The 55,825-nt window shown below is 53.5% G+C and carries 62 protein-coding genes and 5 pseudogenes (2 of these 67 only partly in view); 36 read left to right on the top strand and 31 right to left on the bottom strand.

Going from position 1 to position 55,825, the window contains the following annotated elements:
- The 7 genes and pseudogenes from KRAC_RS40395 to KRAC_RS80060 form a co-directional block, all read left to right on the top strand.
- Positions 1-36, top strand: partial view of a helix-turn-helix domain-containing protein gene (locus KRAC_RS40395; RefSeq protein WP_157507624.1) — the final stretch only. 273 nt of this gene lie to the left of the window's left edge; 36 of the gene's 309 nt are visible here — the last part of the coding sequence; the start codon falls outside the window, past its left edge; it ends in the stop codon at positions 34-36.
- Between the two features lie 143 nt (positions 37-179).
- Positions 180-602: pseudogene (locus tag KRAC_RS80065) on the top strand (transposase); the annotation flags it as partial.
- 100 nt (positions 603-702) lie between these two features.
- Positions 703-825 (top strand): hypothetical protein, encoded by a 123-nt coding sequence (locus tag KRAC_RS78665; protein ID WP_274532154.1) that lies wholly within the window; start codon positions 703-705, stop codon positions 823-825.
- Positions 826-855: 30 nt separating this feature from the next.
- The gene (locus KRAC_RS72350) at positions 856-1,134 is read left to right on the top strand and encodes a hypothetical protein (RefSeq protein WP_040445800.1); all 279 of its coding nucleotides are present in this window, start codon (positions 856-858) and stop codon (positions 1,132-1,134) included.
- A 1,591-nt stretch (positions 1,135-2,725) separates the two neighbouring features.
- A complete protein-coding gene (locus KRAC_RS40370; protein ID WP_007917350.1) occupies positions 2,726-3,022 on the top strand; it encodes a transposase in 297 nt (98 codons plus the stop codon).
- Between the two features lie 88 nt (positions 3,023-3,110).
- Positions 3,111-3,647 (top strand): annotated as a pseudogene (locus KRAC_RS40365) (DDE-type integrase/transposase/recombinase); the annotation flags it as partial.
- Positions 3,584-3,880 (top strand): integrase core domain-containing protein, encoded by a 297-nt coding sequence (locus KRAC_RS80060; RefSeq protein ID WP_420795850.1) that lies wholly within the window; start codon positions 3,584-3,586, stop codon positions 3,878-3,880. The pseudogene KRAC_RS40365 and the gene KRAC_RS80060, both read left to right, overlap by 64 nt.
- 97 nt (positions 3,881-3,977) lie before the next feature.
- On the opposite strand, the gene KRAC_RS72345 is transcribed toward KRAC_RS80060, so the two are convergent.
- Positions 3,978-4,118, bottom strand: coding sequence for a hypothetical protein (locus KRAC_RS72345; RefSeq protein WP_157507622.1), 141 nt, complete (start codon positions 4,116-4,118; stop codon positions 3,978-3,980).
- 241 nt (positions 4,119-4,359) lie between these two features.
- Here KRAC_RS72345 and KRAC_RS40360 point away from each other — a divergent pair, with 241 nt between their 5' ends.
- From KRAC_RS40360 to KRAC_RS80055, 3 genes are all read left to right on the top strand, one after another.
- Positions 4,360-4,554 (top strand): hypothetical protein, encoded by a 195-nt coding sequence (locus KRAC_RS40360; RefSeq protein WP_169460999.1) that lies wholly within the window; start codon positions 4,360-4,362, stop codon positions 4,552-4,554.
- Between the two features lie 349 nt (positions 4,555-4,903).
- On the top strand, positions 4,904-5,800 hold the full coding sequence (locus tag KRAC_RS40355) for a class I SAM-dependent methyltransferase (protein ID WP_007917348.1): 897 nt from the start codon (positions 4,904-4,906) through the stop codon (positions 5,798-5,800).
- 195 nt (positions 5,801-5,995) lie between these two features.
- Positions 5,996-6,400, top strand: coding sequence for an ISAs1 family transposase (locus tag KRAC_RS80055; RefSeq protein WP_211221416.1), 405 nt, complete (start codon positions 5,996-5,998; stop codon positions 6,398-6,400).
- Between the two features lie 486 nt (positions 6,401-6,886).
- On the opposite strand, the pseudogene KRAC_RS80050 reads toward KRAC_RS80055, so the two are convergent.
- Positions 6,887-7,048, bottom strand: a pseudogene (locus tag KRAC_RS80050) (recombinase zinc ribbon domain-containing protein); the annotation flags it as partial.
- Between the two features lie 362 nt (positions 7,049-7,410).
- Between KRAC_RS80050 and KRAC_RS40345 the strand changes: the two are divergent.
- A complete protein-coding gene (locus tag KRAC_RS40345; RefSeq protein WP_007917346.1) occupies positions 7,411-8,538 on the top strand; it encodes a transposase in 1,128 nt (375 codons plus the stop codon).
- A gap of 10 nt (positions 8,539-8,548) precedes the next feature.
- Here the strand turns inward: KRAC_RS40345 and KRAC_RS40340 are convergent, their stop codons facing one another.
- The 4 genes from KRAC_RS40340 to KRAC_RS40325 form a co-directional block, all read right to left on the bottom strand.
- Entirely contained in the window at positions 8,549-8,962 is a 414-nt protein-coding gene (locus KRAC_RS40340) for an HIT family protein (protein ID WP_007916323.1), read from the bottom strand.
- A gap of 99 nt (positions 8,963-9,061) precedes the next feature.
- Complete coding sequence (locus KRAC_RS76955) at positions 9,062-9,478, bottom strand: recombinase family protein (protein ID WP_075164478.1); 417 nt, start codon at positions 9,476-9,478, stop codon at positions 9,062-9,064.
- Complete coding sequence (locus tag KRAC_RS76950) at positions 9,465-9,854, bottom strand: recombinase family protein (protein WP_244422452.1); 390 nt, start codon at positions 9,852-9,854, stop codon at positions 9,465-9,467. The genes KRAC_RS76955 and KRAC_RS76950 overlap by 14 nt, the downstream gene beginning before the upstream one ends.
- A gap of 567 nt (positions 9,855-10,421) precedes the next feature.
- The gene (locus KRAC_RS40325; RefSeq protein WP_040445789.1) at positions 10,422-10,715 is read right to left on the bottom strand and encodes a hypothetical protein; all 294 of its coding nucleotides are present in this window, start codon (positions 10,713-10,715) and stop codon (positions 10,422-10,424) included.
- 328 nt (positions 10,716-11,043) lie between these two features.
- On the opposite strand from KRAC_RS40325, the gene KRAC_RS40320 reads away from it, so the two are divergent.
- Together KRAC_RS40320 and KRAC_RS40315 are read left to right on the top strand one after the other, a co-directional pair.
- On the top strand, positions 11,044-11,562 hold the full coding sequence (locus KRAC_RS40320; protein ID WP_007917338.1) for an HIT family protein: 519 nt from the start codon (positions 11,044-11,046) through the stop codon (positions 11,560-11,562).
- A 132-nt stretch (positions 11,563-11,694) separates the two neighbouring features.
- The gene (locus tag KRAC_RS40315) at positions 11,695-13,302 is read left to right on the top strand and encodes an ISL3 family transposase (RefSeq protein ID WP_007917336.1); all 1,608 of its coding nucleotides are present in this window, start codon (positions 11,695-11,697) and stop codon (positions 13,300-13,302) included.
- Positions 13,303-13,306: 4 nt separating this feature from the next.
- On the opposite strand, the gene KRAC_RS40310 is transcribed toward KRAC_RS40315, so the two are convergent.
- Complete coding sequence (locus tag KRAC_RS40310) at positions 13,307-13,669, bottom strand: hypothetical protein (RefSeq protein ID WP_007917334.1); 363 nt, start codon at positions 13,667-13,669, stop codon at positions 13,307-13,309.
- A gap of 431 nt (positions 13,670-14,100) precedes the next feature.
- Here KRAC_RS40310 and KRAC_RS40300 point away from each other — a divergent pair, with 431 nt between their 5' ends.
- Positions 14,101-14,379: a LysE family translocator gene (locus KRAC_RS40300; RefSeq protein ID WP_052568972.1), complete on the top strand. Its 279-nt coding sequence runs from the start codon at positions 14,101-14,103 to the stop codon at positions 14,377-14,379.
- Positions 14,380-14,406: 27 nt separating this feature from the next.
- On the opposite strand, the gene KRAC_RS40295 is transcribed toward KRAC_RS40300, so the two are convergent.
- From KRAC_RS40295 to KRAC_RS40280, 4 genes are all read right to left on the bottom strand, one after another.
- Positions 14,407-14,832, bottom strand: a complete 426-nt coding sequence (locus KRAC_RS40295) for a nitroreductase family deazaflavin-dependent oxidoreductase (RefSeq protein WP_007917330.1) — start codon at positions 14,830-14,832, stop codon at positions 14,407-14,409.
- A gap of 73 nt (positions 14,833-14,905) precedes the next feature.
- Positions 14,906-15,328 carry a MarR family winged helix-turn-helix transcriptional regulator gene (locus KRAC_RS40290; protein ID WP_007917328.1) on the bottom strand — a complete coding sequence of 141 codons (423 nt, stop codon included), beginning with the start codon at positions 15,326-15,328 and terminating at the stop codon, positions 14,906-14,908.
- Between the two features lie 202 nt (positions 15,329-15,530).
- Positions 15,531-15,794, bottom strand: coding sequence for a hypothetical protein (locus KRAC_RS40285; protein WP_157507619.1), 264 nt, complete (start codon positions 15,792-15,794; stop codon positions 15,531-15,533).
- Between the two features lie 230 nt (positions 15,795-16,024).
- Positions 16,025-16,843, bottom strand: coding sequence for an IS6 family transposase (locus KRAC_RS40280; RefSeq protein ID WP_007917324.1), 819 nt, complete (start codon positions 16,841-16,843; stop codon positions 16,025-16,027).
- Between the two features lie 392 nt (positions 16,844-17,235).
- On the opposite strand from KRAC_RS40280, the gene KRAC_RS40275 reads away from it, so the two are divergent.
- On the top strand, positions 17,236-17,490 hold the full coding sequence (locus tag KRAC_RS40275) for a hypothetical protein (protein WP_157507618.1): 255 nt from the start codon (positions 17,236-17,238) through the stop codon (positions 17,488-17,490).
- A 124-nt stretch (positions 17,491-17,614) separates the two neighbouring features.
- Here KRAC_RS40275 and KRAC_RS40270 read toward each other — a convergent pair whose 3' ends face one another.
- Together KRAC_RS40270 and KRAC_RS40265 are read right to left on the bottom strand one after the other, a co-directional pair.
- The gene (locus tag KRAC_RS40270; RefSeq protein WP_007917322.1) at positions 17,615-18,556 is read right to left on the bottom strand and encodes a TIGR03621 family F420-dependent LLM class oxidoreductase; all 942 of its coding nucleotides are present in this window, start codon (positions 18,554-18,556) and stop codon (positions 17,615-17,617) included.
- 230 nt (positions 18,557-18,786) lie between these two features.
- Positions 18,787-18,966, bottom strand: coding sequence for a hypothetical protein (locus KRAC_RS40265; RefSeq protein WP_040445785.1), 180 nt, complete (start codon positions 18,964-18,966; stop codon positions 18,787-18,789).
- A gap of 306 nt (positions 18,967-19,272) precedes the next feature.
- On the opposite strand from KRAC_RS40265, the gene KRAC_RS40255 reads away from it, so the two are divergent.
- From KRAC_RS40255 to KRAC_RS63465, 3 genes are all read left to right on the top strand, one after another.
- Positions 19,273-19,701: a hypothetical protein gene (locus KRAC_RS40255; RefSeq protein WP_007917319.1), complete on the top strand. Its 429-nt coding sequence runs from the start codon at positions 19,273-19,275 to the stop codon at positions 19,699-19,701.
- Positions 19,702-19,785: 84 nt separating this feature from the next.
- Positions 19,786-21,393 (top strand): ISL3 family transposase, encoded by a 1,608-nt coding sequence (locus KRAC_RS40250; protein ID WP_007917318.1) that lies wholly within the window; start codon positions 19,786-19,788, stop codon positions 21,391-21,393.
- 379 nt (positions 21,394-21,772) lie between these two features.
- A complete protein-coding gene (locus tag KRAC_RS63465; RefSeq protein WP_007917316.1) occupies positions 21,773-22,285 on the top strand; it encodes a hypothetical protein in 513 nt (170 codons plus the stop codon).
- A gap of 19 nt (positions 22,286-22,304) precedes the next feature.
- Here KRAC_RS63465 and KRAC_RS79085 read toward each other — a convergent pair whose 3' ends face one another.
- The 3 genes from KRAC_RS79085 to KRAC_RS72330 form a co-directional block, all read right to left on the bottom strand.
- Positions 22,305-22,460 (bottom strand): hypothetical protein, encoded by a 156-nt coding sequence (locus tag KRAC_RS79085; RefSeq protein WP_157507616.1) that lies wholly within the window; start codon positions 22,458-22,460, stop codon positions 22,305-22,307.
- A 100-nt stretch (positions 22,461-22,560) separates the two neighbouring features.
- The gene (locus KRAC_RS40235; RefSeq protein WP_007917314.1) at positions 22,561-24,057 is read right to left on the bottom strand and encodes a WD40 repeat domain-containing protein; all 1,497 of its coding nucleotides are present in this window, start codon (positions 24,055-24,057) and stop codon (positions 22,561-22,563) included.
- 211 nt (positions 24,058-24,268) lie between these two features.
- The gene (locus tag KRAC_RS72330) at positions 24,269-24,475 is read right to left on the bottom strand and encodes a hypothetical protein (protein WP_157507613.1); all 207 of its coding nucleotides are present in this window, start codon (positions 24,473-24,475) and stop codon (positions 24,269-24,271) included.
- Between the two features lie 333 nt (positions 24,476-24,808).
- On the opposite strand from KRAC_RS72330, the gene KRAC_RS40230 reads away from it, so the two are divergent.
- The 6 genes from KRAC_RS40230 to KRAC_RS40205 all read left to right on the top strand — a co-directional run bounded on the left by KRAC_RS40230 (position 24,809) and on the right by KRAC_RS40205 (position 31,063).
- Positions 24,809-25,291 (top strand): GNAT family N-acetyltransferase, encoded by a 483-nt coding sequence (locus KRAC_RS40230; protein ID WP_007917312.1) that lies wholly within the window; start codon positions 24,809-24,811, stop codon positions 25,289-25,291.
- A 189-nt stretch (positions 25,292-25,480) separates the two neighbouring features.
- Entirely contained in the window at positions 25,481-28,102 is a 2,622-nt protein-coding gene (locus tag KRAC_RS40225) for a TnsA endonuclease N-terminal domain-containing protein (protein WP_007917310.1), read from the top strand.
- The gene (locus tag KRAC_RS40220; protein WP_040445780.1) at positions 28,102-28,494 is read left to right on the top strand and encodes a P-loop NTPase family protein; all 393 of its coding nucleotides are present in this window, start codon (positions 28,102-28,104) and stop codon (positions 28,492-28,494) included. The genes KRAC_RS40225 and KRAC_RS40220 overlap by 1 nt, the downstream gene beginning before the upstream one ends.
- Positions 28,463-28,768: a hypothetical protein gene (locus tag KRAC_RS40215; protein ID WP_157507612.1), complete on the top strand. Its 306-nt coding sequence runs from the start codon at positions 28,463-28,465 to the stop codon at positions 28,766-28,768. The genes KRAC_RS40220 and KRAC_RS40215 overlap by 32 nt, the downstream gene beginning before the upstream one ends.
- A 51-nt stretch (positions 28,769-28,819) precedes the next feature.
- Positions 28,820-29,386, top strand: coding sequence for a hypothetical protein (locus KRAC_RS40210; RefSeq protein ID WP_157507610.1), 567 nt, complete (start codon positions 28,820-28,822; stop codon positions 29,384-29,386).
- 60 nt (positions 29,387-29,446) lie between these two features.
- Positions 29,447-31,063: an ISL3 family transposase gene (locus tag KRAC_RS40205; RefSeq protein ID WP_007917309.1), complete on the top strand. Its 1,617-nt coding sequence runs from the start codon at positions 29,447-29,449 to the stop codon at positions 31,061-31,063.
- A 62-nt stretch (positions 31,064-31,125) separates the two neighbouring features.
- Here the strand turns inward: KRAC_RS40205 and KRAC_RS40200 are convergent, their stop codons facing one another.
- On the bottom strand, positions 31,126-31,566 hold the full coding sequence (locus KRAC_RS40200; RefSeq protein ID WP_007917308.1) for a DUF6210 family protein: 441 nt from the start codon (positions 31,564-31,566) through the stop codon (positions 31,126-31,128).
- Between the two features lie 503 nt (positions 31,567-32,069).
- On the opposite strand from KRAC_RS40200, the gene KRAC_RS79080 reads away from it, so the two are divergent.
- Complete coding sequence (locus KRAC_RS79080) at positions 32,070-32,306, top strand: transposase family protein (protein WP_338010145.1); 237 nt, start codon at positions 32,070-32,072, stop codon at positions 32,304-32,306.
- 205 nt (positions 32,307-32,511) lie between these two features.
- Here KRAC_RS79080 and KRAC_RS40195 read toward each other — a convergent pair whose 3' ends face one another.
- Together KRAC_RS40195 and KRAC_RS72325 are read right to left on the bottom strand one after the other, a co-directional pair.
- Entirely contained in the window at positions 32,512-34,413 is a 1,902-nt protein-coding gene (locus tag KRAC_RS40195; protein ID WP_007917307.1) for a hypothetical protein, read from the bottom strand.
- Positions 34,414-34,550: 137 nt separating this feature from the next.
- Entirely contained in the window at positions 34,551-34,925 is a 375-nt protein-coding gene (locus KRAC_RS72325; RefSeq protein WP_007917306.1) for a hypothetical protein, read from the bottom strand.
- A 92-nt stretch (positions 34,926-35,017) separates the two neighbouring features.
- On the opposite strand from KRAC_RS72325, the gene KRAC_RS40185 reads away from it, so the two are divergent.
- The 5 genes from KRAC_RS40185 to KRAC_RS40170 all read left to right on the top strand — a co-directional run bounded on the left by KRAC_RS40185 (position 35,018) and on the right by KRAC_RS40170 (position 39,565).
- Complete coding sequence (locus KRAC_RS40185; protein WP_007917305.1) at positions 35,018-35,503, top strand: MerR family DNA-binding transcriptional regulator; 486 nt, start codon at positions 35,018-35,020, stop codon at positions 35,501-35,503.
- Between the two features lie 172 nt (positions 35,504-35,675).
- On the top strand, positions 35,676-35,873 hold the full coding sequence (locus tag KRAC_RS80045) for a hypothetical protein (protein ID WP_420795849.1): 198 nt from the start codon (positions 35,676-35,678) through the stop codon (positions 35,871-35,873).
- Positions 35,795-36,052 carry a hypothetical protein gene (locus tag KRAC_RS76940; RefSeq protein WP_244422449.1) on the top strand — a complete coding sequence of 86 codons (258 nt, stop codon included), beginning with the start codon at positions 35,795-35,797 and terminating at the stop codon, positions 36,050-36,052. Before KRAC_RS80045 ends, KRAC_RS76940 begins: the two co-directional genes overlap by 79 nt.
- Before the next feature lie 1,536 nt (positions 36,053-37,588).
- Entirely contained in the window at positions 37,589-38,080 is a 492-nt protein-coding gene (locus tag KRAC_RS40175; protein WP_007917301.1) for a DinB family protein, read from the top strand.
- Positions 38,081-38,197: 117 nt separating this feature from the next.
- Positions 38,198-39,565, top strand: coding sequence for an ISL3 family transposase (locus KRAC_RS40170; protein WP_040445772.1), 1,368 nt, complete (start codon positions 38,198-38,200; stop codon positions 39,563-39,565).
- A 225-nt stretch (positions 39,566-39,790) separates the two neighbouring features.
- Here KRAC_RS40170 and KRAC_RS40165 read toward each other — a convergent pair whose 3' ends face one another.
- Positions 39,791-40,183, bottom strand: a complete 393-nt coding sequence (locus KRAC_RS40165; protein ID WP_007917297.1) for a hypothetical protein — start codon at positions 40,181-40,183, stop codon at positions 39,791-39,793.
- A gap of 9 nt (positions 40,184-40,192) precedes the next feature.
- Positions 40,193-40,450, bottom strand: coding sequence for a hypothetical protein (locus tag KRAC_RS72320; protein WP_157507609.1), 258 nt, complete (start codon positions 40,448-40,450; stop codon positions 40,193-40,195).
- Positions 40,451-40,613: 163 nt separating this feature from the next.
- On the opposite strand from KRAC_RS72320, the gene KRAC_RS72315 reads away from it, so the two are divergent.
- Positions 40,614-40,910, top strand: a complete 297-nt coding sequence (locus KRAC_RS72315; protein WP_007917295.1) for a hypothetical protein — start codon at positions 40,614-40,616, stop codon at positions 40,908-40,910.
- Positions 40,911-41,396: 486 nt separating this feature from the next.
- Here KRAC_RS72315 and KRAC_RS40155 read toward each other — a convergent pair whose 3' ends face one another.
- The 10 genes and pseudogenes from KRAC_RS40155 to KRAC_RS40115 all read right to left on the bottom strand — a co-directional run bounded on the left by KRAC_RS40155 (position 41,397) and on the right by KRAC_RS40115 (position 51,843).
- Positions 41,397-42,158, bottom strand: a complete 762-nt coding sequence (locus KRAC_RS40155) for a hypothetical protein (RefSeq protein ID WP_007917293.1) — start codon at positions 42,156-42,158, stop codon at positions 41,397-41,399.
- A gap of 24 nt (positions 42,159-42,182) precedes the next feature.
- Positions 42,183-43,616 (bottom strand): hypothetical protein, encoded by a 1,434-nt coding sequence (locus KRAC_RS76935; RefSeq protein ID WP_007917291.1) that lies wholly within the window; start codon positions 43,614-43,616, stop codon positions 42,183-42,185.
- A 64-nt stretch (positions 43,617-43,680) separates the two neighbouring features.
- A complete protein-coding gene (locus KRAC_RS40145; RefSeq protein ID WP_007917289.1) occupies positions 43,681-44,496 on the bottom strand; it encodes an alpha/beta fold hydrolase in 816 nt (271 codons plus the stop codon).
- 25 nt (positions 44,497-44,521) lie between these two features.
- Entirely contained in the window at positions 44,522-45,154 is a 633-nt protein-coding gene (locus KRAC_RS40140; protein ID WP_007917287.1) for a TetR/AcrR family transcriptional regulator, read from the bottom strand.
- 616 nt (positions 45,155-45,770) lie between these two features.
- Entirely contained in the window at positions 45,771-45,893 is a 123-nt protein-coding gene (locus tag KRAC_RS78660; RefSeq protein WP_007917285.1) for a hypothetical protein, read from the bottom strand.
- Positions 45,894-45,917: 24 nt separating this feature from the next.
- The gene (locus KRAC_RS40135; RefSeq protein WP_007917283.1) at positions 45,918-47,153 is read right to left on the bottom strand and encodes an RNA-guided endonuclease InsQ/TnpB family protein; all 1,236 of its coding nucleotides are present in this window, start codon (positions 47,151-47,153) and stop codon (positions 45,918-45,920) included.
- A 1-nt stretch (position 47,154) separates the two neighbouring features.
- A complete protein-coding gene (tnpA, locus tag KRAC_RS40130; protein WP_083815065.1) occupies positions 47,155-47,559 on the bottom strand; it encodes an IS200/IS605 family transposase in 405 nt (134 codons plus the stop codon).
- A gap of 539 nt (positions 47,560-48,098) precedes the next feature.
- Positions 48,099-48,857 (bottom strand): annotated as a pseudogene (locus KRAC_RS40125) (RNA-guided endonuclease InsQ/TnpB family protein); the annotation flags it as partial.
- Between the two features lie 1,352 nt (positions 48,858-50,209).
- Positions 50,210-50,452, bottom strand: a pseudogene (locus KRAC_RS76930) (RNA-guided endonuclease InsQ/TnpB family protein); the annotation flags it as partial.
- Between the two features lie 8 nt (positions 50,453-50,460).
- Positions 50,461-51,843: an amidohydrolase gene (locus KRAC_RS40115; RefSeq protein ID WP_007917278.1), complete on the bottom strand. Its 1,383-nt coding sequence runs from the start codon at positions 51,841-51,843 to the stop codon at positions 50,461-50,463.
- A gap of 592 nt (positions 51,844-52,435) precedes the next feature.
- Here KRAC_RS40115 and uraD point away from each other — a divergent pair.
- The 5 genes from uraD to KRAC_RS40090 form a co-directional block, all read left to right on the top strand.
- On the top strand, positions 52,436-52,987 hold the full coding sequence (gene uraD / locus KRAC_RS40110; protein ID WP_007917271.1) for a 2-oxo-4-hydroxy-4-carboxy-5-ureidoimidazoline decarboxylase: 552 nt from the start codon (positions 52,436-52,438) through the stop codon (positions 52,985-52,987).
- A 105-nt stretch (positions 52,988-53,092) separates the two neighbouring features.
- Complete coding sequence (gene pucL, locus KRAC_RS40105; protein WP_007917268.1) at positions 53,093-54,034, top strand: factor-independent urate hydroxylase; 942 nt, start codon at positions 53,093-53,095, stop codon at positions 54,032-54,034.
- A gap of 48 nt (positions 54,035-54,082) precedes the next feature.
- A complete protein-coding gene (uraH, locus tag KRAC_RS40100; protein ID WP_007917266.1) occupies positions 54,083-54,451 on the top strand; it encodes a hydroxyisourate hydrolase in 369 nt (122 codons plus the stop codon).
- A 3-nt stretch (positions 54,452-54,454) separates the two neighbouring features.
- The gene (locus KRAC_RS40095) at positions 54,455-55,723 is read left to right on the top strand and encodes an allantoate amidohydrolase (protein WP_007917264.1); all 1,269 of its coding nucleotides are present in this window, start codon (positions 54,455-54,457) and stop codon (positions 55,721-55,723) included.
- Positions 55,710-55,825, top strand: partial view of an allantoinase gene (locus KRAC_RS40090; RefSeq protein ID WP_007917262.1) — the start only. 1,240 nt of this gene lie beyond the right edge of the window; only the first 116 of its 1,356 coding nucleotides appear in the window; the start codon lies at positions 55,710-55,712; its stop codon lies beyond the right edge, outside the window. The genes KRAC_RS40095 and KRAC_RS40090 overlap by 14 nt, the downstream gene beginning before the upstream one ends.

The raw sequence follows: 55,825 nt of genomic DNA, 5'->3' as shown, positions 1-55,825 counted from the left end.
GCGTGTAGCAAGGCTCCCGATGGGCGGCAACGTTAGACACTGGAACTGCTCGCTGACCGGATGGTGCGCTTGGAGTATGTGGAGCATATCAGCCCTGAAACGGTAAGAAAGACGCTTAAAAAAACGAGCTAAAGCCCTGGCGCAAAAAGTCGTGGTGTTTTCCCAAGGAGGCGGATGGGGATTTTGTCTATCACCTGGAGGACGTCCTCGATGTGTACTGCCAGCCGTATGATCCCTTCGTGCCCAGGATCTGTATGGATGAGATGGGCAAGAATCTCGTCAAAGACAAATATCCCCCTGAACCAGCCAAACCGGGGCAAGTTGCCCGCGAAGATTACACCTACGAAAAACAAGGCAGCGCGAATCTGTTTATTGCCTATGAACCATTGGCGGGCAAGCGCTACCTGCAAGTGACTGAGCACCGCACCAAGAAGGACTGGGCGCGCTTCATGCAAGAGGTTCTTGAAGAACAGTATCCCGATGCCGCTAAAGTGATCATCGTGATGGATAACCTCAATACGCACACTCCAGCTTCTTTCTACGAGATCCTCCCACCAGAGCAGGCCAAAGCTCTCGCCAATCGTTTAGAGATTCATTACACTCCCAAGCACGCAAGTTGGCTGAATATCGCCGAGATTGAATTGAGCGTGCTGGCACGGCAGGGCCCACAATGTTGCCACGATCGAGGAGTTGTGTCGGCAGGTGCAAAGCTGGCAAGATCACCGCAATCAGCGCGTGGGCACGGTCAACTGGCAGTTCCGCACAGCGGATGCACGCATCAAACTGAAGCGCCTCTATCCGGTACAGCAACCCGATGGCCTGTGACACTCTCAGGTAGTTGCAGCAATCACACCAGTGCAAAGTCACATCTACTCCAGTGCAAATACAAAATCTACATATGCGCGCCCTCTCCCCTTCCCCACATCAGAACGCAGGCCGCTTCCGGCGCATACCTATGAGAAACAACAGCGTGCCCGCCTGTACTACGCGCACACCGATGGACTCACAGAAATCGAACTCGCAGGCCTGCTCCAGGTCTCACCAATGACCACCAACCGTTATCGCCAACACTTGCAGGCCATCAACGTTCAACCCAGGGCGCTACCCGCCTGGTTCCTCGTCCCGAGGAGATAGCAGAAGCCCTTGCTCTGCTCCAGGTCGCCATCTCCACCTCTCTCATTCATCCCCAGACCATTTCCCACACACTCTCACCTGCCAGTGCATGACAATCGCCCTCACGGGTATCGGAAGGAACGCAACCACTTCCCCAAAAATGCACCAAAAGAGGGATGTAACATGCCTATTTTGAGCGTAAACGGCTCCCTTTTTGTGCAATCGTAATTTGGCACGACGTTGTAGGAAAAACACGGGAGCAGCATAAGTGGAGGGCAGGCGCTGCGTAGAACAACCATGGGGAAAACATGGGAAAAAGAAAACCACCACCCATCGTCCTGGTGCCTCCCAGGCCAACACGCTCTCCTCAATTCTGGCAGCAGCAGGGACAAGCCTCGAGAAAAATCCTCATTGTTGCCAATGCAGAGAGAATTGCAGGGCGCCGGCGGCAACGGCGAACGTGTGTGCTCGTTTGGAGCACGATTCCGGCGCGCCCGTGTCCTTTCTGCGTGTCTGTGGACTGGGCCAGGCTTGACAGCGGCCAAACACGATCCAAGAGGGAATGGAGCCACAATCAGGACCAGGGCAAGAGAACAGGCCCTGCCTCGCTTCTTGCAGAGATCGTGGCACACTGAAAAGATGGTAGGAGAAACACAAAATCGCGATTGCAACACTCTGCTCACGTTCACGCTCACTATGGGGGCGCCACTGCCCTCTTTTCCCTGTCACCCCTTCATTCTTCTCGCCTCTCACTCCCCTCCCCCCCATCTCCATCCACCCTTCTCTTCTGCACTCCCCCACCAGCACCAGACGCCTGGCATATACCACATCCGGAGCACCCGCGCATCAACACCTTGCCATTTCTGAGGAGACGATACCAGGCGCATACAGTACGTTCCTATTGGCGAGAACTCCATCAATTCCACTACTCGCTCACTTCAAGGTTCGGAGATCTCCCAGCGCTGGGGAGCGTCAGGAGGGCCTCGTTGCGTCTACAACGGGGTGTACAGAGCACAGAAAGCATCAATGGGAAAGAGCGCAAGAAGAGTGACCCGCTTTCCCCAGGAAAAAGCGCTCCGAGAAAAAAAGAGCAAGTCACAAGGACTCACTCTTTCGCCAAAAACATGGATCACACCCAACATAGGTGTGGGGTTTGGTCTGTAGTATAAAACACTTCAAAACACTTGTATAGCGCACCAGGATCAATCACGCTCCTCCTGCTCCCTCTCTCCCCTCATCCCCACAACAACAGGTCACACTGCAACCGTGGGCCTCGCGCGCCACCCTTCTTCTCTCCATCCTCTCATTGGCAACAGGTTGCCATTTTGCCTGAGAACGCTTTGCCTCCTGTCCCCATCTCCAAAGCAAGGGCTGCGTCGCCCGAACGTCCCATCTCGCGCCATCCCTCTTCCCTCCATCCTCTCACTGGAAACCACGTTTCCACCCCCAACCAGCCCCTCAGCTGCTGCTCCTCCCTCCCTTTCCCGCAAAAACACGCGCTCTCGCATCCCCATCTGCTTCGCGACCCGCAAAAAAAAGAGCGGGTCGCAAGGACTCACTTGTTGCGTACCTGGTAAAATAGACAGTAATCGAAGAGAGCAGGTACGAACTCATGACAAGCAAGCGCAAACAGTACACCTCGGAGTTTACGTTTAAGGTGGTGATGGAAAGTTTCCAACGAGACACCACCATTGAGGCCGTGTGCCGAAAATTCGATGTGCCCAGTTCCGTCCTGAGTCGATGGCGGCAGGAATTTCAGCAGAATGGCCCAGGGGCCTTTGAGGGCAAGAAGAAGCCGCAAAGTCCTCCGGCTCCTGGCGAGTCGCCCGAAGAACTCAAAAAGATCATAGGCGAGTTGACAGTGCAGAATGAACTGCTAAAAAAATCCCGCGGGCTGTTGGGCAACTGAGCGCACATCAAAAGGTGGAACTGGCCCGCCAGATGGGTGCGCGCCGCGCAGTCCGATCAAGAAGAGCCAGCTCGCTCGTGCGTTGGGCATGGCTCGCAGTAGTCTCTACGTGCAGCCAAAGCGGCCCAGGATGGACAAGGCTCTGGCCGTGCGTATTGAGGAGCTTCATGAACTCGATGACACCATGGGGCACCGCAAGCTCGCCGTGCTGCTTGCGACCGGAAAAAATCGGGTCAAACGCGTGATGCACAAGTACGGCATCGCAGCTCGCCGCAAGCGCAAAAAATATGTTTATCCTGGCAAAGCCAGTCAGGTGGCTCCCAATCTTCTGCGCATGCCAGAGAAGGTCGAGGGCAAAGAAATCGTCTTCTCGGACATCTTGGAAGTCCGCCTGGCTGTTGGCTCACGCGTGCGAGGCTGTTTCGCCTTGCACAAACAGACCCGAGCCATTTTGGGCATGGCCTTTGACTACCATATGCGTGCAGATCTCGTCACCGACACCATCCAGTCGATGACGTTTGAGGCACCTGAGTGCATCTGGCATAGTGACCAGGGCAAGCAATTTGGGGCGGAGCAGACCCCCCGTCTGCTCTTGCAAAAAGGCTTTGCCCTCTCGATGAGCCGCGCTGGGACGCCAACGGACAATGGCGCTATGCCGAGCGGTTTGTTGGCACCTTTAAGCTGGCTGTTGCAGATCGCTATCGGTATCACAGTCTTGGTGCTTTCCTGCAAACAGCACAAACCTGGGTCAATTTTTACAATCAGCACCGTCCTCATGAGGGGTTAGGCAATCTTTCTCCTCAGCAATTCGCTCAACAACAGGCTTTGGAGATCATCCCTTCTATTACCTTTGTGTAGTGTCTATACAATCGGGTACGTAACAACTCTTTCGACGAAACCATGGATCACACCCGACATGTTTGTGGGGGAGTAAGCTAGAGTATAAAGCACTCCTCTACACCTGTATATCACACCAGGACCTATCACGCACCTCCAGCAGTTCTCTCCCACCAACGCCTTCATAGCGCATCTCACCAGCGCGCCAGCACCCCACTACACCCTGGCCCACTCCTCTCTCCACTCCATTCCTCTGCACACACACCTCTTTCACGCCTCATGCTGGAAAAGGGAGGCCCCGCGCGTCCACCCTCAGACAGATCGCGCATAAATCTCTACGATATAGCACTCTTTTACGCACACAACCATGGACACTTCCTCCCCCTGGCGCCAACGCATCAATGCCAAGGGGCAGATCGAGCAAGAGATTGCCCACCTCCGATGCTCCCCCAAACGTCTTCTGGAGTTGGTTCGAGAACATTGGGGCATTGGAGAATGGTTTGCACTATCGACGAGACCGGACCTTGCAAGAACATCATTCTCAACTGCGGATGGGCCATGCTCCTCTTGAGCTCGCGTTACTCAACAATACTGCTCTCGGCTTGATGGCTCGTCAAGGTGAAGCCAATCTGGCTCATGCGCAACGGACCTTTAGCTATCAGTTCTACAAAGCTGTGTCCACTATCGCTGCTTGAGTGGGGGTGTCGACTTTGCAACAGCCCTGGTACGCGGCTACGCCTATATTGACAAAATTGCTTTTATGCCCCCAAAATAAAGCAGGCACATTATACAAGCACATCATCCTATACTGTCCCATTTGTGCAATAAGGGAAAGGTCTTGCACATCACCCTAGTCTGGGTCCAGGTCAAGTGTGGTGGGGAAAGGTCTTGCACATCACCCTAGTCTGGCTCGCGGGTCAAGTGTGGTGGGAATAGGCCTATGGCCTATTCCCACCACACTTGACCCGCGAGCCACGTAGTGGCGAGAAGTCCCTAAGTAGATAACACTTTTACCCATCCATTTTATAGAGAAAAGAGTGTCCAATGAACTTCTTAAGCAGGATATTTGGCAAACAAAGCCAGCAACAAAAGGAAGATACTATTTTTTCCTCATCACCCCTTGAGGTACTGGGAGAGCGCCAGGTCTTAACGGACGCCCCCTATGTCTTGCCTAAAGATACGCAGGAGATTAGCCGCCTCGACTTTCAACATTTTCTCTTGCGCCAGGCTTTTCAGAGCAATTATCTATCACCCATTACTCAACCAAAAGATATCCTCGATGTCGGCGCTGGCACAGGACGCTGGGCCGATGAGATGGCTCAGGTCTTTCCTCAAGCCTTTGTAACAGGCTGTGACCTGGTAGAACAGACAACGGATAAGAGTTTTAAGCAACCAAACTATCGCTTCGTTGAGGCCGATGTCTTAAAAGGGCTTCCTTTCCGCGATCGTAGCTTTGATTTTGTGCATCAGCGCCTACTTTTCCTGGCCATTCCAGCGCACTCATGGCCAAGTGAACTACTTGAACTGGTGCGTGTGGCGCGTCCCGGCGGCTGGATTGAGCTTGTGGAGTCCGAGATCCAGGCACGCAACGCGGGTCCTGCCACCCAACGCATGGGCCAGTGGATCATCGAGGTTAGCAAACGCCGTGGCATCGATTCCTCTCAGGTGCCTAACCTTGGTACGTATCTCAATAATGCGGGCCTACAAAACGTTGTCACGCGCAGCGTCACCGTTCCCATGGGCCAATGGGGTGGGCGCGTAGGCTCCATGATGGCCGCCAACATCAATTCAGCCTATCAGGCTATGAAGCCACTCATCACCTCACAGCTAGGCATCTCGCCCGAAGAATACGAGAAAAACATCCTCCTCCAGCATCAAGAATGGGAGGAACTACACCCAACCTCTGTCTTCTACGCCGCCTACGGCCAGCGCCCCCACTAAACACGGCTTCCAGTCGCGAAAACAAGAAAACGCGCGAAGAGTTGACCATATGGCTCTTCGCGCTGTTCCTTCCAGGTCAAGAGGACCAGTACACCGATCTTCTCCCTCCCTGACTGCTCAGGGGCAGGTATCAGCCAAACTCAAGCAGGTGTCAGACAGAGGTTAGCCAGATCCCGACCCTCTCCCCTGGATGCGATGCATACCCAACGGGCACTGTGTGCGTGCATCCATCGACTAGCTGGGGACTATCTCCTGATCGCCAAGGAGAACCAGCCTACCCTCCACGAGGATATTGCCGATCTCTTTGAGGACCCTCGCCCTGATCGACGGCGATGGCAGCAGGCCGAAACCTGGGAGAAAGGTCATGGGCGCCTGGAGCATCGCCAAATCACCTGTAGCCCCGATCTCAATGACTGGCTGGAAGACGAGTGGGAAGGCGTCGAGCAGGTGTTTCGCCTCAAACGAAGCATACGCCTCTTGAAAACCCATCAACTTCGCCATGAAGTGGTGTATGGGCTGAGTAGTCTCTCGATGCAGCATGCTCCACCAGAACGTCTGCTCCGGCTCGTCAGAGACCACTGGTCTATCGAAATAGTCTAATCGCAAATGACAAAAACGAATCTGCTCACTCGTGGGAGAGAGGGGGATCACGTAGCGGATCTCCACCTCTTCCCCGGTGACCACGACACGGTCAACTAACAGCTCGATGAGTTGGCGTTTTTGTTCAAACGTGGCCTCGTTGAGCCCTTGTTGGACGCGCTGGCAGAATGCTTCAATCGATTGGACCATCCCTGCAAGTTGATCGTGATGCCCCACATTCGCTTCCAGTTGCCGTTTTTGTTCAGCAATCACGGACAAGCGCTGTTCCAATTCAAGCCTGCGCCTCTTGTATTCTTCAAGTTGAAGCACATTGGCCAGGTACGCATCGGTTAACCGTTCCATCTGCTGTTCCAAGCTGACTCGTGCCTTGCGTAGATTCTCCCGGCGAGCTTGCAGTTCTTGAGGAAGCCACAGCCCACCTTGAGCCCGATAGAGCGCAGTGGCAATGGCGCCGGGATGCGTCAGCATCTCGCAGACATCTTGCCAGACCAGTTCATCGAGTTGGTCAGCAGGAACCGAGCGTGCTGAACATTTTTCATCCCGGTGCGAGATAGTTCCATGGCTTTTGCCTACACAGACGTAGTAGGCATAGCCTCCGCGGCTACTTCGACCAATACAGCCAAGCCGACACATCCCACAACTGACCATGGCACGCAGGAGGTAGGGGTAGGCGGTGTTGTTGCGGCGGGCAAATTGCTGATTGTGAGCAAGTTTTTGCTGCACCAGATCAAATTGCTCCTGGGTGATGACTGCTGGAACCTGAGTGACAGCAGTCCATTCCTCCTGGCTCGTCTGGACATGGCCTCCCCGGCCTCGACCAATGGGAACCAGCTCTCTCCCTGACACTTTTTCAATGGAAGATAACGAGTAAATAAGAGCAAAAGGGGCGAGACGCACGCGTCACCGAGTACCTGGCAGCTTGAGAGAGGACTTTTGTGTCTGGGAAGAGGTCGGCGAACAGAAGAGATCGTCCTACAAGCAGAAATGTGAGCTGAAAGAGGACAATCTCCATGAGGAATCCATTATGGACTGTGTGGCAGGACCAGGTCAAGGAATTTTTTACGCACTTGCATGGGCATCAAAGCAAAACGCTTGCGCTGTTTGTGGTCGGAGTGATCAAAGCCCGGAGTCTGGTGATCCCGGTCGTGGCCGAAGAGCTGTTAGCCAAGAGTGAAGCGAAGGCGAGTAGCATCGAGCGTCGTCTGGAGCGCTTTTTAAGCAATGAGCGTATTGAGACGGAGAAGACCTGGGACGCGCTGCTTGCCCAAGTGCTGCCCTTTTTTCGGCGAGGCCCGTTGCGCCTGGTCATCGATCTCACCTCCTATGAAGAGCATGCGCAAGTGATTTACATCGGTCTGCTGCACCATTCTCGCGTTTTACCGCTGGTATGGAAAGTCATGCCAGGCTGGCAAAGGTGGGATCAAGGCTTGTGGGAGTGCATTGAAGAGCTGTTCAAGCGACTGGCTCCTCACATCGGCGAGGCCAAATGCACTGTGCTTGGCGATAGCGCATTTGGCTGCTCTCCGATGGTCGCTCTTTGTCAGAAATACGGCTGGCGTTACCTCTTCAGAATTTGTGCCCATCATACCTGCCAGCCCTACGCGCCTGCTGGTCATCTCTTGCCTTCTCGTCGGGTCTGCGATGTGGTCGCCACGCAAGGCTCGCGGTTTTATGGACGCGTTCGGTTATGGCAGGAGGAACAGCTTGAGACCAACCTGAGTGCCTATTGGGACCCGCATGAGGAAGAAGCTCTGCTGGTCATTTCTGACCGTCCCACAGGTGGAGCCCGCTTGCGAGAGTATCGCTTGCGGTGGCGAGTGGAATCCACCTTCCAGGATTTGAAGAGTCGTGGGTGGCAGTGGGAAAGCTGTCATGTGCGCCGGTTGGATCGCATCGATCGGATGCTGCTCGTGCTCTTTCTCGCCGTCTGGTGGCTGGTTCATGGGGCTGCCTCCTGTATGCATCATGGCAAACGCGATCGCCATGATCGCCATGACCGCCGCGACAAGAGCATTTTCCGCATTGGCAGGCTGTATCTGTTAGATCTTGCGGGCAACTCCTCTCGTCTCTGCGAACGTAAGAAATGTTTATTATTTCGAGGTTCGTCGGTCAAATGGCGTTTTTCTCTTCGCTTTTGATGCGCCGAGACTATTGCTCTCTGTACAGGGATGCGGTGATCTTCTGCAAGGTCTCCTGCTTGTCTGCCTTGCTGATGTGGTGGGCGGTCTGCTGTGAGCGAAAATCGACAGCGCGCCAGCGAGGGTAGATATGCAGATGAAAGTGGAAGACCTCTTGACCAGCAGCTGACTCATTAGCTTGCGTCAGGTAAATCCCTTCGCACTCCAGTCCCAGTTTGACAGCACGAGCGATCTCTCTTGCTGCTCTCATGATGTGGGCACCAGTTACGTCATCCAAGGAATAAATAGTGGGAATATGTTGCTTGGGCACGACCAGCGGGTGATTTTCTTTGGAAAGAAAGACGATAATGTGCTCATCTTCTGTCACCACATAGGCTGGGGCTTGATGGTGAATAATCTGGCAAAAAATGCAGTTCTCACTCATGCGGTAGGGCTCCTCTCCTTCATTTCGCTGTTCATTATATCAGAGTCTAGATACGCCTCTCCCTTCACTTCTTCCCTCTTTGAAGATGTTCTACATGAGCTAAAAAGTGTCAGGGAGAGAGATGGGAACCAGGGCTGAATGTCGTCCCCGGGCTTCCGTAGGGCGGCTGCGCCCGATGTAGACCGTTCCAGTATAGACAGGATTGGTGAGAATGCCTCGGACGGTTGCCTGGTTCCATCGTGTTCTTCCTGCAGGACTGGCAACGCCCAGGCTCGTTAGACGTTGGGTCTCGGCCTTTAAGCTCTTCCCCTCTTGCAGATAGTTAGAGAACAGTTCTGCCACGACTGCCGCCTCTGTTGCTTCGAGGCGAACCCCCGCCGGATCACGGGGGTGGGCAGGATCAACCCGATAGCCATAGGGCGCACGGGTCCAGGGAAGCAGTCCACCTGCCAGATACTTCTGCCGTCGGCCTCGCCTCATCCGTTCTGCAATCAAATTCCGTTCATACTCGGACACAGCTCCACGAATGCGGGAGCAGGAGTTGATCATGGGGATCATGGCTCATCGGTCGATCCACAAATTCCACCTGGCAGCCTCCACGTTCAAATTCTTCAATGAGGAGCATTTGATGAACGTAATTGCGAGCGAGGCGATCAGGAGCCGTCAAGACGACTCGATCAAACATGGCACGTCCTACTTGCTCCCGCAATCGATCAAGGCCGGGACGACGAAGCTTCGCACCACTGTAGCCATCGTCGCGAAAGATATGCTCTTCTTGCCATGGCCATCCTTGGGTCTTATGATATTCCTGCAAACGGTCGAGTTGTTGTTCGATCGTCTGGGTCTGTGTTTGTCGTGGCGTCGAAACGCGAACGTAGACAGCAATATTCATTGGACTGCTCCTGTTTTTCTGGCTCCTGGGAAGGGGAAGGGATTGGCTGAACACTCCATTGGAGAAGGCATTGGTATGCTCGATCCCATCGCCACTGAGCATCAGGAGTCTCAATGGTTGAACGTTGAATACTCCACTGTCGTTTTTTCATTGCTTTCTGCCTTCAGACAACCGAGAAAGAAGTTGCCTCTGAAGGATATTGTCTCTCGTATGAGAAGCCTCTTCGCGCTGGCTTCTTGGGCAGATGCCTCGTTCGGCTCAGGCAAAATTTGTCGTTTGTGATTATACCATTGAAAACCGTCTTCACCATCGCCGAGATGTGAGCTTGGGGGAAGATGCCTGCCAAACACGCACAGGCTCTCTTCCCAGTCTTCTGGCTCAACTGAATAGCACCGTCTTGATGCTGATGGATCGAGCGGGCGTTCGCAATGTCGCTCGACAGATGCGCTACTTTGACGCTCATCTCGACCAAGCTCTTGCCCTCCTACTCACCGGTTGTTGCTCAGTTTATTAGAATGGCAAGGCCCTGGCTGTTTTTCAGCTCCAGAGGATACCTCCTCTGAAACCTTATTCCGTACTCTCCTTGGACAAGGACTGGTCAACAGAGAGATGAATTTGAAGCGCGGAAGTATCAGCCTGTTCAAGCTCAACTTGCGCGTCAAGCATCAAATCTTCAAGTAAGCGCAGCCTGGTTTGAGCCTTTTCATACTCCTGACGGAGCCTCCTATGATACTTTGGATTGACCAGCAACGCTTCCCATCGGGGGATATTTGCGAGAATCGTTTCTACCTCTTCCGGTGTCAAAGGAGTAGTCCGAGCACAACAGTAAATGGCTTGATGCCCGCCGGGGAGGGTCGTCATTACACAGCCTGCCGGACCATGACAATGGAAACAGCATGGGTGCTTCAGCACACCAATTTCATGGAGATGACTGCAACGAATAATCATAGTGTGGTGCCTCGCGTTCGCGCTCTCTTTTTCTACGCAACCTTGTCGAGCTAAAACGAACGGGCGATTTATTATAGCACAGTTTCGTCAAACACACGCTCCTTCTCCATACAGCAGAGCTTTTCCATCTTCTAGAATTGGAAAGCCCTGGTCTTCGCTGGGCCTTTCTTGCAAAAAATGGTTGAGGTGCGTACAATGGAGTCACGTGACAAGGCCATTCATGCCCTATTCAGGAGACTACATGGTTGAGAAGCATCCCTTCGATATCGGCGCCTACGAAAAGCGAGTGAAAGCAGGCCCCTGTTTTCTCTGTGAACTGGTGGCGGGCACCAATCCTCATCATGTGATCAATAAGGATCAGAGCGCCATTGTGTTTTTGAACAAATACCCCTCGCTCTATGGCTACACGCTGGTCGCTCCACGAGAACACCGCGAACAAGCCACCGGGGACTTCACTCTGGAGGAGTACCTCCAGCTTCAGCAGCTCATTTATCAGGTCTCTGAAGCGATCAGACGGGTGGTGCCGACGGAACGGCTCTACATTCAAACACTTGGCAGTCAACAAGGCAATCGCCATGTGCATTGGCACCTTGCTCCCTTGCCTCCAGGTGTTCCCTATGAACTTCAGCAAACCGCTGCTCTTGACTCCTCAAAAGGGGGGCTCGCCATTCCAGATGAGGAAATGGCCTCACTGGCTCGCTCCATTCGCCAGGCGATGGAACAATTCAGTCCTTCCCCAATGCCCCCTCCCTCGAACTGATTCCTCCAGTTCACAGCGCGTCCGCCTCTTGTCCACTTCGGGGGCTTAGTGCCCGCTTGTCTGGAATACCATTGAGAAACAGTGATATAGTCCCTTCTAGAAACGTCTTTCATTATCAAGAAAGAGGTCATGATGGAAGGGGCATCCTTGTTTTCCTTGCCCGAAGGAATGCAGGTTTCACAGATCCAGATCACTGACAACGGTATTGTTGTCGAGGTCATTGCGACCGTTCCCACATCGTGTTGCCCGCTCTGTTCTGAGCCATCTTCTTCGATCCACTGTCACTATCGCCGGGATCTGCGTGATGTGCCCTGTGCAGGCCGTCGTGTCCAGCTTTTTCTGACCGTGCGCAAATTTTCCTGTCGCAATCCTCTTTGTCAGCAGAAAGTCTTCGCCGAGCGCATCCCGACCTTTGTGGAGCCATGGGCCAGGATGACAATCCGGTACGGTCAGCAGATCACCTCCATCGGGTTGGCGACCTGCGGCAAAGGAGGCGCTAGACTCGCTGCCTGCTTAGGCATCCAGACCACGCGCCAGACGATCCTGCGCCGCATCATGGATCTGCCTGAGAATCTTTCCGGATCGATCCTCTTTCTGGGGATAGACGATTTTTCGTTTCTACGTGGCTACCGCTTCGGAACAATTCTTGTCAACCTGGAGAGCCACCGTGTGGTAGACCTTTTACCTGATCGGAAAGCAAACACCTCAGCAGCCTGGATGCGCCAACACCCCGATCTGATGGCGATCAGTCGGGACTGTGGAGGTGAATACGCCTCTGCTGCCCGAGAAGGCGCGCCTCAGGCCATTCAGTGTGCGGACAGATTTCATCTATTAAAAAATTTGGGAGAGGCGTTGGAAGGGTTGCTGGCACGTCATCTGGCGATCAAGCGCAAGAAGCAAACCCAAGAAACGCTGGATGAACACATTCCCATCTGGCATGCCACCCGATCTGTGAGACGTTCTCCGAAGATGGAGCGCCTTCAACAAGCGTACCGCGAAGAACGTCTGGCCTGTTATGAGCAGGTGGTTGCGTTGCGCAAGCTTGGTATGAGTCAGGACGCTATTGCCGAGCGCGTGGGGATGAGTCAGAGCACGGTCAGCAACTGGCTGCTCGCTGGCACCTATCCTGAAACCACGCGTGGTCCCTACATAAGCCGACTCGATCCCTATCTGCCCTATCTTTTCCAGCGTTGGGAGTCGGGCTGCCACAATATGGCATGTCTTTTTCGAGAACTGGTGGACCTCGGCTACAAAGGGTCATATGCAAGCGTGCGTGATCACATTCTTCGCCTGCTTCCTGGAGGGAAGAAGAACGCTGCACGAGGCGAGATGCTCGCTTCAGCTCCTCTGTCCTCACGGCAAGCAGCTTTCCTCTTCCTGCGGCGGCCTGAAAAACTGAGTGTTGAAGAGCAAGAGACCATGCTCATGCTTCGTCAGTTCCATCCCGAGGTGGATCTGGCCTACGAGCTGGTTCAGCAGTTTGCCCAGATGCTGCGAGAGCGTGCGGCAGAGCGCCTTGATGCCTGGCTTGCTCAGGTGCTAAGCAGTGGGCTTCCTGAACTCCAATCCTTTGCTGCCGGGGTCGAGAAAGACAAAGATGCTGTGAGAGCTGGCTTAACCTGGTGGATCAATAACGGCATGGTTGAGGGCCATGTGACCAAGCTCAAATTGATGAAAAGACAAGGATATGGTCGGGCAGGTTTTCCGCTGCTTCGCAAGCGGGTGCTCCATGCTATCTAAGAGATCATGTCTCTGCAATGGCAGTCAGACAAAAATAAAGCAGAAGACGAACAGAATCTGGATTGGCATTCCATGCCTGTTGTTCTTTGGTTATCGTTTCAGCACAGAACCGTGCTGAACGCTGGACGTAGTCTTCCCATGTTTCTCCTGCTTCTCGCTCGATGGACTCAGTCCCCATCACCCCACCAGGTGCATGGCCATGGCGCCCATCAACATACTTCATCCACCCTTCCCACCCTACTACTGCCAATTTTGCTACGGCCAGGATCTCAAGGGCATCTAAGGCTTGTTGATAGGGTACAACAATCTCACGCTTGGAAAGCGATTGACCCCGCAAAGCTTCAGGTAACAGATCAATCTCGTCCACCTGGTTTTCCCTTCCGAGGTTCTTCGCAGCCTCTCGTGTTCACTCAGAGCAAGCATACACTAAGCTCCCGAAGTGGACAAGAGGCCTTCGCCACCAGTATCATTCTTGGGGCTTATAGGTTACTTGCTTGACATATCGAGCAGGAAGTTTCTCTCGGCTGTGTGCTCTTTAAGCACAGCAAGCAATCAGTAAGCCCCAAGAATGATACTGGTGGCGAAGTCCGATACGCATGATGATTCAGCCAAGCATGAAGCATCTGGCGAAGCCCTCCAAGTGGAGGAGCGACATTATGCATATCATGCAGATGTTAAAATATCGTGCATGTCAGTGGAAGATGTAAACGTCTTTCACATGTTCCGATTCAGAGAATGCTCTTACCAAGCCACGTTCATGTGGCTGGGAGGACTTCGCCACCAGTATCAAGAATGGGCATGAGCCGAATAGTATTGGGATTTACACCGAAAGCTGGGGCCATTTTTGCCACCATTCTGCCCCAGTTTATTCTGCCCGGCGACTCCCTCTGGCGCCTCCTGCTGATGTTGTGCGCCTATGAAGCGATCCTGTTCACCTGGCTGCACCTCTATGGGTACCTGCTCAGTCGAGCCGGGCAGAGTCGCTTTGGCAGACGCATTCAGGTATGGCTGCAAGGTGTCACAGGCGGGGTACTGCTCGCGTTGGGAGCAAAGCTGGCCTTCGAGCAGAAGGTGTGACGCCAACCTTTTATGCTTACCCTTTCATTACTGCGCCGAAGCGATGCGCTCAAGCGTCAGGACGGGAATTTTGCGGCTGGTTTTGCGCTCGTATTCGGCAAAACCAGGCATCATCTCGACCATTTTGGCGTAAAGCTGGCTGCGTTCGGGCTCAGCGGTAGAGGAAGTACGGACCTGGAAGCGCTCGGTGCCAACCTCGACGGTCGCGACCGGGTTGGCCAGCAGGTTGTAGTACCAGTCGGGATTGCTGGGCGCGCCGCCTTTGGAGGCGATGATGACAAGGCGGTCCCCATCGGTGACATAGGCCACCGGCGTGGTGCGAGACTGGCCGCTTTTCGCGCCAACTGTGGTCAGTAGCAAGAGGGTCGCGTTGGCAAAATATCCGCCAACCTTGCCGTTGTTGGACCGAAACTCATCGATAGTGTTCTGGTTAAAATTGTTGTACTGGCTCATGTTAATCTCCTGTAAACCTTTCTTTTAATTAGCCGACAAACTTTTGGAGTAAAAAAATGGCAAAGCATCCCCTTCAGGAAAGATTGGAGACCGTCTGTTGCAACAGACGGCGCAGGAAAGCCTGTTCGATCTCAGTCATCCCATGCAGCATACGCGCTTCCAGATCTTGCCAGATTTTGAGAGCAGGCGCATACAGTGCGCGCCCCTTCTCCGTCAGATAGACACGCGAGACACGCGTATCCTTCTCATCGGCCTGGCGGATCAGCAAACCTGCACGTTCCATGCGCTGGACCGCCTTGGTCAGCGTCGGCAGTTCCACCCGGAGACGGGCTGCCAGCTCAGATTGAGAGAGGCCCTCTTCTCGCCAGAGCACGAAGAGGACCAGCTCCTGCGAAACATGCAAACCGAGTTGGCTGAGTGCTTCTTCCGCTCGCTGGCGATGCTCTTTCATCAACTGGATGAGTTGATAGTTCAGACTCTCTTCAAAGGCATGCATGTTCACTTCTCCGTTCCTTTTACTTTGCTGGCTAATCATATCAGGCCAGGAAGAGATCTGTCAAGTGCAGTCAAGAACAAGGATATTGAAAGAGTAGGCATCCAGATAGAGAGAGCTTTGAGTTATCAATCCAAGCCATCGAGCAGAAGCTGAGTAGTGCTCGGACGGGCAACTCGCTGTTCAATCCGAAATCCATATACCTCTAATGAGGCAAGAGCTGCACCACATCCTGAATAACTTCGGTGCAGGCCAGGTGGTGGTAGACAAATTGCTCTACCAGCAGCTCGAAGGCCCATTCATTGCCTGTAGCAGCCTGCTCGACCAGGATGGCATCCGTAGGATATTGCGAGACGCTTTCCGCCTTGATTGGCTCAGGCTTAGATCCCATTCGTCCCACGATCTCGGGTGTTACTTTTTGTGGCTGGCGCTCTGATCGCTTTACTGCCTTAGAGGCTGTAAATCCCAATACTATTCGGCTCTTGTCCACTTTGATATTGGTGGCGAAGTGATTTCTCTGGCTCGAACTGCAGAGATGTTGCCTCTCATCGCAAGCTCAATTTTTGATTTCGCCACCAATATCAAGAATGGGCATGAGCGGCTCCGTGGCTCTGGCCCAATTTAGGTGAATGATGGGATGTGTCAGAACTGAAAACACAGAAGATCACAAGGCGTGCTTCATCTTCAACCTGAATCTGTTTAGGCGACCAGCAACATGGTTTTCAAGGCATCCAATCGTTGGCAGAAGAGATGACGTTGGTCAGCGAGGGAAACATGTTGCTTTCTCGTAGTCCGAAACCGAAAGAACTGGCGTACCTCGTCAAATGCCCTGCAGAAGCGAGAGGCCGAGGCGAAGTTTCCAAATCCACGCATCGGGTAATAGCGCTGTTTGATCCCACGATGATCTTGTTCCAGGTGGTTATTCAGATAGGCATTCCAGCGATGCATGATCTCGTTGCCGAGAATCTCACGAATCGCACGTGGATAGGAGTCATGTCCATCGGTCGTTACCCGCTTCGGGGCGTGACCAACCGTTGCGATAGCTTGGCTGAAGAACTGCTTTGTTGCCTCCATATCACGTTTCTCACTCAGGCGTGAATCGACCAGATTCCCATCACGATCGAGAGCGCGATAGAGATAACACCACTTTCCTCGCACTTTGATGTACGTTTCATCTACGTACCATGATGTCCCTATGTGTCCCCGCCGCCTGGTACGCACGTGTTCTGCAAGCAAGGGAGCAAAACGAGATTCCCAGTCTCGGATCGCCTCATGAGTGAAGACCCAACCGCGCTCAAGGAACATCTCAGCGAGATCCCGCAGACTCAGTGTATAGCGCAGCCGCCAGAGCACGACAAGCAGAACGAGATCGGTTGGATATTCCAGAAAGTTGAAAGGCGTGTTCGTGCGCTCATTGAAGATATGGTGGCACCCTCGGCAACGGAATATCCGGCAGCCAAGTGTGGTTTTCCTGTTTTGTTCTCTCGTCGTTACAGACAGGCAATACGGGCAGTTCATCGGGCACGCCTCCCCAAAATGTTTCTGTGCTGATCAGTCTATCACACGCTAGCGGAACTTCGCTTAGAGTCCTGTTCTCAGTTCTAACGCATCCTATCTCGTGGGAAACCCTACTATGTATGGAGAATAAACTCTAGTTCAGACAGACCACGCCAAAATCTATGCACGAGAGCAGGCATTTCCAGCCCAAGGATGAGCCCATCCTCTCTCGAACAATTTGCTAGTTTTCGCGAAACGCCCGGTACACCTCGATTTGTTCCAGATAACTACGCCGAGAATTGTAAAGCCCTTCACCCACTTCATCTCCCCCCTCAGCCTCTGGCAACGCAAACACCTGGGGGCACCTCGCCTCAAGGTCCTGGCCCAATTATTTTACGCAGGCGCACCAGAGCTTGCTAGAATTGTATGCTCCTCTGGTTGGCTTAATGTTCAAGCCGCGCGAATTCTACGATCCGGTGGAAATCATGCTGGGTGTAATGCCAGCTTTCGAGCGCCAGACACCGGTGTTTACGAACTTTGAACAGCGCGTCGCGTTGATGATGACCGAGAGCGCGCAGTCAAAAAATGTTCTCACAATCCAGCAAGCCCATCAGCTTGTCTGGCAGGATATCTCGGAAGAACTTTTACAGGTCTCCAGTGGACGTTAAGCCCTTTGCCGGGTGAGAGAAGCCGCGCGTAACAACAGCGATGTTGTGTACGCGGGCAATCTCTTTGGCCCTTCCTCCTACGTATTGGGCAAGGTGAGCGCCCAATTTCACTCTTTCCGCCCGTTTACTTCCCTGCCAGTTGGGCCACAACCGGCGCGAAGGCGCGCATATACTCGGCGCGGATAACAAGATATGAGACGCCCAGGCGCTCGCGCCAGAGCTGGATACGCTCGACCATTTGTTCGGTGGTTCCGAGCATGACGTAAGGATTGGCAAGCACCTGCTCAACCGTGGCGTCTGTCAGTTCTCTTTCGCGGATATATTGTTCCGCGGCCTCCTGCTGATTTTGTGCCAGGGCGAAGCCGGAGATAAGAATATTCAACTCGATGGACGAAAAACGCTCGCCCGCGGCCTCGCGAATCCACCCGACTTTTTCGGTCAGGGTATCCTCAATATTTTCAGTGGCATCGACTGTGCCATTATCATTCACCTTGATGTGCAGACCAATAACATTGGCTTCGCGCGCGGCCAGGCTCAGGAGTTTTTTGCCACCACCACCCATGACGATCGGCGGGTGAGGACGCTGAATGGGTTTTGGCGTAACGTTGAGATCGGTCACGGTATAGTGTTTGCCGGTGAAATTGACGGTTTCATCGCTGAAGCTTTGTTTAATAATCTTTAAGGCTTCTTCCAGGCGTTCAATGCGTAGCCCGGCACGTTCAAAGGGCACACCAACCTGGTCGTATTCCGGTCGATTCCAGCCCGCTCCAATGCCCAGTTCAAAACGTCCACCGGAGAGCATATCCAGCGCCGCCACCTCTTTCGCGAGAAGGACCGGGTGACGAAGATCGTTGTTATAGACCAGTGTGCCAATTCTCAAGGTTTTCGTCGCGTCCGCGGCTGCCATGAGGGAGGCCAGAGGGAAAAACTCGTTGGTAAAGTGATCTGGCTGCAAGAGGGTAGAGTAGCCCAGATCTTCGGCCTCTCGTGCCCGTGTGATCCATTCTTCGCGGGTAGGGGCACCATCTGTAATGATGCCAAAGCGAAACGGTCGTACTTGTGGCATGTATCTTCTCCTGATTCCTTTGATACGGCTATGTTCACCGACAATTTTGTCGGCCTGTTAAAATTTTGTCATAAATTATGGCTGTTTGCCAGAACAGCTCGGGCAACAGATGCAAGGGCAACTCTTCCGTTTGCATCCATTTCTAGCACGCCTGGGTCTCCTACGTCTGCAAGGAAAACCCAATGGCGTGATCGAAGCATTACCAGGCATTTGGCACCTATTCTACCTTCTTAGCATGCACACTGTCCTTCCCAGCGCTTTCCACAAGCCAACAAACCACTGCGCCTGCCCTCGATGCGTCGGCTGCCGGCGTAAAAGGGGGCGTCCTGCACCGCCAACACCAGCAACTCCCACACCTTCTTCCCCCGCCACGCTGCCACCTCCTTAAGAGATACATAGCCAAACTCCATACGCACCTCCACATACATGCTTGCTCAATACCCTACCCTTCTCTCTTGAGCATCCCCCTCTCCCTCACGCTCTGCTTCCACGCCCACAAGCTACCTCCAACCTGCTGGAGCGCCGACGAATGCAAACACCACCTGAGGACAAGGACCTCGTGCATGTGTCCACAGCCACAGCCAAGGACAACCAGGTCACATCACCTGAAGGTACAATAAAGCGCCTGCGGTACAATATAAAAAAAGAGGAGGAATGTAATGGAGCGAATACGATGCAAAGCGTACAGATCACGCAGGCACGAGGAGGATGCTCATATGGCTAATGCTGATTCAGACCAGCTAAGCAGGCTCAGTCATGCATTAAACACACTGCGAACAAGCCAACTCGACCTCAATGGGGAGCCTCCTTTTCATTATCTCACCGATCCCCCTGGCAAGATCCTTCTCCAGGCGTATCGAGAGCACCTGACACCCCAAGCCAACAAGGCCTTTTTTTACGCCGAGATTCCCCCAACTGAGCAGCGCCCCACCGGTGCCGCCTGGCTCTTAAAAGTTCTCCTTCAGGCCTTGGGCGACCCCGATTGGAACAAGAGAGAAGCTGCCTATACCCACGCGATGCGCAACGAGCCTGCAACCTTTCTTCACGTGGCACGTGTGACGTGTCGCGAGGGGTGCAGACACGAGGGTGCTGGTAAATGTCCTACCATGTGGCTCATGCCCAGGTTTGGTGAAGCGGTGGACTGATGAGGTTGGAGGGGGAGGGCGAAGAGATGATACACTGCACATCACAAGAACTCGTGCAACAGTTCTGAGCGAAATGAGGTTGTGATGGAAGAGAATCCCTTGCTCCCCCTTCCTGAAGGGATACAGATCGACCGGATCCAAGCCAGCGAAAACGAAGTGAGGATTACGGCCATAGCGACGCATCCTACTTCCTGCTGTCCTGTGTGCCGTCAGCCGTCATGCACCATTCATAGCCGGTACCGTCGAATGGTGCGAGATGTCCCTTGTGGTGGTCGCCGTGTTCAGCTGACACTCTGTGTGCGCAAATTCTTCTGTCGCAATCCACTGTGTGAGCGCAAAGTCTTCACGGAAAGGCTTCCCGAGCTGGTTTGTCCTTGGGCACAGGTGACGATCCGCTACAGCCAACAGCTCACGTCCATCGGACTGGCCACCTGTGGCAAAGGGGGGACCCGGTTGGCAGCGCGTTTAGGGATACAAACCTCTCGCCAAACGATTCTGCGCCGCATCATGGACCTGCCTGATCTCCCGCTTTGTACCGTTCTTTATCTTGGAATAGACGATTTTGCGTTCCTGCGTGGCTGCCGGTTCGGTACCATCCTCGTCAACTTGGAAAGCAGGCGGGTCGTGGATCTCTTACCCAATCGGGAGGCCGAAACCTCGGCAGCCTGGATGCGCCAACAACCTGATCTGATGGTGGTGAGTCGGGATCGTGGAGGAGAATATGCATCTGCTGCGCGAGAAGGCGCTCCCCAGGCCATTCAGTGTGCGGACCGCTTCCATCTTTTAAAAAATCTCAAGGAGGCTGTAGAAGGCTTTCTGGCGCGTCATTTTGCGGCTCATCGAACTCGCGTCGTGCAGGAATCAAGAGCTACCCCTTTGCCTGCTGCTCAGGGAAAGGAACCTCCGAAATGGAGTCCAAAGCAAGCCGCGGTGAGCCAGACGAAGCGAGAAGAGCGCCTAGCTCAATACGAGCACGTCGTGGCCTTACGCAAGCAAGGCTTCTCGCAAACGGCCATTGCCTCTCAGGTGGGCATCGGTCATGCCACAGTCTCGCGCTGGTTGGCTCAGAACGCGTTTCCTGAACGACAACCGAGCTCGCGAAAAAACCGCCTTGATCCCTATCTTAAAGAGGTTGCCCAACGGTGGGAAGCAGGCTGTCATAACATCGCGCAGTTGCATCGGGAGTTAGTCGCTCATGGCGCCCCCCTGACCTACAAGGTTGTGTACAAACAACTAGTTCGTTCCCTTCCAGAAGGGCGGAAGACTGCAGCTGCTCCTGATCAGCTTCCACGCCCTCCTGTGCTGGCACGACAAGCAGTGTTTCTGTTTCTTCGCCGTCCCGAAGAGCTCTCAGCTGAAGAAGAAGAAACACTTGCCCTGCTTCGCTCTCTGCACACTGAGATGGATCAGGCATATGAGCTGGTCCAGCAGTTCACCCAGATGCTCCGAGAGCGTCGAGGTATGCATCTCGATACCTGGTTGGCCCAGGTGAACCAGAGCAACATCCCCGAACTCCGCTCCTTTGCCGCGGGAGTCGAGAAAGACAAAGAGGCGGTGAGGGCTGGGCTGACTTGGTGGATCAATAACGGTATGGTGGAGGGCCATGTGACCAAATTAAAACTCATCAAACGGAGCATGTACGGCAGAGCAGGCTTTCCTCTGCTGCGCCAACGAGTCTTACATGCCGTGTAACAATGAAGTGAGTGCGGCCAAGTTCGTCCTCAGAAGCAGGACAGGCTCCCAGCTCTTTTTTGCTGCATAAGCTCTTCAATGTATCGGAGAAGCTTTTCCCTGCCCAAGCTCTCGCGCTTCTGTTGCGCTTCACGGAAGGACACGAATGTGCTCTTGAAACAGAACAACCTCATCTCTCTTGTATTATCGCAGAGTCTATCACCAAACCTGGGCATGAGCCCACTTGGTGGGTCATTTACCAGGTGCCAATCATTCACCAGCTCTGTTTTCAACCTGACCAGCCCCCAATCATGCTGGACAGCCTCCCGAAAACAAGATATCCTGCAAAGCGTTTCTTGTACCTGTTGAAGCAGAAGCATTGTCTCATTGTGGAGTACACATGAAGCCACCTCTTCCCAACTTTATCCAGCCAGGTGTGACCGGTTTTGGACCAGGGTCCTTGCCTCCTCCCATTCAAGTTGACTTCAAAGCCTTTCGCGCGCTGTGTTACACGGCTGCCCAGGCAACCGAGGCAACGGTCCTCAGTGTTGATCCCTCTCCGTTCAAGACCATCAGAAACTTCGTGTTTGCGCTTCTCCAGTTCTCAAAAGTTCCTGGCGCCCCGTCGGTCTTTCTGTTAGTGAATCAGCATACCCCTCTGCTCGCCTGTGCTTTCGCTCCTGCCCTCACTCCCCCTCATCCAGATGCTTCTCCCTTTTCCTTCATGGATGTCCCTGAACTATCCACGGCCTTTGAGCCTTTCTACCCCATCCTGAAGAAGGAGGAGCTGGAGCTTCCCTGGATCTGGTCAGAGTCCGAGCTCGCTTCCCGTTTGTCTCCTGAGGAGATCAAGCAAATCGCCTATTGGAAACCGCAGACGGTTGGGGAAGTCCTCTTCAACTTTTGGGATTAGCTCACCTCTTTTTGCCAAGCTATTCGCCTGACTTCTCCCCATTGAAGAAACTTTTTCCAAACTGAAGACGCATCTGCGCCGGACCGGAGCTCGCACGCGTGAAGCGCTGCAAGAAGCCATTTGTCTGGCTCTGCTCACAGTGACTGCACAGGATGCACAAGGTTGGTTTCGTCATTGCGGTTATCTTCCCGCAGCAGGCAAGTAAGCAGTCTTAAAAACTTTCGTTTCCTGCAATACCTCTCGCAAGGGAAGCCAAACCTCTTTGTTCTTCCCAGTCACACGACCTGAAACACCTGAAGAGCAAAATTAAGGAAATCGACGTGTATTCCCCTATGCCCATAGTCTTGAGGGTTGTAAGTTGCGAGGAAACGACTATCGGGAGACCAAGCCAATCGCCCGGAAGCCCTGGGTGCCTGATAAGAGAAAAGCGCTTTTCCATTTTGAGCATCCCAGAATTGGATGGTCGAGCCTTCTCCCAAGGTTTCGTCTGCAGAAGAGCCACCAGCAATATTCCCCGCAGCCAGATAGCGCCCATTCGGCGACCAGGAGCAGCCAGTCAACCGCCCCTCGACGTGCTGGCAGGTAAAAAGACGTTGACCTGTGCGGGCATCACAGACCTGCACCACAGAGGTGCTTTGCTCGTCGATCAACATGGCCAGGCGCGTGCCATCGCTGGACCAGACCAGAGACTCACTGGTTTGAGTAATACCACGACTCAGCCCATCTACATCATATTGGGAGAAATTCAGCGCAGCGGTTTGGAAAAGGCGCTTGCCAGTATGCGCATCCAGCATCTCCATCGGCTCGTTAAATGTCCACAAGGCAAACGTGGTTCCATCAGGAGACCATTGTATGGAGACCCCCCGTCCATTAGAAATGGGAGATGTCCACAGGCGGGAACCCTCTGTCACATCCCAGACCTGAACAAACCCGCCAGTGCATATCACGGCAAGGAGTGTGTTATCTGGTGACCAGGCTAGAGTCGTGACGGCAAAATCTCCTGTCTGCCCTGGCACAGTGGAAGAACCTTGAACTTTCCAGTCCTTGATCAGGCGGTTCTTCTGAATATCCCAGATCTGCACGATGGTATTCGTACTGCTATCGTAGTTCAAACTGTCGCTGATGTCCTGGCAGAGAGCAAAAGAGGCCCCACTGGGAGCAAGCGCACTAGGATAAAAGGTGTTGCCAAGGTGTCCAAGTGGCGGAGACTTCCAGATTTGCTGCCGACTCGGGAGATCCCAGACTACTGCTCGAAACTGATCAAACGAACCACCACTGTTACTCTTTCCAACCTCAGCAACATACCTTCGATCCGACGACCAGAGGATCTTCATCTCTGGATAAGGCGGGAGAGAACTCTGCTGGACCCATACTTTCTTCCCGCTCTTCACATCGAGAAGGAAGAGTGTCGTGTAATCGTAACCGAGGAGATGGGTATTATCTGGCAGCCAAGTAGAGTCACGTAGCTCTGTCTCAAGGGGAAGATTGAGGACACGATGCGTATCAACGGGCGGTTTATGAGGCTCGGTGGAGAGAGGGTTCAGTCCTCTCAACGTTGATATGCAGCTTCCTATGCCTGCCAGACCTCCAGCGCCAAGCACCAGACAGACGATCAGTCGCCTTCGCCGAAAGGAAGCAGGCTGAGGTGGCTGCACTGGTAAGGTATTCTCCTCGATCTGCGCCTCCAAAGCGCCCCCACAGATGCAACAGATCTCATCACTCTTGGGTTGCAATACCCCACAATGCAGGCAGTTGTCCGTTGTCTGGTCCATTTGCACTCCTCCGAAAAACATTGTCTGAGAAACTGCTTTTTGTATACCACAACACATAGAGAGTTAAATGGGGCAAATGACCCATTCCCTGGTCGCTTCTTCCACTATAGGAAGTGAATCGGGCATGTTTCATCATCACGAGAATATCTCACAAACAGCCATTAAATGAGAGAGCCATACATCCATCAGCAACAGATTCTTGCTTCCGATTTCATGCGTTTAATAACCTGCTGTACTGGGTCAAAGCTCGTCTAAAAAACAGCGTCTCAAAATGTGCCTCTCTCGATGGAAAACATGAGACAGAATGTTGTTTCTCACATAAAATTTCACCTTTCTCAGGAATAATTTCACCTTTCTCAGGAATAATTTCCCTACCAAAAGCGGAGAAAACAAGCAAAACAGGCTCATTTTCTTGCATAACTTTTCCCCTACTTTTCCTTTCACAACCATCAAAATTTTGACGTTGTTTTTGCTCCGTTTTGGTGCGGCAGAAAAAGTTATCTGAGAAAAACGAAAAGTTATGCGAGAAATCCTTGTCTCTTTTCTCTCTCTCGAGTATACTTACCAACAAGAGTATTGCGACAAAGAGCAAAGGGAGAAACACATGGAAGAACGAGACGAACGGGATGCGCCAGAGGTCAGTGCATGTTCCTTTCTCGGTAGGCAGGCCGTGGGCGGGAAACCCGCCCACACGGAATCAAAGGAGGACAGGGAAACCAGGTCGGAATCGACACCACGCCTCCAACTCCTCATGCCAGACCTTCAGTTGGTCCGCCTCGACCACGCGCCAGCCCTGCTTGCGTTCGAGCGGGAGAATCGGGCCTACTTCGCGGCGTCGATACCGGATCGGGGGGACGAGTTCTTCGCCGAGTTCGACACGCGGTATGCGCAACTGCTCGCGCAGCAGGCCGCCGGGACGGATTACCTCCACTTGCTGGTGACCGAGCGCGGCGAGGTGGTGGGGCGGGTGAACCTGGTTGAAGTGGCAGATGGGTCGGCGGAGCTCGGGTACCGGATCGCGCAGAAGGCCGCAGGGCAGGGACTGGCCACAGCGGCGGTGCGCAAAGTGCGCGAGCTCGCCGCCACAGAGTACGGACTCACCAGGCTGCGCGCGAGAGCCACGCTGGACAATCCGGCCTCGCGCAAGGTGCTTGAACACAACGGATTCGTCGCCATTGGTGAGCTCACGCTCAATGGCAAGCCAGCCAGGTCCTACATCTGTGAGCTCCGGTGACGCAACGCACTCGTGTACATCCCGACAGGATTCTGGCCGCTGTTCCCATACTTGTCTCAGGTCGGGTAAGCTCCCCTGAACAACTTGTCCGACCTCTGAGAATTATGGGATTTCCGCCTGAATCCTGTTGGGATGTACACATAGGTGATTGACCAAATACTAGCTCTTCAGCAAAAATGAGCAAAAAAGATGTTCACAGATGAGGAATTTTCTGCTTGGTGCAGCCATAATGAGATTGGACCAGAAACGAAAGCCTACATTGAGCGTATTCGGTCATCGCAGCCTGTGCGAAAGGTACGCAGTCGCGCTTCCAACGTCAGTGGGCGGTATCCGTCACGCAAAATGGGTCGCACCATCCAATTTGAGAGCCAGCATGTGGAATTGTATGGAATCTACGAGATGGAATACGATGATGATGTGCTCGAATACTACGATCAACCCATCCGTATCCAGCTTCAGTACCGCGCCCGCTCTGGTCGCAAGACGACCCAATGGCACACGCCAGATTTCTTCGTCATTCGGCAATCATCAGCGGGCTTTGAAGAATGGAAGCCCGTGACGGCTCTGGAGACGCTGAAAGTGACCATGCCAGAGCGGTATCAACACGAACCATCCGGCGGCTGGCGCTGTCCTCCTGGGATCAACGCAGCACAAGCGCATGGGGTGTTCTACCGGATACGGACCAATGCCCAGGTCCATCCGCTCGTCGCCCAAAATCTCAAGTTCCTCCAAGATTTCTGGATTCATGTGTATGAGGTTACACCTGAGCAGGAAGCTCAAGTCCTCCGACTTCTCACAACCGCTCCAGGGATCACGGTCCGTCAACTCACCTCTGCTTGCCCTGATCTGCCTGTCGATGTCCTTTGGGCCATGCTCACCGATCATCGCCTCTTTACCGATTTGTTTGCTTCCTCGCTCATGCAATGGGACCAGGTACGGCTCTTCCGTTCCCAGGAGGAAGCAGAGAAGGCGCGGGAGAGGACTGAGAGCTTGGCTGCGCCAATCCCGTTGTTTACGCGCCTCTCCTTCGATGGGCGTCTGTGGGAGGCCGAAAAACAGGGAGATCAAGTGGTCTTGCGTCCAGAAGTTGGTGCAGCTTTCACCCTCTCAACAACTCACCTGCAGCAGCTCCTGGACACGGGTGCCGCCACGCTCGTCGGAGAGGATACCCCATCCCAACTTTCCGAGGAGGCCAGAACATTAATGCTCGGCGCAGGTCCTACAGCTTTAGCTGCTGCCAGTCAACGCCTCAGCACTATCCTGGCATATCTGCACGGCGAGAGCGTTTCGGTAACCAAGCGCACCGTGCAAAACTGGCTGCGCAGCTATCGGGAAGCCGAGCGTGCTTACGGCTGTGGGTCTCTGGGGTTGCTGGACAAGTCGGCGCGTCGTGGCAATCGAGTGCCTCGCGTAGACTCAGCATCGAAACAGCTTCTCGAAACCTTTCTTCGTACTCATTACGCAACACCCCAGGCGAAACGTCGCTCCGCCGTCTATGCCCTCTACCGTGACGAATGCACCAAACAGCATATTTCCCCTGTCAGTCAAGCCACCTTTTATCGGGAATGTGCCCTCTTTACGACACCTCAGGTGACGGCGGCGCGTCATGGGAAACGCGCCGCTTACCCCGACCAACCCCGCATGTACTACCTGGATCGAACGACCCCGCGTCATGGCGACCGGCCATTTGCTCTTGCCCATCTCGATCACACGGAATTAGACATTCTGCTCGTTTCCTCCATTACCGGCAAACCTCTGGCAAAGCCGTACGCGACCTTTCTGACCGACGCCTACAGCCGCCGCCTGCTGGCTGTCCATGTCAGCTATGAACCTCCCAGTTATCGGTCAGTGATGATGGCCTTTCGGCTCTGTGTCCAGCGCTACGGTCGTCTTCCCCAGGAGATCGTGGTCGATCATGGCCCAGAGTTTGGCAGTATCTATTTTGAAGCGTTACTCTCCCAGTGCTTTGTCACGAAGATCAGCCGGCCACCTCAGCAGCCGCATTTTGGGCCCGTGATTGAGCGGATCTTTGGGACTACCACGAGTGAATTCCTCAATCAGTTACGAGGGAACACGCAAGCCAGTAAAGTGCCTCGCCAGATGACACGAGAAGTGGACCCCAAACGGCTCGCCATCTGGACGCTGGAACGCTTTGCTGCCCGCCTCACCGAATATATCTACGAGGTCTATGATGTGATGGAGCATCCCGCGTTATTCATGAGTCCGCGCGAAGCCTACGCACAAGGGATGGAGTTGGCGGGATCGCGGAGTCACCGGGTGATTGCCTACTCCGAAGCATTCTTGATGCAGACCCGGCCTACGACCCGAACGGGCAAGGCGAAAATCTACCGGGGACGCGGTATCACCGTCAATGGGTTGCAATACTGGCACGAGCGGATGCAGGCTTCAGACATTGCTGGTCAAACCGTCCCGGTGCGTTTTGAGCCCTACGACATGGGAGTGACCTACGCTTACATTGACGGCCAATGGATTGAATGCATTGCCGATGACTACGCTCAGGTACATGGGCGCTCCGAAAAGGAGTGGAACCTGATTTTGGATGAATGGCGTGAACATCAGCGCCAACATGCACGCAAGCGCGTGACGCTCAATGGTCCGTTGCTCGCCCAATTTTTGCAACAGGTCGAACAGGAAGAAACGTTCTCACTTCAGCACCAGCGTGAGTATGAGGAGCAGACACTGCGTTCGGCCAGCCTCGGGCCGCATCCTCAACTTCCCCGTTCGGATGAGATACCCCCAGAAATTACGATTGATTTGACAAACCTTCGTCGCCTTGAGGAGTATCGCTAATGCGTTCACTTCACCCATATCTCCAAGCCCGCTTAGCAGCATTGCAGCAGTACAAGATCAAACATGCGTCTTTGGAAAAGATGGATACCCTGCTGATGAACGCAATTGATGAGCACACCAGTTACGGCATCTTGGCCCTCTATGGACCCAGCGGGGTCGGAAAATCGACCGTAATGAAGCGGATAGCAGAACGTTGTCGGGAAGAGGAGCGAGACTCCTCTGTGGTGCCTGAAGATCGAAGAGGCGAAGAAAGAAAGCGAACGAGAGCTTCAGCGTCTCCTGGGCAAGCCTTCGACTGTGCCGATGAGCGCGTTGCCCCATCTCCCATCGTCCACCAGTGCGACGGCGAGTCCTTTACTCGTGCAGTCGTCTCACACATCCTCCCGCATTGAACGGGCATCGTACCGCGATCCGGTGGGTGAGCAGGTCATCACCACAACGAGCACCAAATGCACCTATCTAGGCATCATCGAGGTGACACGCCTCCAATTTCAAGAAGCTGGTACCACCTGCGTTGAATGTCCGACCTGCGGCGCACGCCGTACCCTCAAATCCCCCAAAGATCGGCCTCACTTCCCATCGCATCCGAGACGCTTAACCCCTCCGCCAAAAGGAGAACGGCGTTGGATAGAGCAGGAACAGATCTGGAAACTGGTCGAAGACTGAGTACCAGTGGTGGTTGCATGGGTGTAAATCCCATGATTCGAGCTTCGAGAAATGAGTAGAATTCTGCGGGCCTCTCCCTGCCGAGAGTCCGTATTTTCAGACCGCTTGCCCGCCCAGACAACTGTACCAATTCTCCCACAGAATCCTGGGATTTACACATGGTCCTATTTCTACGAGCGAAGTATTGGCTGTATTGGCATCTTGAAAGACTGGCTTGTGCGCGCGCTGGCTGCAAGTCTCGCTACTGGACAGAGTGAACTGCTCATGGAACGCATCCAGGAATGTGCGCTTCCGATTGCCCAATGCGAGAGTATGGCACTGGAGGCGGCGGCAGGGGAGCAAGAACTGCATTACACGGCAAGCCGCCAACAGCATTTGTGGGCGCTGCTAGGAATGAAGTTGGACCAGGATATGATCCAGCAGCAGGTTCAACCCATCTCAGTAGAAGACGTGCAATCCCTGCCAGACTTTGCTCCAACAAGGCAGAAGTCTCGTGTTGGCGAACAACAGCCCGTCCGCCTTGAGGTGGGAGAACCCCAAGACAAAGGGAGTACGGAGAACGGCTCTGACACAGCTTTGGGGATAAAGTCATCAATATATCTGGGAAGCGATGAGTAAAATTGTCTGCCAGGTGGTTCGTTTTCTCTCAAAAAGGGAGAGAAGGAGAACCATACTGGCATGGAAACACCTCAGTTCTTCCCATTGGGCGAGGGATTGGAGCTAACCCAGATGGAACGGCACGAGGATCAACTCGTGCTCCACGTCACCGCAACCTCGCCGAGCGCTTTGTGTCCGCTGTGTCAGCAGCCAGCGACCCGCCTGCACAGCCGGTATCGTCGGATGGTCAAAGACCTGCCCTGTGTGGGGCAGCAGGTGCAACTGATCCTGTACGTGCGCAAGTTCTTTTGTGAGACTGCTCACTGCGTGCGGAAGGTCTTTTCGGAACGGCTTCTTCACCTGGTGGCGCCATGGGCGCAGATGACCACGCGCTTGAACGAGGCCCTCCAAACGATTGGGTTGGCGACCTGCGGCAGACTCGGCGCACGACTCGCCGCGCGCCTGGGGATCATGGCGTCCTGGATGACGATTGTCCGGCGGATCATGGCACTGCCCACTCCGCAGGCTGAGCATGTGGAGTGTCTGGGCCTGGACGACTTTGCGTTTCGGCGTGGCAGAACGTTCGGCACGGTCGTGGTTGATTTGGATGCCCACCAGATCATCGACCTGCTGCCCGATCGGCAGGCTAAAACCGCTGCCGCGTGGATGGCTACCCATCCAGAGATTACGCATGTGAGCCGCGACCGAGGAATGGAATACGTCAGCGCGGCTACGACCGGTGCTCCTCAGGCGATTCAGGTGGCAGACCGTTTCCATGTCTGTCAGAACTTGTCAGAGGCGGTCCAGCGGCTTCTTGCGCGCGTTCTCGCCGAAATGAAAGCCACAAGCCAACAAGCCGAGGGAGAGAGGTCAACCCAGAAAAAAGAACCTGTTGTTGTGCAAGAGTGGCATCCAGACCCAGGAAAACAGGTGGCGCAGACCATTGCCACCCGATGCGCCGAGCGCGATGCGCGCTATCAGCAGGCCGTGCTCCTGCGTGAGCAAGGGTGTTCGAGTGAGGAGATTGCCTGCCAATTTGGGGTGAACGCCCGGACAGTCCGGCGTTGGTTTGAGCGAGGCGTGGCCCCTGATACCAGACCCCGGCGCAAGCAGCAGAGTGACTTTGATCCCTACGCTCCCTACGTGCTCAAACGGTGGCAGAATGGGGAGCGCAATGGCACCCGGCTCTGGGAGGAGATCGCAGCGCAAGGCTATCCAGGGTCACAACGCATGGTCTATCGGTTCTTGAAAACGCTCAAGAAGACGGAGGTAAAACTAACAGAGGAAGCGCCTCAGGTCATCCACTACACCTCGACCGCTGCGGTGTACCTCTTCATGCGGCATCCAGACAATCTGGACGAGGGCAAACACATGGACCTGGCGGCACTTTGCCAGGCCCATCCAGATCTGGAGACGGCGTACCGCTTGGCACAGGACTTTCTCCAGATGCTGCGCAAACGCGAAGGGGGACGACTGGACACCTGGCTGACTCAGGTTCAAGAGAGTCAGCTTCCCGAGCTGCAAAGCTTTGCACATGGAGTGGAACAGGATAAAGCCGCTGTGCAAGCGGGGTTAACGCTGCAAATCAACAACGGTCAAACGGAAGGCCACGTGACCAGGATTAAGCTCGTTAAGCGCATGATGTACGGCAAGGCGGGGTTTGCCCTCTTGCGCCAACGCGTGCTGCACCGCATCTAAGACAGTTGCACATTCATCATTTGGTGGTCAAACCAAAGTGAACTCTCATAAGATGCCCAAGGCTAATCGCTATTTTCCCAGACTAAGATCCCTTGGCAGTTGCCAAAACCCTCGTACAAGGCGAGATCGACCGGTTCAAGATGCACCGGAACCCACGCTTCTTCTGCTTCTGCCAACCGCTTCCTGTCCACAGCGATCCCCTTCGTCAAGCTATATGACTTCAGCAATGTATCAATAGCCGTGGCTCGTTCTTCATCCATCCTGCCGAGCCAATCCATGGCCTGGAGGGCTTCAGCAATCGGACAGCGATAAACCTCTCTAGAGGCTTCTCTCATCAACTCGGGATCAGATGGCAACAGGAGTACCCCTTCTTGCCATCGTTGCATGCATGCGGTGCCACCCGTTTGATGGTGGTAGAGAACGCCTGAGTTGACACACACAATCACTCCAGCTTGATTGAGTGAAAGAGAAATGATGGGTTTCTTGCGATCAGTTCTATCCATGTCCAAGTACCTCTTCTCGTTTGCAATGAGCCTCTTTTTGGTTTATTCCTCTGAATCTGTGAAAGCCCCCCAGATCGTTGTTAGTCGGAACTTCTGGGAACCAACATTCGGATACGCTTCATTATAACCTGACGTGATTGTTGTGAAAGAGGAGAAATACCGCTACCCATTTAGGGCAAAAGACAAATCGTTCTTTCTCGCAGAACAGAATCAATTTCCGTGCTCTTTTGCTTGGATTCATGAGTCACACTCTCTTCCCCCACTCACTGCTCGCACAAGGTGCTCGTTGGTGTACAGATGAGCTTATCCCCAAAGCTGTGTCAGAGCCATATTGTGTCCGAGGCGGCTAAAACGTTTGGCAAATCACACGCTTCTTAGGCCGGTTGAAGAAATCCTCTAGAAAAGTTATCTGGGTTCTTGGACATATTCGGTGTGCCTGTTGGCCTGGTTTTGTGATATAATAACACTAGTTCTCATCATTTGAGTCATCTGGAGGCGTTCCCATCGATCGCTCCCCCGTTTTTGCATTTCCTTCAACGGTACGTCTTGAGACCATCGAGGTCCAGAATCAGACCATCATCATCCAACTTCATGCCACCTCATCACGTGCTCTTTGCCCACGATGTGGGACGCCGGGCTCTCGGGTCCATAGCCGCTATGTGCGCACCATTGCCGATGTCGCCTTTGGCGGGCGATGCCTTGTACTCAAGTTCCCACGCGATGCGCAACGAGCTTGTTGAAGAGCTAATCATTGAACCGTAGGCGAAAGTCATGCAAGACCGGGCAGGGAAGTCCGTCAGAGATAGCCAAACTGGTGGGATGGAGAGCAAACAAGGCAGAAGAGAGGAAGAAGTGAGACCCAGCCGGGAAACGAGGCCAGAAGGATTCGCTCGGAGAAGCCAGCTTGTTCGAGAAGAGGGAGTCGATCGGCGGGGAAACGCGAAGTTAAGCCGCCGCGAAACCGAGCGAGGTGGCAAAGCCTGCTGGGATGCCAAACAACGTGATCGCTACTTGCCCAGAAGTTTCCGTGCGCGCATTGCGAGCGAGCTGCTCGGCCCACGAGAGGCGCGAGTGCGCACGCTGCGCCCGGGAGAGGATCGCGTCCGTGGTGGGTGGCGAAGCGGAGGGAGGCAGCAGGCGCACGTCGAGGTGTTGGTGCCGCACGAGCTGGATACAGGCATGCCGATGTTCTCTGCGGGTCCAATCTCGCCAGAGCAGTGGTGCAGGACCGACGCGAAGCGAATGCAACAGCACGCTGACCTGGCGCGGCTTCGAGGTGTTGCTGCCCAGCCACTGGCACTGCTCCCGTTTCGGACAGGGACGACAACTGCGGATGCTGGCTCCATACACGATGCGCAGGCTCCCGTCAGCTTCTCGGCGGTGTTCATGCGGAGTCAGTTTCTGATCTGCCGGGCACCGAAGCGTCCCATCGGGCTGGAGAGCAAAATCCTGGCCCGCGAAGCGACCGGCCTTCCATGCGGAACCCACTTCTGGAGGAGCATAGCCAGAGGCAGGAGCGGAGTGTGGTGAAGGAGGAGGGAGAGCCGGAGCAAACTCGGTCGTGCGTAACGGTTGTGGCTTGATCTGATGACCCAGTTCGAGTCTCAGGTTCCAGGTCCATTGCGAGATCACGTGCCAGCACTCCTGGCCCCAGGCCGAGTGGCTGCACCACCTGTCGGGGTCCTGCTCGATGTCTTCATCTGAGAGAATCGGTTCAAAAGCCCCGCGATGGAGGTACAACTCAACCACATCGCGCGCGGTGAAGGCGTGCTGTGGCAGGTTCGTAAAGAACAGTTCGTAGACGACCCCTGCGCGTGTCACCCCAATCGGGCTCTTCTTCTTCCCAGCGGGATGCGTGGCCACAACCACCCGGCAGGGTGTTCCTTCAGGTCCCACCGGAATCTCTGGGCAATCATAGAGGCTGCGCTCCATCTGACTTTCGGGACGCTGCTGTATCTGATCAGGAGGCAGGTGCAACCGGGCCGAGATGCTCGGATGATCAAGCAGGTGATAGTCTTTCCCACGGGTCACAAACGCGAACCCAGCCACATCGGAGAGCACCGCTCCATTGCCATATTGGCCGTCGAGCCGGAGCAGTGTGCGTTCTGGTGAGAGCTGATGGGTCGCCAGATACCGGCCAATGGCGGAGATCCCCTTGCGCAGTTCCTCCCGATAGCGCCCGTTCCCTCGGTTCCCGAAACTGCCGAGCCACTGATAACTGTGCGCCTGCGACACCGTTGTCCGCGTCCTGACGACTTCCCCCCGCTTGCGGCCCCGGTAGCCTGGCGCACAGACGTCATCCAATCGGCGAAAGGCCGGAGGGAAGTCTTCCCCCTGGGGTAAGGCGCGTTGGCGGGCGGCTTCCCGCGTGCCGTCGATGTCGAACACCATCCAGGTGTTTCCCACTCGATCCACCAGCCCTCCGGTTTGCTTGTCGGGAGTGAGTGGGCGCGCGAGCAGATCATCGCGAAAGAGCGTCCGCAGGGCTTCGACCGGTTCCTGCGTCAATGCTGTTAAAAAACGCGAGAGCGCTGAATGGGAGGGCAACCGATCACGCTCAAACAACGCCATGAATGGGACGGCAAACGGCTGAAGTCTCTGGTAGAACTCCTCCAGGGTGCGCTCGCCACTGATCGCGTAGCCGAAGAGCACCGCGAGAAAATCGATGACCTCATAGCGCCCAAAACGCTTCCGCGCAAAGCGCACCTGCCCATTGATCTTGTTGAGAACCTTGTGCTTCTGAAGATACCTGCTGATTACCACGACTTCACCAAACCAGGATGGCGTTGAAGGAACGGACTGTGAGGAGGTTTGGATGCTGACGGGTGAAGAAGGAATACCGCTCATTGGTCCTCCTTAAATCCAGGAAAAAGCATGCTCCTTCCCATGGGCGGAAAGTCCCCATGAAAGAAAAAGAGACAGGAGAAATGCAAAACAGGAAGCCGTCCTGATCCAAAGAACGGCTTCCTGTTCTCAGGGACAATTCACCAGAGTTGGTCTTCCTCGCTCTCTCGATGCGGAGAAAGAGGGGCGGGTGGTGCAAATCCCTCACTCCGTAAAAACGCTTTCACATCAGTCACTCCCGTAATATGGAGCCAGACTGGTCCTTGATCTGGCTCCAGTTCCAGTTTGAAGTGAAAGAAAGGACAACAGAGGCGTTCGTAGCGAAGAAACGCCATCACCGATTGCAAAAGGTCGGCCTCATCGGCAAGCCGCAAGGCATAGCCGGTTTCGAGTTCTCGTACTTCTTGAACGGAAGTAAAGAGGCGTTTGGTGTTGGCTTGATGCAGCGGTCGAACCTCTTTCGGAATGGCTGCGCTATTGCATGCCAGGACGGGGTCAGATGGCTGATATGACATGGTTGAAATCTCCCTTTGTCTTGCCTATTTCTTGTCCCAAGCATACAATTTCAAGTGAACTTGAAGTCAAGAGGGAAAGGAAAAGCAGAGAGATGGACGAACTGACCATTGGAGAAGTGGCGCGCCGGGCAGGGATGCGAACCTCCGCCGTACGTTACTACGAAAGTATGGGCTTACTCCCACCCCCTCGGCGAGCCTCTGGAGGGCATCGTCGCTATGATGCCAGTGTTCTTGAGTTGTTGGCCATCCTGCGGATGGCCGGGCAGGCGGGGTTTACTCTGGCTGAAATGCACTTGCTCGTCGCAGGATTTGACGCTTCAACGCCAGCATCAGAGCGGTGGCAGCAGCTTGCTCAAACCAAACTCAAAGAGGTTGAGGCCATTATCACTCATGCCCAGCAGACCAAACGGATGTTGGAGCGTTTGTTACAATGTGGCTGTCTTCATCTGGGAGAGTGCCTTCAAGAATACCAGAGCGAGGGACTTTCACCCGTTCTTGCATCGTCAAACGAAAGCAAACAAAGCGCTCTGTTCTCTCGAAACACATCAGAATGTGATGGGAACCAATCCCACTACTGAAGCTGATTCACGCAAGATGTCTTTCTTGTCGCAACCTCGTTGCGCATTCCGTGGGTCCCTCGGCCAAGCACATGGTGGGCTACGCTGGCTTAGGAGCCAGTGTCCACCAGTCTGGGGCAACTAATCGGGGGGACGCATCACCAAGGAGGGGCGTAGTGATCTGCGCGGGGTGATGGTTGAGGCGGCCTGGGTTGCTGTCGAGCATCATCCGCACTGGAAAGCCCAGTTTGAGCGTTTCAGTCGGCGCATTGGCAAACAGAAGCGATTGTCGCCATTGCTCGGAAATTGCTCGTGGCCATCTGGCATGTACTCAGCCAGCAGGAGGCTGATAGCCATGCGCAAGTCGAGGCAGTCACACGCAAATTGCTGAATTGGATTAGTTACGCTGGAGCCACACCAGGCAAAAAGCGCGATCGGCTCCTGCTCTTGTATCAGTATCTCGACCAGCTTGGGTTGAGTGAAGAAGTAGAGGAGGTCAAGTACAACGGGGCCACCTATCGGCTGTCTGCGCGACAGAAGTTGCTCCGAGCAACACAACAGCGAGGATGAGCAGCGAGGTTCATTCAACTGCTTCTTCTCCGTCAAGGTGAGACGGCATGGGTAAACCCACAGTTCTTCCTGCCTTGACAGATGGGTAGTTCGTGCTGTTTTTGGCCCTGGGAGTGGTCGACCAACACCACCAGTTCCTTTCTGTCAGCCAGTCGCGTGGGCGATCCCGCCCTTGACTGGGGTGGGTGGGCGCTGGGTGCCGAGAGCGAGCGGGGTCCTGCAGTGCGCCGCATCAGCGGCAGAAAGTGAGTGTACCAAAAAGGTATTAGAACTGATGGACGGTTCTATGCACTCCTCGCTTACCCCAACCCTCGAAAGAGGAGGGCGACCATAGCATGCGAGGACAGCCATGTAAGAGGAAGTCACCAATCCTCTGGGTGGTTAGTGCAAGACGTGTATGGCGAATGCTAAACTGCGTCAATCCTAGTCCTACTGGTCTTCACCCGCGACTCCAACGGAAGGTGACTACAAACGTTGGGTCCAACATCTAAGGACGTAGAATGCAGATGCGGCCTTATCCATCGATGTTGGCAGACCCTTTCTACGAGGGCAATACGGGACGAACGGGACGCCTGGAGCACGTCTAAACTCGCTCTGCTGAAAATGCGGGATCATCTAAACAGGGTTACACCTGCATGATGACGGAAGCTCAATATTACCCAATGTGCGGCTGTAATGGCTTGTGCTGACTGCATAGAGCAGTACCGGCAAGAGGGATAAGCTGTGGTAACACAGACGAAACCAACTCTGTCTGGGGGGAAGTGAGCTAGCGGAGCCTGAAGAACACCGAAGAGGAAAGTGGGATGTGCTGATGCTGTCCCGATAACTCAGAAGCAAGTACTCAGGCGAAGTGGAGAGCCGTATGCCGTGAGAAGCGGCACGTACCGGTTCGGAGAGAGGGGTACGGGCGACCCAGTAATGGGCGACCGGCCCCTACTCTACTTGATAAACAAACCGCAGGCCTGCTCGCTCTCGCTCTGCCAGTTTTCCCACCCCAGTCAAGGGTCGCTGCGCTCGGGATCGCTTGTTCCACGCTCCTGGCTGGAACGGGCATTTCAGCAACCTCTCCCAAGTCTCAAGCTCGCAAGGATGCGCGGATTCGCCTACGGCTCGCCTCCTTCCAAGGGGTTGACAAGTAGACACATTGGTGCGCAACCCGTGGGAATATTGTAAAGTACTGGTCACTATGATATACTCAGCCCACTGAATGATGTTCTTCGATAGCTGAAAGGAGGAGAAATGCATGGACAAAACACTCATCTCAATGAGGCTATGCACCTCACCAGCTATGTGCGCACTAGCCTGAATTCGCGACTCCAAAAATGGACCGCGTTTTGGGAATATTCAGGCATTCTCGTCTTTCTTGCATAGCGGTCGCAAGTGAAAACCAATCGTTTTGACAGAGATCATCTCCCTCGCTTGCCCATCCTGAGTGCATCACCTCTGCTTTTCCTATCTCCGACAAGAACTTCCCAGGGCAGTTTATGCCCTGGAGCGCGCCTCGCGTTTTGACACACAAGAAATGAGAAAATATTCATGGCTGAACATGCTTTCCCGGTTGCCTCTTTCTACAAAGGCTGGGATGGTTACCAGCAACACCTGGTTCATGCTCTGGCGCCCCTTTCATCTGAGCAGCTTGCCCTGCGTGCAGAGCCACGTCTGCGCTCTATTGGCGCCATTGCGAGCCATATCATTGGGGCACGCGCCGGATGGCTGTACTATGCACTAAAGGAGAACGACGAGAATCTCGTTCCACTCCATACACGGAATGCTGCAGATCAGCCTGATCAATCTGGCGCCGAACTGGTCAGCGGACTGGAAAAGACCTGGCAGGTGATCCAGGATGCCCTTCAGCGTTGGACGATTGCCGATTTAGATGAGATTTTCCATGAGACTGATGAGAATGGAGAAGAAGAAACCTTTACGCATCAATGGGTCATCTGGCATCTGATCGAACATGATGTGCATCACGGGGGGGAGATCTCGTTCATTCTCGGTATGCATGGTCTGGCTGCCATCGACCTGTAAGCAAATCCACCGTTATTCACCCGAGGCGGAGACCAGCTCGTCTCCGTCTCGATAGATCTCTTTTGCTTTCTTCTTTGCTTGAGTTTACCTCGTTGCGCAACCCGTGGGAAGTTACAGGTGCGCAAGTGGATCTGTCGTGAGGTATCCTGTCCCCAACACATCTTTGCCGAGCGCTTCCCAGAGTTGGTCCAGCGCTACGCACGGATGACGGATCGGCTCGTCAAGGCTCGTCAAGCATTAGGAGTGGCCACCAATGGAGCCGATGCAGCGCGGATCGCTTCGTCCCTTGGCATGCCCACCACTGCCAAAACCATCATCCGTCGCGTCTTGCAGCTTCCCTTGCCCAATGAAGGCGAGGTAGCGAAGGTGGGAATAGACGAGTGGGCATGGAAAAAAGGCCAGCGCTATGGGACCATTCTCGTGGACCTAGAAAAGCGGCGGATCGTGCAGTTGTTAGCAGAGCGTTCCGCCGAAACGAGTAAAGCATGGTTGTGCACGCATCCCGAAATTGATTTGGTCTCACGTGATCGTGGCAAAATCTTCCGAGAAGCTGCCACTGAGGGCGCGCCTCAGGCCAAACAGGTGGTCGATCGCTTTCACTTGCAAAAGAATTTTGCCGAAGCCTTGGAGAAGTTCTTTCGCACCCAGGATCGTGCGCTCAAAAAGGCGATACAATGCAGCACAGGCAAAACACGTCCAGCTGCGAGGACAGTAGTCCCTGAAAAAGTCGCACAAGAGCGGCAGGCGCGTCATCGCCAACAAGTACAACTTCATAAGCGGATCTGGAAACTGTATCGGCAAGGGTGCCACAAAGAGCAGATTGCCCAGCTCGTCGGCGTCAGTTCGAGCAAAGTCTACCGTACCCTCGAACAAGAAACACCTCCGCCTCCGCGACGACGATCTCGCTCTTCTTCCATCGTTGATCCCTACCTTTCCTATCTAACTTCTCGATGGAACCAGGGGTGCCACAATGTCGCCCGGTTGTACGAGGAAATTGTCGCACAGGGATATACGGGAACGCAGCGCACGCTTCAGATGCGACTTCGTCTCTTTCGTCAGAACGTCGCACGCCCTGTCTCCAAACAGATGGTCATCTGGGACAAGCCTCCTTCGCCCAGAGGTGTTGCGCTCATGATGGTAAGGCCAGCACAAAGCCGTACGAGAGAGCAAGCAGTCTATCTGGATCAGCTCATCCAAAGCAACGAGACCATCGCTCTCGTGTTCAAGCTTGCGCAGGACTTTGGCTGCCTCCTACGAAAACACGAGGGACGGATACATCTGGAGCAATGGAAAGCTGCTGTCCAAGCGAGTGGGATTGCGGAACTGACCACATTTGTCAATGGACTCGACGATGATGCGGAGGCTGTTGCCAATGGATGCAGTCTGACCTGGAGCAACGGGATGGTCGAGGGATTCGTCAATAAAGGTAACTATTCAGAAGACCCGTGTAGAAGACACAAATCGTGCATGCGCTTTCGCTTTTGAGCTTGATATGGCTGCGAACATAACAGCATTTGCACGAAATAATGCTTTTACTCCACCCTTCTGAATAGTTACCAATAAAGTAAAATGGATCAAACGCAGTTCGTATGGGCAAGCAGGATTTCCACTGCTGCAACGGCGTGTGCTGCTTCATCCAACACAGAAGCATGCATTCTCTTCAAAAACAACGGCAGAGGTGGCCTGAGAAGAGACAAAAAGAAAGGGAAGCTACGCTTTTCTTTTAAAGCTCTTTGGATCTCGTAAATAGGCGTCAAGTTCGGGATCTTCCTTCTCTTCCACAAACTCATCAATCACTTCAAAATGTTTCCCCAATTCCTGACGAACAGTGGTTAGGAGATCCTTTGCCGCCTGGTTAAAACGCTCACACTCTTCTTGCCGCCAAGGACCAGGATCAGGAGGATACTCCCAGTTCAATGCTTGGTCGTGCCACTCCATTAGTTCGTTCGCTCGCTTGATCGTGCTCTCCGATAGCGGTAACTGCTCTGGGGCAATGGAATAGTCAAACCGTGCTCGTGCTGCATCATTAGCACTCCAAAAGCAGCATCCTGCCCCCCAATCAAAAAAGTAGCGAATAATGTAGTTTGGTTTGGGATCCCTCATGTTGCTTCCTTACGCCAGACCCTCTTTTTCGAGAAAAGTATGGCCTTTTCCTGATAAAACGCCTTGCCTTTGTGGATATTGTATCTCATCTGCATCGGCGATTTTAACATCTGCTATCGATGGTAATGAAGAGGTAAAAAAACCTTGCGGTTTACTTACATCTAGCTGGCACACCGAATATGTCCCAGAGCCGTTTTCTGAGAGAAAAGCGAAAAGTATCCTGGGAAACATCACAGAAAGTAGAGGTTGCTTGATCTCCAGAAGCAAGGGACTCATTTCATCTTAACGGCGACCATTTCATGGCTCAATATTTTCGCTCGCCGCTGTAGAGTTGCGCTATGGACTGAGTGATGGGCCGAGCATTGAGCTGAGCGGAGGAAGGTATTGGTTCAGCATTGGACTAAATAGGGGATTAATCTGGAGCTGAGCTGTGGCTTTTGGTGTGTGGCTGATTGTCTGGGCCACTATTGGATGTCTCACCATTCTGCGCCATTACACGCTCCGCTTGCAGCTTGCTTGGAGCCGCAACTCTCCGCTCCATGCTCAACCATTCCTGGATGATGCTGTGGCTCGAGTACTGCTTAAACGCCAGGGAGGGCAATACGCGTTTGTCCATCGCCCGTTGCTAGATTACTTCGAGGACACTCCTCCGGAAGTCTTCAGCAACGTTCCAACTCTCCAACGTACTGTGAACGTAACGGCGAAAGCGCCGCCTGAAGAAGCATAACCTCTTAAAATATCGTGCAGAGGAAATTGCGCAAGCCCTCTTCATTCCCGCTGCATTTCCAATTTTCAAGCATTGAGGATCGCTTGGAGAGCGCTTTCACCTGTTATTTGATGGTGCACTGCTCATGTTTCAAGGCAAAAGCTTAGTTTGAGGGCTATACCAGCTCATGTTTCAGGCCTTTTACCAGGAGCGAACGCTCACCATTAAGCAGACGAAATAGATCAGATCTTTAGGCAGGTCAGAATTCCTGAAAGAAAGGCAAGGGATAGTTATTATCCCTTACCCTGTAGAGTAAGCAGAAGTGAGTGACATTCTCCCACGGGTTACGCAACGAGATAAGCTCAAGCAGAGCGAAAAGGAACAGTCCGCCAGTGATGCTGTATGGTTAAAAAGCCGAGGAAAACGCCAGCGATTGATGCCCATTGATACAGAAAGGCGAGCAGGTCAGACCATGCCGAGGGAAGAAACAACGTCTGTGACTGGCGGTTAAGCGGTGGCGAGCAGATCAAAGCCAAAAGAGCGAGCAAAGGTGGCCGGCAGACCGTGCAGCATGACGACAAGCCTGGGAGCATCGGATGGACGGGCATTGCGAGCGAACCGCTCCTCCCAGGACAGACGCCAATGCGCACGCTTCGCTCGGGTCAAGGTGGGCAAGATCTGCGCGGGGGCAGGTGAAGGATTGGCAGGGATGGAGCTTTCCAACCGGACGGTCTGGCTTCGGACCACTTTGAGCCAGGCACGCCGGATGCCACAGCGTGGCCAATCTCTCCAGAGAACCGGAGCAAGAGGAAGCTCTTGAGGCGCTTTTCCCTGAGGAGGTGAGACATCCGAGCGAGAAGCGTCCAGTGGCCACAGCACCGCACTCACCCGGCGCAGTTTGCGCGTGGTGCTGCTCTCTTGACACTGTGCCCACAAGGGACAGGAGCGGCAATGGCTGATGCGTGCGGCATACAAGATCCGCAAGGAGCCATCGCGCTCAGGACGCCGTTCCTGGGGATACAGGGGATGGTTGGCAGGGCAGCGCAGCGTTCCATCGGGTTGCGGGGGAAACGCAGACCCAGGGAAGCCTTTGGTAAACGAAGGACGAGCAAATTTCGGAGGGCCGTACTGAACTTGCAGCATTGGTTTCTTCTCCGAAGGTACAGGCTCGACGGCGAGAGATGGCTCGATGGGAAATGGTTGTTCAACCACCAGAGCTTTGGCGAATTCGGTGGTACGCGCGTCTTCCGGAGAAAGCTTCTGCCCCATCTCTAGGCGCAGGTTCCATACCCACTACGCCAGGATCTGGGCAAACTCCTGGCCGCACTGGGTATGAGAGTACCACCGATCTGCGTTCTGTTCGACATCCTCATCCGCGAGCACCGTCTCAAACGATCCGCGATGCAGGTAGAGGTCAAGCACATCCGAGGCAGGAAACGCCGGAGAGGGAAGTGTGCTGACAAACAGTTCGTAGACGATACCGTCTCGCTCCACCCCGACGCCGGAGAGGGAAGTGTGCTGACAAACAGTTCGTAGACGATACCGTCTCGCTCCACCCCGACGCCGGAGAGGGAAGTGTGCTGACAAACAGTTCGTAGACGATACCGTCTCGCTCCACCCCGACGCCGGAGAGGGAAGTGTGCTGACAAACAGTTCGTAGACGATACCGTCTCGCTCCACCCCGACGTCGGCGGGTGAGGAGGTGACGGCATGGGTAGCGATCACCAGGCGCACCTCGGGGCCAGTTGGCGTCAAGGGGACGGACACACAATCGTAGAGGGTCCGCGTCATCCCACTTTCTGGATGGGTACACACGTGATCCGAAGCGCTGGCAAGCGTCTGCTTGACCATTTCCAGATCGAGCAGGTGGTAAGCACGACTTCTGACGATCACGCCAAGTCCAGCCGTGAGGACATCGATGAGCGGAGCGGCGTCGCCATAGAGGCCATCCAGACGAAGCAGCACCGAAGCAGTGGAAAGCCCAAATTTTGTCGCGTAGTTCTTGATCACCCCTATCGCTTGTCGCAACTCACCACGATAATCCCCGTTGCCAGGCCCACCAAACGTGCCGAGAAATTGCTGCGTATGCGCCTGAAGCACAACAGTTCTGGTACGGACGACTTCTCCCCGCTTGCGTCCTTGATACCCTGGGGCACACACCTGATCGAAACGCCAATGAGGAGCAGGCAACGCGTCCGTTTGCGGCAGTGCTCGTTGACGAGCCGCTTGTCGGGTTCCATCCACATCGAGGACCAGCCACCGCGCACCTGTCCGGTCGAACAGGCCACCAGGGGAAGGAAAGGGAGTGCGCGCAAGCACATCCTCTTGAAAACGTGTGCGCAGGGCTTCCACCGTTAGTTGATCGAGAGCGGCGAGAAACCGGGACAACGTTGATCGATGGGGCAACTGGTCTCGCCCAAAGAGGGCCATGAAGGCGTCTGCCCACGGAGTCAACCGTTCGTAAAAGGCCAGCAGCGTTGGCTCACCGGAAAGGACGTAGCCAATCAGCACGGTGACAAAATCGATGAGATTGTACTGGCCGAAGCGGGCACGCGTGAAGCGCACTTGCTCCTGGATTTGTTTGAGGATTCCCGTATGGGTGAGGATCTGAGCAAAGGCTGCTACCTCGCCCATCCAGCATGGAATAGCAGGCTTTGATTCCGGTGTAATCTGGATGGTGACGGAAGCCTGCGCCATGGGAGGAAGGATATCCTCTGTGTTTCTCAAGAGATCTCCTCCTCTCCTTGCGCGTTCGCAAGACAGCTTTCTTCTTTTCAGCAGATTCTTTTGCTCAGCTACGAATCCGTTGCGCATCGAAGGTCACGCCAGCCTGAATCCGCCCCACAAACTCGTCGAGAGATCGCGCGAGCTTTATCGGTTCCTTGAAAGGGAGCAGGTGGGTGTTGTCCAGCCATTGGATAGAGAGCATTGGATGTACGCTTGCCAGTTGCTCGCCGCCAGCCCGCCACAACGCATTGTTTCGCTCAGCACGCGCTCCCTTTTCCCCGGCTGTTTTCGCTGCCAGAACCAGCTCAACTGGACAGTCGAGCTTTTCATAGGCCGAAAGAAGCTGCTCGCGGCGTCTATTGAGCTCAATGGTGAGAGTCGCATACTCGTCAGGCGTGAGGCGATAGCCCATGCCAACCAGGTACAGGAGCAATGGCCCGATGCGCATCACTGGGGTGTTGAGTCGACGCCTCACATCAAGAGGATCACTGACGAGATTGACCGGCACCGCACCGTCTATGAGAAACAGTCCTGCCACCTTCCCCGGATGGCTCGCCGCATACCAGACAGCCAGGTCTGCCCCCAGAGACCAGCCGACCAGAATCGGTCGATCGAGAGCAACCTTGTCCATCATGGCCTCCGCATCCGTCAGGAAGCTCTCAAGGGAGGTGTTGTGCGAGGTGGTGGTTTTCCCATGATTGCGAAAATCGAAGGTCACGAGCCGATACTGCCCCCTGAGTTCGCCAATGATTCGCTTCCAGGACACTTGTGTTGCCCCACCACCGTTGAAGAACAGGAGCGTCTGCCCCTGACCGGTCTCACTGACCGCGAGTTGCACCTCTCCGTTTGGGACCTTGTAGTGTTTTCTCGGTGTTTTCATGCTCTCGTACCTCTCTTTTTCTTCCTCAAAACAAGCTCTGGAACAGGGCCTGCAATCCAAAATCAAACTCGCGATCAGGATTCCACTGCGCAATGTCCGGCAATAACGCGTGGAGCGTCGGGTAGTGCTCTGCGGGAAATTGTTGCCACACCGTCGGGCCATTTGGCCCTGGCTCCAGGCCAGCCACAGACGTCACCCCAACATCGAGTAGCGTCTTACCAATCGTAAAACCAACGATACTCTGTAAAGCATAGATCGCTTGAACTCCAGTGACATTTGCGCGGTGGACGGTCTCCAGAAGACGCTCCAGAAGCGCCAGAGTCGCTGGGGTTCGTAGTGGACTCGTCGCCACGAGGGGAAGCGTCCGTGGATGGGCACGTAAGACGTCCCGAAAGGCGTGGGCAAAGACCCACAATTCCTCGCGTGGAGTGGCATCAGGTTGCTCAGGGTACGGAGCCTGGACGATGAGCAGTTCGATGACCCCATCAAACAAGGCTCTCTTATTCTCAACGTGATTGTACAGCGACATCGCCTCGACGCCTAACATGGCTCCGAGTTTGCGCATACTAAAGCCTTCCAGGCCATCTCTCTCGATCAATTGCAAAGCCGCTTCCAACACGCGTTGACGCGTGAGAGGATCACCAGTTTTCGCCATCATTCTCTTCCTCTCTATACTTACATCGTAAGCTTACAATGTAAGTATAGAGCAGGGAGTGGAAAGTGTCAAGAGGCATCTCTTTCACACAGAGAAGAAACTTTTTTTGTGGTTAATGATGAGCTAAACTCGTTGCGCAACCCGTGGGCTGCTCGCGCGATACACCATTTTTGCACCCGCTCCGCCAGAACTCAATTGGTTTTGTCGTTGTTTCTTGAGCAAGAAACAACAAACGTATTACGACTTTCCCGGTACGGCTATCAGCTCAGGAGAGGACTGGGTTCATTGTGAAGCATTATTCTACTTATATATCTGATTACAGGTCAGTCGGCACGTTCACATGTTGAAGCCATTCAGAATGCAGCGTGGAAAGCCTTAGCGTTTTACGTCCGAACGCCTTTTTTGCACAAGCAATTCTACAAATAATCACATTACCAAACTTTGGTAATCTTGGGCCTCAAAGGAGCGGAGAGCATCTTTTCTTGGTTCTCGACCGCGTGTACCGATTCTCACCCACTTAATTCCCTCTCCCTTCAATCGTTCCGGGGCATCTTGCTCTCCCACCTTGTCGAGGCTTTCGAAGAAGGATGAGAAAAGATCTGCCGGATATTCGCATGCGTTATCTCAGCTTCTCCGGGTCACCATACTGCTGGAGTGCCACATCCATCAGCTGTCGTTCCTCTTCAACCTGCTGACCCAGTTCATCAATTGAGGATTCCAGTTGACGATACGCTATCAGCATAGCATCCTTTCGCTGTCGCATTTGCTAATGATGGAGTGACTTCTCCGCGTGGTCTCGCAGACCAGCGGCTTCTCGCAAGTACATTTTCTCCTTGCGAGCTACACCGATATGAGGCATGAACCTCAGCCCGATGGGGGCAGCCATATCAGCCCCAACTACGTGAGGGATACCCATTTCCCCACGATACTTGTACCGAATGTTGCAGGCTCCTACCAAATCACGATGCCCTTTCCACCCACATGCTTTGTTCGTACAACAGAAATTGCGTCCTTGAACCGGGCTCTTCCGCCGTTTGCCACAGACAGGACACGTCTTGCTGGTATACGATTCTTCCTGTATTTCTACCAGCATACCAACTCTTTCAGCCTTATAGGTGAGTTTGTGGCGAATAGAACCAAAGGACCACTGGTGGAGTTTCTGATTATTTTTGGAGCCAACATCCAAATCTTGCCGAATATCGCGCACATCGCCAATTGCCAAGGTCTGCACACCGTTTCTCTGAAGTGTGGAGATGAATCTTGACGTACTCTGATGCTCAATAGTTTTGATCTGATTTGCTAATTTCTTGAGTTGCTTTTGCTTTGATCTGACAAGTTTCTTGCGACGACGCGAGCCTTTCTTCTTCGCATCAATCTTCTTTTGCAATTTTGCTAACACCTTGTTGCGATACTGCCTCTTTGAGCGTAGGAGACGCCCATTGAGGATATAGGTGTGTTCCCCATCGTGACTGACAGCCATGTGAATTTCGCCTAAGTCGATCCCTGCCACCTTGTCGCCATTTTCAGGGACAGGCAGATAACAGGGTTCATAGGTCGCAATGGCTTCATACTCGATGCCAGTCCAGCAAATCACTAGGGTTTGTGGAATGGTCCAGGCCCAATCGAGGACAAGAGGTTCATTGCCTTTGCCATTGGACAACACGAGCTTGCCATTCTTCACCCTCATGGCAGAGCGTTTGTACTCAATGCGAAAGTACCACTTACGCCGCCGTGGTGGCTTGGCAGTCGGGTCCGTTTTTCGTCGTTCTCTCCAACTCTTGAGTGAAGCAAAGAAGGCTTGTACGCAAGCATCAGCCGTATGAGCGTGGAGTTTGTTGGAGGTATGCCAGCGCATCAGATGCTTGGGCTTGAGCCAGATGCCCTTTTTTCTGACCGTCCGCCAGAAAGAGACGAGGGTAGCAGTATAGACTTCACCACAGGCATGAGCCAACTCCTCAACTTGAGGAGTCTTGCCGATCTTGACCCGTTTGATCTGATACACGCTACACGCCTTTCTGTGCTTCAATATAGGCTTTGATACCTTCTGCACTCACTTGCCCAACCGTACAAGCAAAGTAGGAACGCGTCCACAACGACGGCAACTTCTTGAGAATGGGGGCAAACTCTTTTCGCAAGGCAAAAGAGGTAACGCCCTTCAACTCCTTGACGACATCAGCGGCGCTGTCGGTCGTCCAGACACGCACAAACAGATGGATGTGGTCGGGCTCAATGGCGAGTTCAATGATCTGCCAACCCTTGCTCTCACACGTTTCTTGTAAAAGCTGCTCACAACGTTCTTTGATGTTCCCCGTAAGAATGGGCTTGCGGCGTTTGGGACACCAGATAAGATGATACAAAATCAAATGCACCCGATGTTCATCACGCTGATAGGTTGTTTCTGTTGAAATCATAGTTGTGGTATACAGTATATTCAACAGAGACACAAGGGCTAAAGCCGCAATCGCCTGACCGCTAGGGATGAATCCCTGCGGCTTGCGGCGGGCTAAAGCCCATAAACGTCATCAACGGCTGATCAAAGAGGCCTGGCTGACGTATATTTTGCTGCTTGCGTGGGCGAACACTCATCTTCTGCTCAGAAGCAATCTTTTCTGCATGAGAAAGTTGCTTCCCATTCTGTTCACCTGTGTGCCGTCCGCAATATCTTTAGAATAGAATGAGCACGAGGAGGCAAAAAGCGGCCTTCTAACTTTAGAAAAATCCACAATAAAATTAGAAAACATGCCAGAATCCGCAGTAATTTTAGAAAAAGTACTTGACAGTCGGAATATGACGTTGTGATTGGCTCAAACCAGGTTCTTCTGCTCCAATTAATGTAGTAAAACGTATGCATGCATAGCTCTACTGCATTTTTCGTTGTTCCTGCTTCGTTCCCAGTTGCGCTCCCACCGTAGTGTGAGTCGTCTTACACCAAGTCCACAGGCGACTTTTACGACCCGTCCGAGCCAGTACCGTGGTCGACTTCACATGGTGGGAATGCAGCTACCAGGCGCTGCGCTTCCTGCAAGAGATTGAGCGCGGCATTTTTGTCGCGGTCCGCCACCAGACCGCAGCTCTTGCACACAAAGACGCGATCAGAGAGGCGAATATCCTTCCAACGCCACCCACACCGTGAGCAGAGTTGGCTGCTGGGAAAGTAACGATCCACCTTGACGACTACCCCACCTCGATGAGTCACTTTCATGCTCAAGAGCCTGAGCAATCGACCCAGAGCCGCGTCAGAGAAGGAGCGAGACAGTTTCCGGTTCTTCATCAGCCCCTTGATGTGCAGGTCTTCGATGCCAACCAGCGCAAAGGTGTTCGCCGCTTTTGTCGTCAGTTTCTGCAGCACATCCTCACGCATGCATGCCACTTTATAGTGGAGTCGGGCGACTTTGCGACGGGCCTTCTCACGATTCTTGGATCCAGGTTTTCGACGATGGAGCCGCTTATTGGCTTGACGAAGCTTCTTCAGCGCTGTTTTCAGGAATCTTTGGTTCTCAAATTCCGTTCCATCGCTCAAGGTCGCCAGGTGATTTAAGCCAACATCGATGCCAACACTGGGGCGCCCCTTCCTCAGGGGAAATTCATCTGGCACCTCGACGGTCACACTCACAAACCACCAGTCAGCTTGACGTGTAAGACGCACCCCAGTGACTTTTCCTGTGAAGCGAAGCTTCTCTGCCATGTTGACCCAGCCGAGCTTGGGGTTGGGTAGGCCGCGGGCGAGGTATTGCCTTGTGGCAGCCCTTTTCCCTCGGCCCCCCACCGAACCGGACATGCCCGTTTCCGTAGCATCCGGCTCTCCAGCTTCTGGGAGTTTTCAGGTTTGGCTCTTCGCATTTCGCGTCCCTTGCCTTTCCGCTCCCATATAACCTGTTGCCCTTCCCCATGTCTCGGACATTACTCCAAGCCTTTGAGATGAAGTAGACCGCCAGCGAGGTACTGATGCTGTCCTGACCTGCCTGATGTTTCAGGTGGTTTCCTGGACTCAGCCCTTTTCCAACGGTCTCTTCCCGAACCCAGCGGGCCACTTTCATGGCACTGTAGCTCTCCAGAACCCTTTGCCTCGTTGCGCAAAGATCGTGTGGCCCATCCAGGCCAACCTCTGCCGCTGAGACGAGTTCCTGGGACCCTTCGCCCTGTCTGTGTCTTTCTCACAGGCCCCGGCGGGGCGTGACTTCCGCGACTACTTCGGTCCCTCTGTACCCATACACCTCGCGGTGGTTAGGGCAACCCCAAGTTGCCTCCAAGAATCTCAGTTCGTGCTCCAGGTGTCCTTTACGTCTTTTCCCGTTCCTTACGGGTAGGCTCCGACGGAAGCTTTGTCAGGAAGTAGTACCGTTCCCGGCAACGTCGAACACAGGCGCTAGTACCGTTTCCTGTGGGCTGCCCCGGTTCCGCCTTGACTGGGCTTCAGACAATCAGTCTTCACCATACACGACTTACCTGACGAGCCTCTGGCCCCTGGTACTGGGACTTCACTCGCCTTTGATACAACATGCTACGGTCCCCTCGACTCTTTCGAGCGAAAGTAAGTTGCTGGTTTATCCACACTGCTTCAGTGGACCCACCCCGACGGGTGAGAGAGATTCTTGTGCCACATGGGCGCACTACTATGGCAACTCCGTCGCCATGAGACTCGCGTCTTTTAGGCGATCCCGCTTTTGCGCAAAGAGAACGTTGAGTGTGTTTAGGTGCCCGTTTGTTTCCTATCGGGTTCATTACCCGCTGCTCACTGGAGAGAGTGTTTCCATCATCTGGATCCCCTATGATGTATTCTCAGTGTCATCCCTTTGGGCATGGTGGGATGGATGCGCATTTCATCGCACGGAAACGTAGGTTCAACAATTGGCCAGTTTCACCTCTCCCCCTAGCGGGGCTTCATGCACACAGGACTTGCGAGACTCTATCATACATGCCTTCTGATATTTCTCGCTTTATGAGCATGCTACAGTCGCCTTTGGGTTTCCCCTCCGGGTTAGCTCTTGTCCTAGAGGTTTTCACTCTCGACCTCTCCTGTCTGTGACAGGTATTACTCTCTGCACCGACACGGCGCACAATCCAGATGCGATAGTCCCCAAGTTCAAATTGATCGTTCGCCAGGTAAAAGCCTGGTCTGCTTTTCTTCTTGCTCTTGAATGTGGGCCGACCGGTCTTTTTCCCGTTCTTCAAGCCCTCAAAGTAGGCGATCCAGGCTTTTGCCAGATCGAGGAAGGGCTGATCTGAGGCATTTTTGGTCACTTCCCAGGTCCAGGGATACTGCTCCCGCCTGATCTTGTTGAACTCTTTCTCTGGTTTCAACGGAAGTGTTATTTCATCGGCCAGCGCGAGTGAATTTCAATTCCCGCTCGTCGATAGACTTGCGTGGCGTGTTCACGTGCCTGACGCTTGATCTCTTTTTCATCCATGCTGAGCAGTTGTCCTTCTTTGACGACGACCTTTCCATCGACGACAACAGTATCAACTTCTCCACCGGTCGCAGCATAGACAAGCGTGGAGACCAGGTTGGGTGAAGGTGTTGTATGCAGGCGATCGAGATCGACCACAACGAGGTCTGCTTTCTTGCCAATTTCCAGGGAACCAATTTCTTGTTCTAAACCTAACGCGCGTGCGCCATTGATGGTTGCCATCTCCAGTACAGTCTCAGCGGGAACGATCAATGGATCGTAGGTGACAGCTTTGTGGATGATCGCGGCTAATTTCATCTCGCGGATCATATCATAGTCGTTGTTGCTTGGCCCACCATCGCAGCCCAGTGCGATATTGACGCCGTGTTCAAGCATCAACGGGACCTTACAGATACCGGAGGCGAGTTTACTATTGGATGAAGGGTTGTGTGAGACATGGGTGCCTGTTGCGGCTAAATGTTTGACATCTTCTTCTGTGAGCCAAACCATATGCACAAGTACTGTTTTCGGCCCGAGCAGGCCGACGCTTTCGGCATAGAGAACGGGAGAGAGGCCATATTTTTCATTGAGAAATATCTTATCGGCTTCGACTTCAGCAAGGTGCATAGTGATGCCCATATCCCTTTGACGTGCCAAGTCGCTCATCTCTCGGTAGAGTTCGGAGGTAACACCACCGGGCGTGCGCGGGCCGAACCAGACATGAATGCGGTCATTTGCCGCGCCCTGCCACTTACTATGCATGTCCAGTACACCACGCAAACTGGTTTCACGGCTCTCAATCAGACCCGGATGCATCGAGCTCTCTTGTGTCGCGTAGGTACCAATATCCATAACGATGCCTGCCAGGCAAGCGCGAATGCCGCTCTCGGTTACAGCTTGAGCGATACCATCAAAGCCATAGCGATGAGCGAGCATAGATTCAAGGAAGGTTGTAGTTCCCGACTTCAGCATTTCGGCGATACAGAGTCGGGCACTGACATAGCCATCATCGTGCGTATAGTTACCCTGCAATACCCATACACGGTCACATAGCCATTGAATGAGTGCCATGTCATCAGCGCAGCCTCGAATGAGGGCCTGAGCCAAGTGAACATGCGTATCAATCAGTCCAGGAATGATCACCTTCCCACTAACGTCGACGACTTCTTCAAGTGGATAGCGTTCACGTAAAACAGGAGTTTTGTCAATTGCAACAATGCGATTTCCCTGGGTGGCTATCGCTCCGTTATTGATGATGTCGCGTTGAGGATTCATCGTGATAACCGTCGCATTGGTGAAAAGCATATGTTTTCTCCTGTCTTCACTATAAATGGCTGTTTCATCGCAGCAACGTCAAACCTCTATCGCATAGGAAGCTTTTTTATCTCCTGTTTAGCCCGTTTTGTCGCAACATATCCTGTTTTTTTGTGAGCGACATAAGGCGCGCCCCCTATGCAGTTTCAATATATTGTGTTTCTATTTTACCATACATGCCGTGCAAAGGCTATTTGCTTTATATAGGTATGCGCGCATTTTCTACTTGACACAGGTGAATCCTATGAGTATACTAGCCTGCATGGAAATAAGACTTTCCACGTATTAGATTCATTTCTTTCCACAATACTAGATCTCTAATTACCTGTTATATGGTAACGTCCTGATTGTGCTGAATCAATGGAGCATTTTACCACTGTTGGTATGCTGATGGTAGCCAGTATGTTTCCTATGCATGGGGAGCAGCCTATGATGCCTGCATATCTGTGCTAAGGGCTCTTAATGAAGATGTAAAGAATGAAAGGGGCCTCTTTGTGATTGATGCACTGGAAAGACGTGTGCTCACAATTGATACTCCCCATAAATCATTCAACCTTCATTGTGCTCACTCAAAGGAACCGGTATGGCGACACAAAAGATTATCCTACAAGAGATAAATGCTCTTGATAAGGGTGCCTTTGTTCAGGAGTTGAGTGGACTCTTTGAGGGACCACCGTGGATTGTTGCCAGCGCATGGTCCGCACGCCCTTTTCAGAGTGTTGATCAGCTCTATCAGACATTGTGTAGCATTATGTATCAGCCTCCAGTTGAGCAACAGGTTGCGTTGTTATGTGCGCATCCAGATCTGGTGGGGCAAGCTGCTCTAGCTGGAACACTTTCTCCTGCTTCCACGGGCGAACAGGCTGCTGCTGGCCTTGATCGTCTCACGCCTGAAGAGATTGCGAACTTTCAACGCTACAATCAGGCTTATCGTGCTCGTTTTGGTTTCCCATTTGTTATTTGTGCACGCGAGAACAAAAAGGATAGTATCCTGGCCGGTTTTGTTACGCGCCTGCAACATACACGTGAGCAAGAAATTACCATTGCCCTGGGTGAAGTCGCGAAAATCTGTGCTTTGCGCTTACAGGATTTAGTGTGCACAGTGCACACTAAATCCGATGATACGGCACATTGATTGCGCTGCTTGAGATGCGTTGATGAGGATATGAGATCGAGATGCGACTTCTAGCCAGCTTTGTTGCCCAATTCTTGCTCTTATTTTTACACTAAAGGGTATGTCATGGACAGGAGTTATGACTTCGCTATCAGCTACGGGAAAATCCGCGTCCCACTGTATCGTGTCTATGCTCAACCGTTGTCCGGTATTCAGGCAATTCCGGAATCGACCTACACCGGTCGTTCTAATATACTCTTTGCGACCGAGGTCGATGTTGAGGTTACTGGTCGCAATTTTTTACCTTCCTATACAGAGGGTGATAATCGGAATGTCGTTGCGACCGACAGTATGAAGAATTTTATTCTACACCAGGGATTACACTTTGAGGGTTCTACGCTTGAACAACTTCTCGATCACCTTGGCCGACGGTTTCTGCTCACCTATCCCCAGATTGAGAATTTGAGTCTCTCCGCACGCGAACTCTCGTTTCTACCTATCCAACGACCAGGACAGGATGGGAAAGGGATTACTGAGAGCGCGGTATTATTCTCTCGTTCGCACAATGATGTTGCTGTGGCAACGATGGCATTCACGCACGATGGTGAACAGCCGGTCATGACTACCCATCGTTGCGGACGTATTAATATGGAATTATTTAAGGTTACTGGCAGTGCTTTTACAAGTTTTATTCGTGATGAATATACGACCCTGGCTGAGCGCGTTGACCGTCCACTCTTTATTCATCTGAATGTGTACTGGACCTATACTAATGCGGCTTCACTCTTGAATGCGGACATGTCTGGCTATGTCCCCGCTGAGCAGGTGCGTGATGTCGTTCAGGTCGTATTCGATGATTTCGTGAGTGAGTCAATCCAGCACCTAGTGCATGAGATGGGATGTCGCCTGCTTGAGCGTTTCCCACAACTGGCTACAGTCAGTTTTGACGCGCAAAATTATACTCGTGACCTGGTGATGACCTCCGAATCGGATGATAAGGTAAAAGTCTATACTGATCCTTTTACGGCCTATGGTGATATTAAATTAACGCTGAGTCGAAAGGTATGATCTTTTTTTTCATTATCGTGAGTTTATTGGTAGTTTGGGGATAGTCTTATGGCTGGCATGCTGACGATACATGTTCTTGATACGATGCATGGCTGTCCTGCGGCTGATATGCAGATTCAGCTCTGGAGCCTGACGCTATCAGGAGAGCATGAGCAGCGAGTACTCTTGAAGACCGTGCATACAAAAGATACTGGTCGTACGGCAACTCCGCTCTTGCAAGGAGAGGAACTTGTCGTGGGTTATTACGAACTTCTTTTCGCGGTGCATGCCTATTTTATCTCTCGTGGTCTGCTGCTACCGAACCCCCCTTTTCTTGACTTGGTACCGGTGCGTTTTGGTATTGCGGACGTGGAGGCACACTATCATGTACCTTTGCTAGTGTCGCCCTGGGCCTATAGTACCTATAGGGGGAGTTAGTGTATGTCAGAGATAGCGATGCCTGATAGCGTTGCCCATACAGTTATGGAGCGCTGTGATTTGCTTGCTACCTGTAGTGAGGAGGCAGGTTGTGTGACACGTCGTTTCGCGACACCTCCTATGCACCAGGTTCATGAGTTATTTGCCAATTGGATGCGTACAGCGGGAATGACGGTACAGATTGATGCGGTAGGTAATTTGATTGGGCGTTATGAATCCAATCGAGCGGGAGCGCAAACATTGTTGCTGGGTTCTCACCTGGATACGGTTCGGAACGCGGGGAAATACGATGGTCTACTCGGCGTGCTTGTCGCGTTAGCTTGTCTGGAACGATTGTATGCCCGTGGTGAACGTTTGCCCTTTGCTATTGAGTTGCTTGGATTCGCTGAGGAGGAGGGGCTGCGCTACCAGAGTGTGTATATCGGAAGTAAAGCGATTACGGGGACGTTCGATGTGCAAGCTCTAGCGTTGCGGGATGAAGACGGTATTGCAATGGTGGATGCACTGCGCGCTTTTGGTGGAAATCCTGATCCTGCACTCCTCAGGTCGCCACGCTGGTCCCCCGAGGAGCTGCTCGGATATTGTGAAGTGCATATCGAACAAGGACCCGTATTGGAAGCGAAGCAACTGCCACTAGCGGTTGTAACTGGTATTGTTGGACAACAGCGTATCCTTGTAACGTTTAAGGGTGAGGCAGGTCACGCGGGCACTCTGCCTATGAAGCAACGACATGATGCGCTCTGCGCGGCTGCTGAGTTTGTGCTGGCGGCTGAGATGCTGGGACAGCGTGAGTCTGGATTGGTTGCGACGGTGGGTCAGTTGCAGGTGCAGCCCGGTGCCAGTAATGTTATTCCCGGAGAGGTTACGTTGAGTCTGGATATACGTCACGAAGACGATACGAAACGTGATCTTTATGCAGACCAATTGCGTGAACGAGTGGATCGTATCTGTAGAGAACGAGGCATTACATTGGCGTGGCAACCTGTTCAGCGTAGTCCAACTGTCTCCTGCGCTCCTAGCTTGATCAAGCGTTGGCGACAGGCTCTACTAGAGGAGAAGTATCCGGTTTTTATGCTTCCCAGTGGAGCAGGGCATGATGCGGTGACCATGAGTACATTGACAGACATTGCCATGTTGTTTGTGCGTTGCAAAGGGGGCATCAGTCATCATCCCGCGGAATCGGTCCTGGAGGAAGACGTAGCAGCGGCGATTGTCGCTCTAGAGCGCTTTCTAAAACTGACCGCGAAAGAGGTAGAAGATGAGCGTATATGATCTCTTGATTCGCAATGGGACGCTGGTGACACCACTTGGCATGGAAGTTGCTGATATTGCGGTAGAGGCAGGTAGATTGCGTGCGATTGGACCACAGTTAGA

This window comes from Ktedonobacter racemifer DSM 44963 (assembly GCF_000178855.1).
Taxonomy (GTDB): domain Bacteria; phylum Chloroflexota; class Ktedonobacteria; order Ktedonobacterales; family Ktedonobacteraceae; genus Ktedonobacter; species Ktedonobacter racemifer.
This window is presented reverse-complemented; position numbering and strand designations above follow the sequence as displayed.

Coding starts and splice junctions, on each gene's coding strand:
- KRAC_RS40155 (WP_007917293.1), bottom strand. CDS start 42,158: ATGGGGCAGAAGCTTTCTCCGGAAGACGCGCGTACCACCGAATTCGCC.
- KRAC_RS40175 (WP_007917301.1), top strand. CDS start 37,589: ATGGCTGAACATGCTTTCCCGGTTGCCTCTTTCTACAAAGGCTGGGAT.
- KRAC_RS40230 (WP_007917312.1), top strand. CDS start 24,809: ATGCCAGACCTTCAGTTGGTCCGCCTCGACCACGCGCCAGCCCTGCTT.
- KRAC_RS40320 (WP_007917338.1), top strand. CDS start 11,044: ATGGTTGAGAAGCATCCCTTCGATATCGGCGCCTACGAAAAGCGAGTG.
- KRAC_RS72330 (WP_157507613.1), bottom strand. CDS start 24,475: ATGCAAGAAAATGAGCCTGTTTTGCTTGTTTTCTCCGCTTTTGGTAGG.
- KRAC_RS40205 (WP_007917309.1), top strand. CDS start 29,447: ATGGAAACACCTCAGTTCTTCCCATTGGGCGAGGGATTGGAGCTAACC.
- KRAC_RS40355 (WP_007917348.1), top strand. CDS start 4,904: ATGAACTTCTTAAGCAGGATATTTGGCAAACAAAGCCAGCAACAAAAG.
- uraH (WP_007917266.1), top strand. CDS start 54,083: ATGGCTGGCATGCTGACGATACATGTTCTTGATACGATGCATGGCTGT.
- KRAC_RS40140 (WP_007917287.1), bottom strand. CDS start 45,154: ATGATGGCGAAAACTGGTGATCCTCTCACGCGTCAACGCGTGTTGGAA.
- KRAC_RS40200 (WP_007917308.1), bottom strand. CDS start 31,566: ATGGATAGAACTGATCGCAAGAAACCCATCATTTCTCTTTCACTCAAT.
- KRAC_RS78660 (WP_007917285.1), bottom strand. CDS start 45,893: ATGCTGATAGCGTATCGTCAACTGGAATCCTCAATTGATGAACTGGGT.
- KRAC_RS76950 (WP_244422452.1), bottom strand. CDS start 9,854: ATGAATATTGCTGTCTACGTTCGCGTTTCGACGCCACGACAAACACAG.
- KRAC_RS80055 (WP_211221416.1), top strand. CDS start 5,996: ATGCATACCCAACGGGCACTGTGTGCGTGCATCCATCGACTAGCTGGG.
- KRAC_RS40325 (WP_040445789.1), bottom strand. CDS start 10,715: ATGACGACCCTCCCCGGCGGGCATCAAGCCATTTACTGTTGTGCTCGG.
- KRAC_RS40300 (WP_052568972.1), top strand. CDS start 14,101: ATGAGCCGAATAGTATTGGGATTTACACCGAAAGCTGGGGCCATTTTT.
- KRAC_RS40235 (WP_007917314.1), bottom strand. CDS start 24,057: ATGGACCAGACAACGGACAACTGCCTGCATTGTGGGGTATTGCAACCC.
- KRAC_RS40145 (WP_007917289.1), bottom strand. CDS start 44,496: ATGAAAACACCGAGAAAACACTACAAGGTCCCAAACGGAGAGGTGCAA.
- KRAC_RS72325 (WP_007917306.1), bottom strand. CDS start 34,925: ATGTCATATCAGCCATCTGACCCCGTCCTGGCATGCAATAGCGCAGCC.
- KRAC_RS40270 (WP_007917322.1), bottom strand. CDS start 18,556: ATGCCACAAGTACGACCGTTTCGCTTTGGCATCATTACAGATGGTGCC.
- KRAC_RS40265 (WP_040445785.1), bottom strand. CDS start 18,966: ATGGAGTTTGGCTATGTATCTCTTAAGGAGGTGGCAGCGTGGCGGGGG.
- KRAC_RS40165 (WP_007917297.1), bottom strand. CDS start 40,183: ATGAGGGATCCCAAACCAAACTACATTATTCGCTACTTTTTTGATTGG.
- KRAC_RS40185 (WP_007917305.1), top strand. CDS start 35,018: ATGGACGAACTGACCATTGGAGAAGTGGCGCGCCGGGCAGGGATGCGA.
- KRAC_RS40225 (WP_007917310.1), top strand. CDS start 25,481: ATGTTCACAGATGAGGAATTTTCTGCTTGGTGCAGCCATAATGAGATT.
- KRAC_RS80045 (WP_420795849.1), top strand. CDS start 35,676: ATGGTTGAGGCGGCCTGGGTTGCTGTCGAGCATCATCCGCACTGGAAA.
- KRAC_RS40210 (WP_157507610.1), top strand. CDS start 28,820: ATGAGTAGAATTCTGCGGGCCTCTCCCTGCCGAGAGTCCGTATTTTCA.
- KRAC_RS79085 (WP_157507616.1), bottom strand. CDS start 22,460: ATGACGAAACCAACCTTGTGCATCCTGTGCAGTCACTGTGAGCAGAGC.
- KRAC_RS40255 (WP_007917319.1), top strand. CDS start 19,273: ATGGCTAATGCTGATTCAGACCAGCTAAGCAGGCTCAGTCATGCATTA.
- pucL (WP_007917268.1), top strand. CDS start 53,093: ATGGACAGGAGTTATGACTTCGCTATCAGCTACGGGAAAATCCGCGTC.
- KRAC_RS40370 (WP_007917350.1), top strand. CDS start 2,726: ATGACAAGCAAGCGCAAACAGTACACCTCGGAGTTTACGTTTAAGGTG.
- KRAC_RS40250 (WP_007917318.1), top strand. CDS start 19,786: ATGGAAGAGAATCCCTTGCTCCCCCTTCCTGAAGGGATACAGATCGAC.
- KRAC_RS63465 (WP_007917316.1), top strand. CDS start 21,773: ATGAAGCCACCTCTTCCCAACTTTATCCAGCCAGGTGTGACCGGTTTT.
- KRAC_RS40315 (WP_007917336.1), top strand. CDS start 11,695: ATGGAAGGGGCATCCTTGTTTTCCTTGCCCGAAGGAATGCAGGTTTCA.
- KRAC_RS40290 (WP_007917328.1), bottom strand. CDS start 15,328: ATGCATGCCTTTGAAGAGAGTCTGAACTATCAACTCATCCAGTTGATG.
- KRAC_RS40115 (WP_007917278.1), bottom strand. CDS start 51,843: ATGCTTTTCACCAATGCGACGGTTATCACGATGAATCCTCAACGCGAC.
- KRAC_RS40095 (WP_007917264.1), top strand. CDS start 54,455: ATGTCAGAGATAGCGATGCCTGATAGCGTTGCCCATACAGTTATGGAG.
- KRAC_RS40220 (WP_040445780.1), top strand. CDS start 28,102: ATGCGTTCACTTCACCCATATCTCCAAGCCCGCTTAGCAGCATTGCAG.
- uraD (WP_007917271.1), top strand. CDS start 52,436: ATGGCGACACAAAAGATTATCCTACAAGAGATAAATGCTCTTGATAAG.
- KRAC_RS40345 (WP_007917346.1), top strand. CDS start 7,411: ATGAGGAATCCATTATGGACTGTGTGGCAGGACCAGGTCAAGGAATTT.
- KRAC_RS40195 (WP_007917307.1), bottom strand. CDS start 34,413: ATGAGCGGTATTCCTTCTTCACCCGTCAGCATCCAAACCTCCTCACAG.
- KRAC_RS40295 (WP_007917330.1), bottom strand. CDS start 14,832: ATGAGCCAGTACAACAATTTTAACCAGAACACTATCGATGAGTTTCGG.
- KRAC_RS40280 (WP_007917324.1), bottom strand. CDS start 16,843: ATGAACTGCCCGTATTGCCTGTCTGTAACGACGAGAGAACAAAACAGG.
- KRAC_RS40340 (WP_007916323.1), bottom strand. CDS start 8,962: ATGAGTGAGAACTGCATTTTTTGCCAGATTATTCACCATCAAGCCCCA.